The organism is Streptomyces sp. NPDC059787, assembly GCF_042732315.1.
Taxonomy (GTDB): domain Bacteria; phylum Actinomycetota; class Actinomycetes; order Streptomycetales; family Streptomycetaceae; genus Streptomyces; species Streptomyces atrovirens.
On sequence record NZ_JBHWHX010000024.1, the window covers coordinates 27,074 to 84,744 of the forward strand.

The following is a 57,671-nucleotide window of genomic DNA, read 5'->3' on the forward strand; positions in this document are numbered from 1 at the left end:
CCCGAGACCGAGACCGAGACCGAGACCGAGACCGAGACCGAGACCGAGACCGAGACCGAGACCGAGACCGAGACCGAGACCGAGACCGAGACCGAGACCGAGCACGACCGTGTCGGCGCGGTCGACCTCGATCGTCCGGTCGATGTGGTGGACACCGGGCGTGAACAGCAGGTTGAGCCCCTGGTCGAGCGCGGCGTCGATGGTCGCGGCCGTGGCACCGGGCTTGACCACGTAGAACCGGTCGAGCGGGAGGGACGTGCCGCCGGCGTTGGCCGGCCAGGAGACACCGCGCGCGTCGGTGCGCTTGGCGGGCACGAACACCTTGTACTCGTTGCCGTCCAGGTGGAGGAACGGCTTCTCGCGCGAGATCGGCGTGGTGTCGAACGTGGTGTACGGGCCGGTCTCGAAGTTGCTCGCCGGAGCGCCCTGGACGCCGGTGAACGTCATGTTCCACACCCCGTTGGTCCAGCCGCCGACGGAGCTGTCCCGTGTGTACCACTGCTGCTGGGAGTACGGGCCGACGGTGCCGTCGATCTTCGAGTCGGCGATGTAGCCGCCGGAGGCCCAGCCGTAGCCGTCCGGGGCGAGGTTGAGGCCGCCCCTGACGTGGATCCGGCGGAACGGGGCCGCCTGGGCGACCGCCCAACGGTCGGTGCCGTTGACGGGGTTGATGGCGAGGTTCTCCGCCGAACGCCAGAAGTTCTGCGTGGCGTTGCCGTTGAACCAGCCGGCGTCCACGGTGATGTCGCCGTTGATTTCGGACATGAATCGGTGAGCGGGTGCCCGTCGGCGGGGTGGCACGCCGGACCGAATCCGTATGCCTTGACCGTCGGGCCGGGGGTACGCGGGCGGGGCGGTCGGATCCGGTGGGGGAGAGCGGAGGGGGAAGTGCGGGTGTGCCGAGGCGCGGGGCACGGTGCTCCGGGGCGGGGATTTCACCCCAACGGCGGGTGCCCGCTGCGAGGGCGTGCCCGCCGTGAGACGTTGGCGGCACCCGATGCCCTTTTCGAGCGCTTTGCCCCCTCGGGTCGCCCGCAGTCGGCAACTGAACGCACGGCCACCCTGTCCGTGGCCGGTCTGAAGCGGAGGAGTGTCACCCCATGAGCGAGGCCAACCCCGTCAAGCGGGCAGCGAAGAAGATCACCGATAAGCTGCAGGACGACGGATCGGCCCCGGCCGACGGCATTCCCGGACGGCCGGGCTCCCAGCCGCCTTCCGTGGCCGAGCCGACCGAGCCCCGCGATCCGCTGCCGCCGAAGCCGGACCAGAGCGGCCCGGCCACCGTGTCGCCCACCGGTCAGCCCACCGGCGCCGACCAGGCCAGGGTGGCGCAGTCCGGGAGCTATCTGACCAACGCGCAGGGCACCCGGCTGTACGACACCGACCACTCGCTCAAGGCGGGTCCGCGCGGCCCCGTGCTGCTCCAGGACCACCATCTGCGCGAGAAGATCATGCACTTCGACCACGAGCGCATCCCGGAGCGCGTGGTCCACGCCCGCGGCGCGGGCGCGCACGGGGTCTTCCAGAGCTACGGCACGGCGGCCTCCGTGACCAAGGCGGGGTTCCTCGCCGCGGACGTCGAGACGCCGGTGTTCGTACGGTTCTCCACCGTGGTCGGCTCACGCGGGTCCGCCGACACCGTGCGCGACACCCGCGGTTTCGCCACGAAGTTCTACACCAGCGAGGGCGTCTTCGACCTGGTCGGCAACAACATCCCGGTCTTCTTCATCCAGGACGCCATCAAGTTCCCCGACGTCGTCCACGCCGCGAAGCCGCACCCCGACAGGGAGATCCCGCAGGCGCAGAGCGCGCACGACACCTTCTGGGACTTCGTCTCCCTGCACACCGAGGCGACCCACCACACCCTCTTCTTCATGGGCGACCGCGGCATCCCGCGCTCCTTCCGGATGATGGAGGGCTTCGGCGTCCACACCTTCCGGCTGGTCAACGCGGAGGGTGCCACGACACTGGTGAAGTTCCACTGGAAGCCCAAGCTGGGCGTGCACTCCCTGGTGTGGGACGAAGCGCAGACGATCAACGGCGTCGACCCGGACTTCCACCGGCGGGACCTCGCCGACGCCATCGAGGCGGGTGCCTACCCGCAGTGGGAACTGGGCATCCAGACCTTCCCCGACACCCCGGAGCAGACCTTCGAGGGCATCGACCTGCTGGACCCGACGAACATCGTGCCCGAGGAGCTCGCCCCGGTGCAGCCGGTCGGGCTGATGACCCTCAACCGGAACCCGTCCAACTTCTTCGCCGAGACGGAGCAGGTCGCCTTCCACGTCGGTCACCTCGTGCCCGGTATCGACGTCACCGACGACCCGCTGCTCGCGGGACGGCTGTTCTCGTACCTGGACACCCAGATCACGCGCCTGGGCGGCCCCAACTTCCCGCAGCTTCCGATCAACCGGCCGCAGGCACCGGTCAACGACATGCTGCGCGACGGCATGCACCAGACGGCCGTGCACCGCGGCGTGGCCCCCTACCGGCCCAACTCCCTCGACGGCGGCTGCCCGTTCACCGCGGGCGCGGACACGAGCGCGTTCATCGAGGCGCCGGTGACCGTCCCGGAGGGGCGGAAGGTGCGCGAGGCGCCGGAGTCGTTCGCCGACCACTTCAGCCAGCCCCGCCGGTTCTGGCTGAGCATGAGCCCGGTGGAGCGCGAGCACATCATCGGCGCGTACACCTTCGAGCTGGGCAAGTGCTACGAAGAGGCCATCAGGGTGCGGACCCTCCAGGTCCTGGCCAACATCGACCCCGAGCTGTGCGCCGGTGTCGCCGAGGGCCTCGGTCTGCCCGCGCCCGAGCCCACCGTCCCGCTCGCCGACGTCGAACCGAGCCCGGCCCTCTCGCAGATCGGGCGGACCTGGCCCGTGGACGGACGCGTCATCGGCATCGTCGCCGGCCCGGACGGCGACCTCGACGGAGTCCACGCGGTACGCGACGCGGTGCTCGAGGCGGGCATGGTCCCGTTGGTCGTGGCGCCGACCGGCGGCACGCTCGGCTCGGACGACTCGGCCCTGACGGTCCAGCGCAGCTACGTCACCGCGCGTTCCGTCGAGTTCGACGCCGTACTGCTGGCCGGGGTGCCGGCCATGGGCGACGACACGGCCGGCGTGCGCGACGGCAAGGGCGCGGCCTCCGCCGCACAGCGGACGGCGATCGACCCGCGGATCGGGCTGCTGCTGACCGAGGCGTTCCGGCACGGCAAGGCGATCGGCGCGTGGGCGGGCGGCGAAGCCGCCCTCGAAGCGTCCGGCGTCCCCACCGACGCCCCCGGCATCGTGGTCGCCGACTCCGGCCCCACCGTCCTCGGCCAGGTCCGCGAGCTGCTTGCCTCACACCGGGTCTGGGAACGCTTCACGACCCGCGCCTGACACCCGGCCACGACGGGAACACCCCGTCGACCCGCTCCGAAAGCGCGCCGGTGCCGCAGGCCGTGCCCACCCTCCCCCGCTCTCGGCTTCGTTCGCGCGGGGGAGGGGACTCCCGCCGTCCTGCGGGACGGCTGCTCGCGGCGGGCGTGGCCGGGCGTCGGCGCTCCCACGATCTGCTCGGTGGGCGGGGTGCCGGCCCCGTCGCCGTACAGTGGGGAGGACGGCCCTCACCTGCCGGGTTCCGTGGAATCCGGCCGGCGGGCGTTCCGTATCGTCTCCGCACCCGGGAAGCCGGCCCGCACATGCGCCACCATCCGTCCTCGTCCCCCGGCTCCCAGGAGCCGCTCTTCGGTCTCGACGAGCTGCCGGCGGCACCGGCGGCCGGGCCGGCGCCGTCCGCTTCCGCCTTCCGGGACTCCGCGCAGGCGCGCCGGCTGCTCGCGATCCGGGAGATCCACGCCGAGCCGGCCGCCGCCGCCTCGCCCCGCGGGCGGCAGATCCTCGCCCGGTTCCCCGGGGCCCGGCTGATCGAGACGGACTCCCACTGGCGCATCCCCGAGCTGCACGGCAACGAGGGCAGCGCGGACCGCTGGATGCGGATCAAGCGCGAGACCCTCGTCCTGGGCGTGAAGAAGACGCTCACCACCCGCCCCAACGGCCGTTCCGCCGACTGGATAGCCCCCGGCCCGTCCAACGGCTGCGCCCTGTCCTGCGTGTACTGCTACGTCCCCCGCCGCAAGGGCTTCGCCAACCCGATCACCCTCTTCACCAACATCGACCGGATCGTCGCCCACCTCGGCCGCCACGTCGCCGCCCAGGGTCCCAAACCGGAGCCCAACCAGTGCGACCCCGAGGCATGGGTGTACGACATCGGGGAGAACGGCGACTGCTCCGTCGACGCCCTCGTCTGCGACAACACCGCCGACCTGGTGCGCGCCTTCCGCGACTGGCCCACCGCGAAGGCGTCCTTCGCGACCAAGTTCGTCAACCCCGACCTGCTGGAGCTCGACCCGCGCGGCCGCACCCGTATCCGGTTCTCGGTGATGCCGGCCGACGACTCGCGCCTGCTGGACCTGCGCACCAGCCCGGTCGACCGGCGGATCGCCGCCGCCGCGGACTTCCTCGACGCCGGGTACGAGGTGCACTTCAACCTCTCACCCGTCGTCGTCCGCCCCGGCTGGCAGGACGCCTGGGCCGGGCTGCTGCGGCACATGGACGACGTACTGCCCGAGCGCGTGAAGCGGCAGGCCCGCGCCGAAGTCATCATGCTCACCCACAACGCGGACCTGCACGAGGTCAACCTCCGCTGGCATCCGCGCGGCGAGGAGGTGCTGTGGCAGCCCGCCGCGCAGGAGACCAAGCGCTCCCAGAACGGTGCCCTCAACCTCCGCTACCGCGCCGACATCAAGCGCCGCGCCCTCGCGGACCTGCGTGAACTGGCCACCCGGCACACACCCTGGCTCGATATCCGCTACGCCTTCTGACGGACCGGCACCGACCCGTTCCGGCTTTCTCCCAGGTCACCCCCTGATAACGGGAATTAAGGGTAGGCTAACCTTGCCTCGTGATTCCTGCTGAAGAGGCGGCCCTGAGCCCGCGCGGCCATCAACTGTCGGCCACCGACGTGACCGTGGCGTACGACGGCACCGACGTCGTGCACGACGCGGCGCTGACCCTGCGGCCCGGTGAAGTGACCGCCCTGGTGGGCCCGAACGGCAGCGGCAAGTCGACCCTGCTGCGCACCGTCGCCCGGCTGCAACGGCCGCGGAGCGCCACGCTCACGATCGACGCCGGCACCGACGCGCTGGCCCTGGGCCCCCGGGAGTTCTCCCGCCGCGTCGCCCTGCTGCTCCAGGGACGCCCCACCCCCAGCGGTCTCAGCGTGCGGGACGTCGTCGAGTTCGGCCGCTACCCGCACCGCGGCCGATGGGGCGGCACGGACCCCGGCGGCCGCGCCGCCGTGGACCGTGCCCTCGCCCTCACCGGCGTCGCCGAACTCGCCGACCGCGGAGCCGAACACCTCTCCGGAGGACAGCTCCAGCGCGTGTGGCTGGCCGGCTGCCTCGCCCAGGAGACCGGTGTCCTCCTCCTCGACGAACCGACCACCTACCTCGACCTGCGCTACCAGGTCGAACTCCTCGACCTCATGCGCGACCTGGCCGACGAACACGGCATCGCCGTCGGCGTCGTCCTGCACGACCTCGACCAGGCGGCGGCCGTGGCCGACCGGATCGTGCTCCTCGCGGCCGGACGCGTCGTCGCGGAGGGCCCGCCCGAGGACGTCCTCACCCCGGAGCGCCTGACCGAGGTCTACGGCATCCGGATCGAGGTCGACACCGACCCCCTCACCGGCCGGCTGCGCACCCGCGCCATCGGCCGTCACCACACCCGAAGCGAAAGGCTCGGCACCACCTCATGAGACGCCTCCTGCTCACCGCTCCCCTGGCCACCGCCGCCACCCTCCTGCTGGCGGCCTGCGGCACCACCGAACCCGCCGCCGACGACGCCGGCGCCAAGGAGTCCGCGCAGGCCATCACCCTCACCGACGCCACCGGCGCGAAGGTGGAACTCGACGGCCCCGCCAAGAAGGTCGTCGGCACCGAGTGGAACGTCGTCGAGCACCTGGTCTCCCTCGGTGTCGACCCGGTGGGCGTCGCCGACGTCAAGGGCTACAAGACCTGGGACGCCGCCGTCCCGCTCAGGAACGAGCCCAAGGACATCGGCACCCGCGGCGAGCCCAGCATGGACACCATCGCCTCGCTCGAGCCGGACCTGATCGTCGCCACCACCGACCTGCAGCCCGACGTCGTCGAGCAGTTGCGCAAGGTCGCCCCGGTCCTGGGGGTGAAGTCCGCCGACGCCGCCGACCCGATCGGGCAGACGCTGAAGAGCGTCGACCTCATCGCCGAGGCCACCGGCACCACCGAGCGCGCGGCCACGCTGAAGAAGGACTTCGACGCCAAGCTCGCCGAGGGGAAGAAGGCCCTCGCCGACGCCGGCCTGGACGGCGCGGAGATCGCCTTCGCCGACGGCTACGTCGCCTCCAACCAGGTCTCCCTGCGCCCCTACACCTCCGGTTCGCTGATCGGCGCCGTCAACGAGCGGCTCGGCCTGAAGAACGCCTGGAAGCTGAAGGGCGACGAGGCCTACGGCCTGGCCTCCACCGACGTCGAGGGACTGACCGGCCTGGGCGAGGTCCACTTCGCCTACATCGGCAACAAGGACGACGCCGCCAGCGACCCGTTCGGCAAGGAACTCGCCGACAACTCCGTGTGGAAGTCGCTGCCGTTCGTGAAGTCCGGTGACGTCCACCGGCTGGACGACGGCATCTGGATGTTCGGCGGCACCGGCTCGATGGAGGCGTACGCCGACTCCCTCGTCGCCTCGCTGACGAAGTAGCGCGATGGCCGTCACCGCCACCACTCCCACCGCCCGTCCGGCGACGGCCAGGTCCCGGACGGGCGCGGCCGCGGTGACGACCGCGCTCGTGCTCCTGGTCGCGGCCCTCGCCGTCGTCGACATCACCCAGGGCACCGCCGCGGTCGGCCCGGCCGAGGTCCTCAAGGCCCTCACCGGACGGGCCGACCCGGCCGACGCGTCCGTCGTCATCGCCTCACGGCTGCCCCGCATGACCGCCGGGCTCCTCGTGGGCGCGGCCCTCGGCATGGCCGGCGTCGCCCTGCAGGCCGTCAGCCGCAACGTCCTGGCCTCCCCGGACACCCTCGCCGTCAACGCGGGCTCCTACTTCGCCCTCGGCATCGCCGCCGTCACCGGCGTCTCCCTGCCGCTGCTCGCCTCCTCGGGCATCGCCTTCGCCGGCGGGCTCGCGGCGGCGGCCGTCGTCCTCGGACTGTCGGGGCTCGGCGCCGGCACCGTACGGCTGGTGCTCGCCGGTACCGCGCTCGCCCTCGGGCTCACCGCCGTCACCGAGGGGCTGCTCCTGCTGTTCCCGCGGCAGACCGAGGGCCTCTACCAGTGGAACCAGGGCAACATCGGCCAGAACGGCTTCGACGGTGTCCTGCAGATGCTGCCCGTCGCCGTCGCCGGACTCGCCGGCCTGCTGCTCATCGCCCGCCGGGTCGACGCCCTCGCCCTCGGCGACGACGCGGCCCGCGGACTCGGCGTCCCGGTGCGGGCCACCCGCGTCACGGCCGTCGTCCTGGCGACCCTGCTCTCCGCGGCGGCCGTCACCCTGGCCGGCCCGATCGGCTTCGTCGGCCTGTGCGCCCCGGCCCTCGCCCGCCCGCTCGCCCGCCGGGTCCGGGGGCTGCGACTGCTGAGGGCGGGCGTGCCGGTCGCGGGCCTCGTCGGCGCCGCCCTGGTGCTCGGGGCGGACGTGCTGCTGCGGACGTTCGTCGACGCGGACACCGCGGTCGCCGTCCCCACCGGCGTGGTCACCAGCCTCGTCGGTGCGACGTTCCTGGTGGTGATGGCGGCCCGGCTCCGCGACACCGCCGGCGCCGCCGCGCCGGACAAGCTCCGCATCCGCAGCCGCGCCGTCTTCCTCACCACGCTCACCGTGCTGACGGTCGTCCTGGTCGGCGTCACGATCGCCGCCGTCCTACTGGGCGACAGCAAGCTGCTGCTGGGCGACGTGGTCAACTGGGCGCAGGGCAGGGCGGGCAGGACCGTCTCCTTCGTGCTGGACACCCGTGTGCCCCGGGTGTCCGCCGCGCTCCTCGCCGGGGCGGCGCTCGCGCTGGCCGGAACCCTGGTGCAGGCCGTCACCCGCAACCCGCTGGCGGAACCCGCCGTCCTGGGCGTCTCCGGCGGTGGCGCGCTCGGCGCGGTGGTCCTGGTGACGACGGTCCCCGCCGCCGGGGGGTGGGGCGTCGCCGGGGCGGCCTTCGCGGGATCCGCGGTCACGGCGGTCGTCGTGTTCGGCCTCGCCGCGCGCGGGGGCTACCAGCAGAACCGGCTGGTGCTCGTCGGCATCGGTGCCGCGACCGCGTCGACGGCCCTGATCAGCCTGCTGATCGTGCTCACCGACCCGTTCAACGCGACCAAGGCCCTCACCTGGCTGTCGGGCTCCACGTACGGCCGGACCATGCCCGACGTCCTCCCCCTCGCGGCCGTCCTCGCCGTCGGCGTCGCGGTGGCCGGCGTACGGCACCGGGAACTCGACCTGGTCTCCCTCGACGAGGACACCCCCCGGCTGCTCGGACTCGACCTGGCGCGTGGAAGGTTGGGCTTCCTCGTGCTGAGCGTGCTGCTCAGCGCCGCCGCCGTCGCCGCCGCGGGCACCATCGGCTTCGTCGGCCTGGTCGCCCCGCACGCGGCGCGCGCCCTCGTCGGACGGCGGCACACCCGCGTCCTGCCGGTCGCGCTGCTCCTCGGCGCCGTACTGGTGTGCACGGCCGACCTGCTGGGCCGCACCGTGATCGCCCCCGCCCAGCTGGGCGCCGGCCTGATGACGGCCGTGATCGGAACGCCGTACTTCCTGTACGTACTGGTGCGCAGCCGCCGGTAGGCCCGCGCGGGCCGGCTGCCCGTCGTCGGTCCGTCAGGTGGCCGGCGGCGGGCCCGTGCCCGGGAAAGACACCTGACAGAACGTGACGCGGCGGGCTGTGCTCGCCGCGATGACCACTCCCTCTGTTCTCGGATTGGGGGTCCCGTCCGTGCAGGGTGAGTGCTGATGCGCCCACACATCACGGACGGGGATTCCCGCCTTTCCCCCTGGCTGCGCGTGCGTGAGTACGCCGTGCCGCCCTCCATGACCGAGACCGCGACCGCCCGCCGACGTGTCGGCGACCGTGCCGGCGCCTGCGCCGCCATCTGCGGGACGCCCGCAGGACCGGTGAACTGCGGGTCCGGTCCGGAGCCGACCGGTCGACGGCCGACGCCGATCCGCGCGGGTTCGTCCCGCCCGGCCACCACTGCGCCGTGGACCGCTGGGCCGACGAGGCACGGATCGTGCTCCGCGACGCCGGGCGCACGACCGGATCCGTCACCGTGCGGATCGGCGCCGGACACCGGCTGGTGCTGACCCTGCCCGACGACGGCGACGGACCGGCTCCGCCAAGGCACTCGGGTCCCGGCCCGGCCGGATGTCGTGGTCGTCCTCACCGACGGACAGACACCCTGGCCGGACTCCCGGCCCCCTGCCGGACGGTGGTGGGCCTGTTCCCCCGTGCGGGGGAGTCATGGGACGAGGACGACCCCGACCACGTGCCCGACACCCCGCCCGACCGGGCCCGCGTGGTGACCATCGGCGCGGAACCCGCAGCACGGTGAGCGGCGCCCGGAACCGTTCAGCTCCGCGCGGTGCCCGGCGGCCGGTACGTCCACTCCCGGTCCGCGTCGGTGATCGGCCGCAGTACGCGGGCCGGGGTCCCGGCGACGACGGTCATCGGCGGCACGTCGGCGGTCACCACACTGCCCGCGCCGACGACCGAGCCCCGCCCGACGGTCACCCCGGGCAGGATCACCGCGCCGGCCCCGACCCACACGTCGTCCTCGATGCGCACCGGCGCCGAGAACTGGCTGCCGTCCCGGCGCAGTTCGGGGTGGACGGGATGGCCGGTGGTGCTGATGGTGACATGGGGTGCGAACATCACGCGGTCGCCGACGAAGACCTCGACGTCGTCGACCAGGGTGAGACCGAAGTTGACGTACACGTCGTCGCCGAGGTGCACATGACGGCCGTAGGCGACGTACAACGGCGGCTCGATCCACACGCCCCGGCCCACCGAGCCGAGCAGTTCGCCCAGCAGGGCGCGGCGGGCCTCCTCGTCACGCGGTCCGGTGCCGTTGTACTCGGCGGCGAGTTCCTTGCCGCGCAGCCGCTGTTCCTCGAGCAGTCCGAGGCCGGGCGCCGAGTCGGTGTACAGCTCGTGGGCCGCCATGCGGCGGCGCACCTCGCGCTCGGCGTCGTCGTCGTGTGCCACTGGTTCTCCATGGGGGTCGTGGAAGCGGTCCGGCCGCACCACCGGGCGGTGGTGCGGCCGGATGCGGGCGGATCGGTCAGTCCGTGACGTCCGTGACCGTCCAGCGCTGGTTGGAACCGGAGTTGGGCTGCCACGTCGTGACCGCCGCACCCTCGTGCGTGGCCTGTCCGCCGACCTCCAGGAGGCGCCCGGTGGCCGCGTTGACCAGGGTCCAGGTGCCGTCGCCCGTGGACGACATGATCCACTCGGCGGCCGGGTCGCGCTCTCCGGTGTCGGGCTCGACCACCGGCACGTCGTCCCGTACGGTCAGCCGCTCGCCGTCCACCGGGTTGGTGAACTCGTAGCGCTCCCGCACGCCGTCGTCGGGGCGCACCGCGCTCAGCCGCCACTGCTGGGAGGCCGAGTCGTCACCGGTGCCGATGACGAGGTGCGTGCCGTCGTCCGCGACGGTGACCGCCTTGCCGCTCTGCACACCGGTCAGGGTGTAGGTGTGGCCCTTGCGCAGCAGCGGGGCGTCCTCCGCGACGCCGGAGACGCCCTTGACCTCGAAGGACGTCACCGACTGGGCGGGCACGGCGAAGGTGGCCGCGCGGTCGGTGACCTTGATGGCCCGGTGCCGCTCCAGCTTGCCGTCGGCGCTGGTCACCACAGGGGTGACGGTCGCGTTGCGGCTGACGGTACGGAACCCGGACAGGTCGAGGGTGACGTTGCGGGCCTCGGTGGTGCTGTTGACGTGGACGAGTGAGGCGCCCTTGCCGTTCTTCGTCACCGCCGCCGCGCTGGAGGTGTCGTCCACCTTGATCAGCCGGTCGCCCGGCTTGATGAAGTGGGTGAAGTTGCGGGCGGTGTCGAACTTGGTGTTCGTGTGGATGGGGCAGGTCTCGAGGGTGTCCTCGGAGGTGCAGCTGAAGGGGAGCTGGATCTCGCCCCAGTTGCCGCCCTTGGCGGACTCGCCGCCGGGCCTCATGTTGTCGTGGTCCTCGACGGGCTGCCAGAACACCCAGGCGCGCGGCTCCAGTTCACGCAGGTCGTCGACGATGCGCTGGGCGAGGCCGAGACCGGGACGCATGTCCGTGAAGCTCTGCCCGTCGCCCCAGTCGCCCTCGACCTCGCTCATCCACAGCCGCTTGTCCTCGGCCTTGGCGATGTCGCGCACGGTGGTGCGCTGACCGGTGCCGTAGGTGTGGACGTTCATCTGGCCGACGAGGTCACGCGCCTCGGACGAGTAGGTGTTCCAGTTCTGCGCGAAGATGGACGGGTTGGTCTCGTCCATCGCGGAGATCCCCGCCCTGGTCTTCGCCTTCTTCAGCGCCGGGGCGAGCGCGTGGAGCACCTTCTCCTGGAGGCCGGGACCGATGTGGGCGCCTTCCTGACGTCCGCCGACGGGTTCGCCGTCCGCGCCGAGGCGGGTGCTCCAGTAGCCGGTGTTCGGCTCGTTGAAGGGGTCGACGGTGTCGACCTTGATGCCGTGCGCCTTCTCCAGCCGCTTGGTGGCGCCCGCCAGGTAGGCGGCGAAGTCGTCGACCGACTCGGTCTTCAGCTGGTCGGCGGTGGCGTCGAACCCGCCGGACACATAGCCGCTGACCGTCATGAACCAGGGCGGGGAGTTGCTGAAGGTCTCCCAGTGGGTGATGTCCTTCTTGATGCGGTCCACCCACCAGCGCTGGGTGGCGTCGGCGTTCTCGTTCCAGTCGGCGGGGTCCTCGGCGTCCCACCAGTCGGTGTCCTCGCGGGTGGTGCCCGCGGGCGCCTTCCACCAGCCCTCGACCGCGCCGCCGGCGCGCAGGTAGTCCTTCACGTCGGGGGCGTTGCCGCCGCCGACGTTGTAGCGGGCGATGTTCAGGGCGAGACCGTCGTCGCCGAACAGGAGCCGTGCGAGCTTCTCGCGGATCTGGGGCGGGTAGTCGCCGGTGGCGTTGGCGAACCAGACGAGGCTGGTGCCCCAGCCCTCGAACTCCTCCTGCTGGTAGGAGGGGTCGGGCCGTACGGTGACGGAGGGGACGTCCGCTGCCTGGGCGGCGGACGTCGGCCCGGGGACCAGGGCGGCCCCGGTGGCCAGGGCTGCGGTGAGCCCGGCGGCCGTGAGGAGCCGTCTGTTGCGGGTGCGGCGTGCCATCGGTGTGCTCCCAACGGTGAGGTGTGGTCGCGCTTCGGCGGACCCTCCCGCCGCAGTCGCTGCCGGCGGGAGGGGACGGCCCCGGAACGGGTGCGTGCCGCTCCGGGGAGTGGTGGGGCGGGTGTCAGGCGGCCGGCTGCCGCAGTACGGCGACCGCGCGGGGCCCGAGCGTGAGGACGCCGTCGGCGCCGGCGGTACCGACGAGCACCTCCCCGTCGAGGCCGGGCACCGCGACGGTGCCGTCGGTCCGGTTCACCAGGAACAGGAACCGGCTCTCGGCGCTCCGGCGCACGACCGGCTCGACCAGCCCCCGTACCCCGGCGGGCAGTTCGCTCTCCACGCCGGCCGGTCCCAGCAGCCGGGGCAGCAGCGAGGTGAGCCCCTCGACACCGAGCCGGGTGGAGACGTACGCGGCGGAACCCCCGCCCGTCGGACGCCGGGTGACGGCGGGCCTGCCCGACTGCTCGCCGGTGCGGTAGCGGGCCAGCACCTCGGTCCCGTCGCCGGTCACGGTGATCCGGTCGGTCCACAGGACGCCGGTCGTGCCGTCGTCGAGCTCCACGCTGTCACCGGCGAGCAGTGGCCCGAACTCCTCGATGCGGATGCCGAGCAGGTCCCGCAGGGCGCCCGGATAGCCGCCGAGCCAGACGTGGTCGTGCTCGTCGACGACACCGGAGAAGTACGTGGTGATCAGATGGCCGCCCTGTTCGGCGTACCGGGTGAGGGTCTTCGCCAGGTCGGCCGGGACCATGTGCAGCACGGGGGCGATCAGCACCTGGTGGCGGTGCAGATCGGCCCGGGTGGTGACGAGGTCGGCGCGGACGCCGAGGGCGAGGAGCGCCGAGTACCAGTCGAGCGCCTCCTGCCGGTAGTCGAGCAGGGAGGTGGGGTGGGAGTCCTGCTCGCTCGCCCACCACGACTCCCAGTCGTAGAGGATGCCGACCCGGGCGGGCTCCCGCTCGGACCCGGCGAGCGGGGCGAGGTCCTCGAGGGTGGCGCCGAGGGCGGCCACCGCGCGGAACAGCTCGCTGTCCGCACCGGCGTGCGGGACCATCGCCGAGTGGTACTTCTCGGCGCCCGCCGCCGACTGCCGCCACTGGAAGAAGCAGACCGCGTCGGCGCCGTGGGCGACGTGCAGCAGCGAGTCGCGGGCCAGGTCGCCGGGGCGCTTGGCCACGTTGACGGGCTGCCAGTTGACGGCGCTGGTGGAGTGCTCCATCAGGAACCAGGGCCGCCCGCCGGAGATGCCGCTGGTGAGGTTGGCGGAGAAGGACAGCTCGTCGCGGTCCTGCGGGCCGGGGTGGACGTAGTGGTCGTTGGAGACGAAGTCGATCTCGTCGGCCCAGTCGGGGTAGTTCATGCCCTTGGTGCCGCCCATCACCATGAAGTTGGTGGTGACGGGGACGTCCGGGGTGAGCTCCCGCAGGATCTCCCGCTCGGCGCGCAGATGGTCCTTCAGCGCGTCCGAGGAGAACCGCTTGAAGTCGAGCTGCTGGGTGGGGTTGGGGTGGGAGGCGGCCAGCCGGGGCGGCAGGATCTGCTCCCAGTCGGTGTACCGCTGCGACCAGAAGGCCGTGCCCCAGGCGTAGTTGAGCGCCTCCAGCGTGGTGTAGCGGGCGCGCAGCCAGTCCCGGAAGGCGCGGGCCGCGTCGTCGGAGTGGTCGTAGACGTTGTGGCAGCCCAGCTCGTTGTTGACGTGCCAGGCGACGAGCGCGGGGTGACCGGCGTACCGGGTCGCCAGCTCCCGGACCAGGCGCAGCGCGTACCGGCGGAAGACGGGCGAGGTGGGGCGCCAGTGCTGGCGCGCCCCCGGCCACAGCGTCTCGCCGGTGGCCGTGACCGGGAGGATCTCCGGGTGGGCCGTGGTGAGCCAGGGCGGCGGGGAGGCGGTGGCGGTGGCGAGGTCGACGCCGACGCCGCCCCGGTGCAGCAGTTCCATCACCTCGTCGAGCCAGGCGAAGTCCCAGGTGTCCTCGGCCGGTTGCAGCCGGGCCCAGGAGAAGATCCCCACGGACACGAGGTTCACGCCGGCCTCGCGCATCAGCCGGACGTCCTCCTCCCACACGGTGCGGGGCCACTGCTCGGGGTTGTAGTCGGCGCCGTAGACGAGACGGGGGGCGGGGTCACCGTCCGCCCCGCCGGTGCGGGACAGGAGGGTGGAGATCATGGCGGTCCTTCCGGGTGGGGCGTCGGGCGGCGCGCGGGATGGTGCGCGCCGCCCGGCGTGTGCTACTTCTCGACGGTGAAGCCCTGCTCCTCGGCGTACTTGACCGAGGCGTCCTGCCAGGCCTTCAGACCGTCCGCGAGCGTGGTGTCCGAGACGTAGGCCTTGCCGACCGTGTCGTTGAAGACCGAGTGGGCGTACTGCTGGAACGGCAGGTACGACCAGTCGCTGGCGACGTTCGCGGCGGACTCGGCGAAGATCTTGTTCGCCTCCTGGCCGCCGAGGTAGTCGAACTTGGTGCTCTGGAAGTCGGCGGACTGCAGTTCCGCCTTGGTGGCGGGGAAGGCGCCCTGCTCGACGCGGGTCCGGACGCCGTCACCGGAGTTCGCGTACTCCACGAAGGCGTAGGCGAGTTCCTTGTTCTTGCCGAGCGAGGGCAGGGTCAGCGAGCTTCCGCCGTTCTCCGCGCTGGCCTTGTCGCCCTTGGTCCAGGCCGGCATCGGGGCCGCGCGCCACTGGCCGGCCGCGTTCGGCACGCCGCTGACGAAGTTGGCGGGCATCCAGGCACCGGTGGTCAGGGTGGCTATGCTGCCGTCGCCCAGACCCTTGTACCACTCGTCGGTCCAGCCGTTGATCGGGGCGAGGAGCTTCTCGTCGATGAGCTTCTGCCAGGTGTCCGTGTACTTCTTGGCCTTCGCGTCACTGAAGTCGATCTTCACGTTGGTGCCGTCGACCTTGTACGGACGCGAACCGGCCTGCCACAGCAGGCTGGTGGTGAAGCCGGCGTCGCCGGCGTCGTTGGCGATGTAGACCTTGGGGTCGGCCTTGTGCAGCTTGCGCGCGGCGTCGACGTACTCGTCCCAGGTGGTCGGGACGGCGATCTTGTACTTGTCGAAGATCGTCTTGTTGTAGAACATCGCCATCGGGCCGGAGTCCATCGGCAGGCCGTAGACCGCCTTGTCCTCGCTCACGGCGTTCCACGGACCGGGCGTGTACTTGGACGCCAGCTTGTCGGCGCCGAAGGGGGCCAGGTCGGTGAGGCCCTTGCCGAGGGCGTACTGGTTCACCGCGAAGTACTCGACCTGCGCGACGTCCGGGACACCCTTCTCGGCCGAGATCGCGTTCGACAGCGCGGTGTAGTGCTTGTCGCCCGACCGCTCGCCGACGAGGTTGATCTTGACCTTGGGGTACTTCTTCTCGAAGTCGGCGGCGACCGTCTTCAGCGTGGGCTCCCAGGACCACACCGTCACCGTGCCGCCCTTCTTCAGGGCCGCCTGGACGTCCGAGGCGGAGACCGCCTTCTGGTCGGAGTCGTCGTCCGAGCCGCCGCAGGCGGTGGCGCCCAGGGCCACGGCGGACAGGAGGGCGATGCCTCGCAGCAGGCGACTGGTGTTTCTGCGCATGAGGGTGCTTCCACTTCTTCGTGGGCGGGACGGGGTGAGGGTGGTGGTGCGTGGTGTGGGGCTGAGGGGGCGGCGGGGAGCCGCGCGGTCACTCCTTGACGCTGCCCGCGGCGAGGCCCGACTGCCAGTACTTCTGGAGCAGCAGGAACGCGGCGATGAGCGGCAGGATGGTGATCAGCGAACCGGTGATCACCAGGTTGAAGACGACCTCGCCGCCGACGGTCTCGGCCTGGGAGTTCCACGCGCTCAGACCGAGCGTCAGCGGGTACCAGTCCGAGTCCTTGAGCATGATCAGCGGCAGGAAGTAGTTGTTCCAGGTGGCGACCGTGGTGAACAGCAGTACGGTCACGATGCCGGGGGCGAGCAGCGGGAGGGCGACGGTGAAGAAGGTGCGCGCCTCGCCGGCCCCGTCGATGCGGGCGGCCTCGAGGAGTTCGGTGGGGATGGCCTCGGTGGCGAACACCCACATCAGGTACAGGCCGAACGGCGAGACCAGCGAGGGGATGATCACCGCCCACGGGGTGTCGGTCAGGCCCATCTTGCTGAACATCAGGAAGGTGGGCACCGCGAGGGCCGTGCCGGGGACCGCCACCGCGCCGATGACCGTGGCGAAGACGCCGCGCTTGCCGGGGAAGTCGAACTTCGCCAGCGCGTAACCGCCGAGGACCGCGAGGAGGGTGGCCCCGCCGGCGCCCAGCACCACGTACAGCAGGGTGTTCAGCAGCCAGCGCGTGAACACGCCGTCGTGGTAGGTGAACGTGGAGCGGATGTTGTCCCACAGCGCGAAGTCGTCGGCGAACCACATCCCGGACGAGTCGGCCAGACCCGCCTGCGTCTTGGTGGCGTTGATGGCCAGCCAGATCAACGGCACGACGGTGTAGACGACGACCAGGGAGGTCAGCGCCGTCAGCAGCACGCTGCGCCGGGGCTTGTCGGCGGAGTGCCTGCGCGTCCCGCGCAGCCGTGGCGCGCCGCGCCCGGGACCGGAGGTCTTGGCGGGTGCGGCCGGGGCGGCGGTGGTGAGAGGGCTGCTCATCGGGTCACGCTCCCTTGCGCATGCCGCGCAGCTGCACGACGTAGGCGATCACCATCGTGATCAGGCCCATGATGATGGCCACCGTCGCGGAGTAGTTGTGCTGCTGGCCGTTGAAGGACAGCGAGTAGGTGTAGTAGTTCGGAGTGAAGTCGGTCGTGATGGCGTTGCGCGCCAGCGGCCGCAGGATGTTCGGCTCGTTGAACAGCTGGAAGCTGCCGATGATGGAGAAGATCGTCGCGATGACCAGGGCGCCCCGGATCGCGGGCAGTTTGATCGCGGTGATCACGCGGATCTGTCCGGCGCCGTCGATCTCCGCCGCCTCGTACAGGGAGTTCGGTATGACGCGCAGCGCCGAGTAGAAGATCAGCATGTTGTAGCCGACGAACTCCCAGGTGACGATGTTGCCGATGGACGCCAGGACCAGGTCGGGGGAGAGCGGGTCGGGCAGCGAGACGCCGAACGCCCCGTTGATGTCGCCGACCAGGCCGTACTTCGTGCCGTACATGAAGCCCCACATCAGGGTGGCGACCACGGCGGGCACCGCGTACGGCAGGAAGATCGTGATGCGGAAGAAGCCCTTGCCGTAGAGCCGGCCGCTGTCCAGGGCCAGGGCCACCAGCAGCGCGATGCCGAGCATGATCGGCACCTGGACGCAGAGGAAGAGCGAGACCCGGCCGAGGGCCGCCCAGAACCGGTCGTCCTGGAGCGCCTGTTCGTAGTTGTCGAGGCCGACGAAGGTGGTCCCGCCGATGAGCTGGTCGCGGAAGAGGCTCAGATGGATCGAGTACGCGATCGGTGCCAGGAAGACCAGGGCGAACACGGCCACGAAGGGGCCGATGAAGCCCCACCCCGTCCAGGAGCGGCGGTCCCGTCCCGCCGGGGGCGGGGCCGGCCGCGCCTCGGCGGCCGCCGGTGGTTGCAGCGTCGTCATGTCGTTCCTCGCTCGTCACCGTTCCGGACCGGCTGCCGCCCGGCGCGTGAGCCGAACGGCATGCCCCCTGCACGTGATGTTTACGTAAACATCGACTGCCGCGAAGCGCCGGGGAGCTGTTATGTTTACGTAAACATCGGATGGCGGCATGTTTACACTGCCCTCCTGAGAACGGTCAAGGGTCCCTTGGGAAACCGTGACGCGAGCAGTGACAGGAAGGCGGCTGACGGCGAGTGGACACGGCCGAGAGAACGCCGGCGGACGCACCCGGCCCCGCCGAGGCCGCCGACGCCACGACCGGCGGCGCCGCGCGCCGCACCCGGGGCGGTGCCCGCACCACGGCCTCCATGGCGGACGTGGCCCGGCTCGCGGGAGTCTCCTCGCAGACCGTCTCCCGCGTCTCCAACGGCTATCCGGGAGTCACCGAGGAGACCCGCCGTCAGGTGCTGGCCGCGATGAAGGAACTCGGCTACCGGCCCAACAGCGCGGCCCGCGCCCTCAAACGCGGCGAGTTCCGCACCATCGGCGTCATCACCTTCACCCTGTCCACCACCGGCAACGTCCGCACCCTGGAGGCGATCGCCACCTCCGCCGCACGCGAGGGCTACGCGGTGACGCTGCTGCCGGTCGCCGTACCCACCCAGGACGAGGTGCGCGGGGCGTTCTCCCGGCTGGAGGAACTCGCCGTCGACGCCGTGATCGTCATCATGGAGGTCCACCTCCTGGACGCGGCGACCGTCACCCTCCCCCCGCACGTCCAGGTCGTGGTGGTCGACTCCGACGCCGGCGACCACTACACGGTCGTCGACACCGACCAGGCGGGCGGCACCCGCGCCGCCGTCCAGCACCTGCTCGGCCTCGGCCACCGCACGGTGTGGCATCTGGGCGGCCCCGAGGACTCGTTCGCCGCGCAGCGCCGTACGGACGCCTGGCGCGCGGCCCTCACCGAGGCCGGACGGGTGCCGCCGCCCCTCGTCCGGGGTGACTGGTCGGCGGAATCGGGCTACCGGGCCGGCCTCGAACTCGCGGCCAGGGACGAGTGCACGGCCGTCTTCGCCGCCAACGACCAGATGGCGCTGGGCCTGTTGCGCGCCCTCCACGAACGCGGCCGGCGCGTGCCCGAGGACGTCAGCGTCATCGGCTTCGACGACATCCCCGAGGCGTCCTCCTTCCTGCCCCCGCTGACCACCCTCCACCAGGACTTCGCCGAGGTGGGCCGGCTCTGTGTCCAGGCGGTGCTGAGCAAGATGCGCCAGGACGGCCCCGAGCGGGGCACCACCCTCGTCCCGACCCGGCTGGTGCGGCGCGCCAGCACGGCACCGCCGCCGGAAACCGCCTGACGGGCGAACTCCCCTTCTCCGCGGACCGGTCGGCGTGCGGGACCCGGTGGTCGTCGGGCACGCCCGAGCCGCTCCCTCGTGCTGTCGCACGCCGTCTCCGACCGCCACGTCGAGCCGACCGGGCGGGACGCGGCCGCGTACGCCCGCACCCGCGCCGAGGTCGCCCGCTTCTTCGACGGCCCGGCCCTCGCCGACCCCGGCCCGGTGACCGTGCGGAGCGGTTCCGGACGGTCCCGGCCTCTTCCGGGGACAGCGGCGTCCGCGTGGATGTGGCCAGGGTCTCCCGGCCTTTCGGTGATCGCCGAAGGACGCGGAGGCTAGCGTCCTCCCATGAACGTTTCTTCAGGCCCCGGCCCGCGGCAGGCACCCCCGGGCGGCGACGAGACGGCCGGGGGCACGGCATGACGCCGCTGGAAATGCTCGGCGTCTTCGCGGCGGGCGTCGGCGCCGGCGCCATGAACGCGGTCGTCGGCTCGGGGACGCTGGTCACCTTCCCCGTGCTCCTCGCCACCGGGCTGTCCCCCGTCACCGCCACGGTCTCCAACGCGCTCGGACTGATCCCCGGCTCCGTCAGCGGCGCGATCGGCTACCGCAGGGAACTCGCGGGCCAGGGCCGGCGCGTCCGCAAGTTCGGCGTCGGCGCCGCGCTGGGCGGGCTCTGCGGCGCGACGCTCCTGCTGGCCCTGCCCGCCGAGGCGTTCGAGACCATCGTGCCGACCCTGGTGGGGCTCGCTCTCGTCCTCGTCGCGTTCCAGCCCCTGATCGGCAAGAAGGTGCGAGGCCGCCGCGCGAAGGGGCACTCCTCCCGCCCCGACGGCGGATGGCCGCTGTCCGCCGGCCTGACCCTGGCCAGCGTCTACGGCGGCTACTTCTCCGCCGCGCAGGGCATCATCTACATATCCCTGATGGGCCTGCTCATCGACGAGCCGCTGCAACGCCTCAACGCCGTCAAGAACGTGCTCGCCGCGATCGTCAACACGGTCGCCGCGGCCTTCTTCGTCTTCGTCGCCGACTTCGACTGGACGGCCGTCGCGCTCATCGCGGTCGGCTCCGCCCTCGGCGGCCAGCTCGGCGCCAGGACCGGCCGCAGGTTCAGCCCCGCGGTGCTGCGCGCCCTCATCGTCACGATCGGCACCGTCGCCCTCGTCCAGCTGCTGCTCCGCTGACCACCGCCCGTTCTCAGGGCAGGATCGAGTCGACGTAGCCGCCGTCGACACGCAGCGCCCCACCGGTCGTCGCGGAGGCCTGGTCGGAGCCGAGGTAGACGACCATGTGGGCGATCTCCTCCGGCTCGATCAGCCGTTGCAGCAGCGACTGCGGCCGGTGCTCGCGCATGAAGGCGCGCTGCGCCTCGTCCCACGGGAGGTCGCGGTCCACCAGCTCGTACACGAAGTCCTCCACCCCGCCCGTGTGGGTGGGCCCGGCGATGACCGAGTTCACCGTGACGCCCGTGCCCGCCGCCTGTTTGGCGAAACCCCGGCTCACCGCGAGCAGCGCCGTCTTGGACATGCCGTAGTGGATCATCTCGGCGGGGGTGACGATCGCCGAGTCGCTGGCGATGTACTGGACGCGCCCCCAGCCGCGCCCGGTCATACCCGGCAGGAACAGCCGGGTCAGCCGCACGGCGGCCAGGACGTTCACCTCGAAGTAGCGCCGCCACTCGTCGTCGGTGATCTCCAGCGGGTCCGCGGAACCGAAGACGCCGAGGTTGTTGACGAGGATGTCCACCCGCGGCAGGGCCTCGGCGACCTGCTCGGCGCCCGCCTCGGTGGTCACGTCCGCCGCGACCGGTACGACGTCGGCGCCCGGCACCTCCCGTTCGAGGGCGGCGGCGCTGTCCCGTACGCGCTCGGTGGAGCGCCCGTTGACCGCGACCCGGGCGCCCGCCCGCGCCAGTCCGGTGGCGATCGCCGCACCGATGCCCTGGGTGGAGCCGGTGACCAGCGCCGTACGGCCCTTGAGATCGATCTGCACGTCGTGCCTCTCCTTCACCTGGGTACCAGTGCCTGCATGCGATGCCCGAACACGGACGGAAGGCGCTGCCCGCGCACACGCTCCGCCTGGTCCTGCTCCTTCCCCGCGACAGCGGCCGAATCACCGCAAACCGCCTGTTGGGCATACGCTTCTGATAACGCACTCGTGAGGAGGCGGGAGGCGACGTGACGGCCGAACACGCGGACGTGCCGGACGGCCGGACGGAGGCCGGGGCCGGTGGGAACGGCGACGATCTGCTGTACGGGCTGGAGGTGGACGACCGGCGCCCGGAGCGGCCCGTGCTGCTCGACGCCGACGGCACCCCGATCGAGACCTGGCGGGAGAACCACCCCTACGACCGCAGGATCAAGCGGGCGGAGTACGACCGCACCAAGCGCATCCTGCAGATCGAACTGCTGAAGATGCAGCGGTGGGTCAAGGACACCGGCCAGCGCATCGTGGTGCTCTGCGAGGGGCGGGACGCGGCCGGCAAGGGCGGCACCATCCAGCGGTTCATGGAACGCCTCAACCCCCGCGGTGCCCGCGTGGTCGCCCTGGAGAAGCCGACCGAGCGGGAGTCGGGCCAGTGGTACTTCCAGCGCTATGTGGCCCATCTGCCGTCCCGCGGCGAGATCGTCTTCTTCGACCGCTCCTGGTACAACCGGGCGGGCGTCGAGCGGGTCATGGGCTTCTGCACGGAGACCGAGTACCGTCAGTTCCTCCAGCAGGCGCCCATGTTCGAGCGGCTGCTCACCGACGACGGCATCATGCTGGTGAAGTTCTGGTTCTCCGTCTCCCGGGCCGAGCAGCGGACCCGGTTCGCGATCCGCCAGGTCGATCCGGTGCGCCGCTGGAAGCTGTCGCCGATGGACCTCGCCTCGCTCGACCGCTGGGACGACTACACCGAGGCCAAGATCGAGATGTTCCGGGCGACGGACACGCCCCACGCGCCGTGGACGGTCGTGAAGAACAACGACAAGCGCCGGGGGCGGCTGGAGGCCATGCGCAGTCTCCTCGACCGCTGCGACTACCCGGCGAAGGACCACGAGGCCCTGGGCAAGCCGGACCCGCTGATCGTGGGCTCGGCGGACACCCTGCTGGAGGCCGGTGAGGAACCCGCGGTCCTCTCACCGACCCCCCTGGCGGGTCCCGGCCACGGCCCGGGCAGTCACCCGGGCGCGTGATCCCGTCATCCCAGCGGCAGTGTCACCTCGCCCGAGCCCTGTGCCTCGGCCCCGCCGGGCACGCGCACCGTGAACGGCCGGTCGGTCCCGGACGCCGTGACCCGCAGGACGTCGCCGTCCCGCCGGACCCGGAACGTCGCGGCCGGCAGCCCCGCCGTGTCCGGCACGGTGACCTCGGCCGTGTAGTCGGCCGCGGCCGAGGGGTGCACGAGCAGGACCGGAGCGTCCAGCCAGTCGCCGTCGGGCCGGGAGTCGTCGCCGGACAGCGGCAGCACGGCGCCCTCACGGACGTACAGCGGAAGGCTGTCGTAACCGTGCCGTTCGGTGCGCCAGCGGGGGCCGGTGACCCGCTCGCCGCTCAGCAGGTGGGTCCAGGTGCCCTCGGGCAGATAGACCTCGACCTCGCCGTCCTCGCTGAACACCGGCGCGACCAGCAGGTCGGGGCCGAGCATGTACTGGCGGTCGAGCGGGCGGCACGCCGGATCCCGGGGGAACTCCAGCACCATGGGCCGCATCACCGGGACGCCCGTGCGGTGGGCCTCGGCGGCGGCGCCGTACAGGTACGGCATCAGGCGGTGCTTGAGCAGGGTGAACCGCCGGGCGACGTCGACCGCCTCGTCGCCGAACTCCCACGGCACCCGGTACGACGTGGAGCCGTGCAGCCGGCTGTGCGAGGAGAGCAGGCCGAAGGCGAGCCAGCGCTTGAACACCTCGGGGACGGGCGTGCCCTCGAAGCCGCCGATGTCGTGGCTCCAGAAGCCGAACCCGCTCAGCGACAGGGACAGGCCGCCGCGCAGCGACTCGGCCATCGCCTCGAAGGACGACCAGCAGTCGCCGCCCCAGTGCACCGGGTACTGCTGGCCACCGGCGGTCGCGGACCGGGCGAAGAGCACCGCCTCACCCTGCCCGCGCTCCTTCTCCAGGAGCTCGAACACCGTCCGGTTGTACAGGTGGGTGTAGTAGTTGTGCATCCGCTCCGGGTCGGAGCCGTCGTGCCAGACGACATCGGTGGGGATGCGCTCGCCGAAGTCCGTCTTGAAGGTGTCCACGCCCTGGTCGAGCAGCGGCTTGAGCTTGGACTGGAACCAGGCGCGGGCGTCGGGGCTGGTGAAGTCGACCAGGCCCATGCCGGCCTGCCACAGGTCCCACTGCCACACGTCGCCGTTCGGGCGGCGCACCAGGTGCCCGAGGGCGGCGGCCTCGTCGAAGAGCGGGGACTTCTGGGCGATGTACGGGTTGATCCAGATGCTGATCCGCAGGCCCTTCTCCTTGAGCCGGGCCAGCATGCCCTCCGGGTCGGGGAAGACGTCCGGGTCCCACTGGAAGTCGCACCACTGGTACTCGCGCATCCAGAAGCAGTCGAAGTGGAACACCGACAGCGGGATGCCGCGCTCGGCCATGCCGTCGACGAACGAGGTCACCGTGGCCTCGTCGTACGACGTGGTGAAGGAGGTGCTGAGCCACAGGCCGAACGACCAGGCCGGCGGGAGGGCCGGGCGTCCGGTGAGGGCCGTGTAGCGGCCGAGGACGTCCTTCGGGGTGGGGCCCGCGACGACGTAGTACTCCAGCGCCTGGTCCTCGACGCTGAACTGGACCTGCCCGACGGACTCGGAGCCGATCTCGAAGGAGACGGCGCCGGGATGGTTGACGAAGACGCCGTAGCCGCGGGAGGAGAGGTAGAACGGGATGTTCTTGTAGGCCTGCTCGCTGCTGGTGCCGCCGTCGGCCTGCCAGACGTCGACGGTCTGGCCGTTCTTGACGAACGGGGTGAAGCGCTCGCCCAGGCCGTAGATCTGCTCGCCGACGCCGAGCGACAGCCGGCTCAGCACATGGTGGGCTCCCTCGCCGGTGGTGGCGAAGGCGGTGCTCTTGGCGCCGGCGCGGGTCAGTTCGCGTCCGTCCGCGTCGTGGAAGGAGAGTCCGAAGGGGCCGTCCCCGTCCAGGCGCAGGGTCAGGGGTCCGCTGGTCAGCTCGGTGACGGTGCCGTCCTGGCGTACCGTCCCCGCGCCGTCCGCGTCCTCGGTGAGGGCGAAGTCGGGACCCGGCCGGTACTTGCCCGCGTGGTGGGTGACCCGGACGCCGATCACGCCCTCGGCGGGGGAGAAGCACTCGACCGTGATCAGCGGCGCGTTGAGGGTGTCGCCCCTGCGTGTCACTTTCTTCACGGCGGCGTAGCCGGTGAAGCGCTTCGATTCCGGGCGCACATCGCGCACTTCGGTGGCGTACGAGATCTGGACACCGTCGCGGATGCGCCAGAAGCCGTCAGTGAATTTCATGGTCTTCCTCGGAGGGGGAGGTCGGCAGAGGCTCGGAAGGAAGCTTCTGACCAGGAACTATGACAGGAGACGCAGAACCTGTCACGCCTTGGCGCAAGCAGATCGTATCGCCGGGGGTCTAGCGCGACCGGCTTCCGCTGGCGTATTAGTAATCAGGCAAAACAAATTACACCCGGTGCAGCGCCAAGCAACACCTCGGCGAGAGCCGCCCCAAGTCGAAGCGCTTCACCTGCCTCCCGAAAGAGTCACCAGCTCAGCGCACGTTGAGCCGGTCCCCACGCAAGGGCACCCACCGTGACAGCACATCCTCCGGTTGCCGCACACCGCGCGCGCGGACGTTCGCGCGGAGCCGTCACGTCGTTCGCCGCCGTCTCCGTCCTCATCGCCGGAGCGGCGCTGACCGGCTGCGCACAGCAGCGCGACAGCGACGTGTACACCGTGATGAACTCCTCGACCGACGAGACCTACCACCGCTGGGACGCCGAGGCGATGGCCCGCTGCGGCAAGCAGCTGGGCGTCACCATCGAGCAGCAGAGCGTCCCCGCCTCGCAGGTGATGACGAAGGCCCTGCGCATGGCCTCGTCGAAGTCGCTGCCGGACATCGTGCAGTTCGACGCCTCCGAGATGCCGACCTTCGCCGACGCCGGCGGCCTCGTCGACCTGCGCACCCTGGGCCTCGCCACCGACGACGTCCCCGAGGGCATCGTCGACTTCGGCTCGTACAAGGGCACGTACTACGGAGCGGCCCGCTCCGTGAACACCCTCGCGCTCTTCTACAACAAGGACATCCTGGACGAGGCGGGCGTCCAGGTGCCCACCACCTGGGACGAACTGCGCCAGGCGGCGAAGAAGCTCACCGAGGGCAACCGGTACGGCGTGGCGCTCAGCGCGGGCGGCGCCGAGGACGGCGTCTTCCAGTTCACGCCGTTCATGTGGTCCAACGGCGGTGACGAGACGGATCTCGACAGCCCTCAGGTCGTCGGGGCGCTCGACTACTGGAAGGCACTGCTCCAGGACGGGTCGCTGTCCAAGTCCACGGTCAACTGGACGCAGGCCGATGTGAACGACCAGTTCATGGCCGGGAACGCCGCGATGATGATCAACGGCCCGTGGCAGGTCGAGACCCTCAACACCGAGAAGTCGCTGCACTGGGAGATCGCGCAGATCCCCGTCCCCGAGGCGGGCGCCGACTCGGTGGGACCGCTCGGCGGCGCCGTGCTCACCGTGCCCAACACCGGTGACACCGAGCGCGAGAAGACGGCCGGCCGGATCGTCGACTGTCTGGCGAGCGAGAAGGAACAGCTCACCTACGCCCTGAACAGCTGGATGGTCCCGGCCAACGAGAAGGCCGCCGCGAAGTGGCGCGAGGAGGTGCCCGAGCTGGACGCGCTGGCCGACCAGGTCGCCGCCGCCCGGTCCCGCACCGCCAAGCTCGGCGCCGGCTGGTCGGGCGTGTCGCTCGCCCTGCAGAGCGCCTTCCAGTCCGCCCTGACCGGCCAGTCCAGCGAAACCGCCCTGCAGCGCGCCCAGCAGCGCGTCACGAGCGGAAACTGAGGTACGCGCCCATGACCACGTCCACCGTCACCGCCGTGGCGTCAGCCGAGACGTCCGGCAAGGCCGCCGCGCCGGACCCGGGCCGGCAGCGCCTGCGCCGCAGGCTCGCCCAGTGGGGCTTCGTCGCCCCCGCCGTCGTCTTCATGCTGCTGTTCTTCGGCTACCCGCTCGTCCGCAACATCGTGATGAGCTTCCAGCACTACACGCCGAAGACGTTCTTCACCGGCGAGGCCCCGTTCAACGGCACCGACAACTGGTCGTCCGTCTTCCAGGACGTCCTGTTCGGCAAGGCCCTGTGGCACACCCTCGTCTTCACCGCCGGCTCCCTGCTCGGCCAGTTCTGCATCGGCCTCGCCCTCGCCGTCTTCTTCAACCGCAGGTTCCCCCTGAACGGTGTCCTGCGGTCGCTGATCCTGCTGCCCTGGCTGGTGCCCATGGTGGTGTCCGGCATCGTGTGGCGCCGCATCCTGGACCAGGACACCGGCGTACTGAACACCTTCCTCGACACCGTGGGCCTGGGCGGTCAGACCCCGTGGCTGACCAGCCCCGACATGGCGCTGCTGTCGGTGATCCTGGTCAACATCTGGATCGGCATCCCGTTCAACATGGTCATCCTCTACGGCGGCCTCCAGGAGATCCCCAAGGAGCTGTACGAGGCGTCCGCCCTGGACGGCGCCTCGGCCTGGCGGACCTTCCGCTCCATCACCCTGCCGATGCTCAAGCCGGTGATCACGGTCGTCCTGGTGCTGGGCTTCATGTCGACGGTCAAGATCCTCGACCTGATCCTCGCCCTCACCGACGGCGGACCCGCCGACGCCACCCAGACCCTGGGCACGCTCACCTACCAGAACTCCTTCGTGGAGCTGGACTTCGGCGCCGGCGCGGTCGTCGGCAACGTCCTCATTCTCATCTCCGCGGTGTTCGCGGTGTTCTACCTGCGGGCCAACCGCACCGAGGGGAAGTGACCGACATGGCCGCCGACACTCCCACCGCGTCCCGGCGCCGCTGGGGCTCCACCGTCGCCGGTGTACTCATCCTGGGCGTGATGCTCTTCCCGCTGTACTGGATGCTCAACACGGCACTCCAGCCCGAGTCCGGCCTGCTCCAGGTCGACCCGGTGCCGGGCAGCCTGGACCTCTCCGGGTTCTCCAAGGCCGTCACCGACCAGGGCGGTCACCTGCTGACCTCCCTGCTGGTCTCGTTCGGCGCCGTCGCCATCTGCCTGGCCGTCTCCGCCCCGGCGGCCTACGGCCTGGCCCGGTTCGGCCTGCGCGGCTCGCGTACGATCGTCTTCGGCACCCTGATCACCCAGATGGTGCCGGGCATCGTCATCGCCAACGCCCTCTACAACTCGTACGTCGACCTGGGCCTGGTGAACTCCTACTTCGGCCTGATGCTCGCGGACGCCTCGCTCGGCATCCCGTTCTCCATCGTCCTCATGCGCTCCTTCATGGTGTCCATCCCGGGCGAGGTCATCGAGGCCGCCGAGATCGACGGCGCGGGGCCGGTACGGGTCTTCCTGCGGGTGGTGCTCCCGATGAGCCGCAACTCGCTGATCACCTCCGGCCTGTTCGCGTTCCTGTTCTCGTGGAGCGACTTCATGTTCGCGCTCACCCTGAACACCACCGACGACGTCAAGCCGATCACGCTCGGCATCTACCAGTACATCGGCGCCCACGTCGGCGACTGGGGCGCGGTCATGGCCGCGTCCGTGCTCTCCGCCGTCCCGGCCGCGATCCTGCTCGTCCTCGCCCAGAAGTACATCGCCGCCGGCATCACCGGGGGCTCCGTCAAGTGATCACCGCACGTCTCGAGATGGACCTGAACACATGAGCGACTTTCCCGGTTTCCCGCCCGGCTTCGTCTTCGGCGCCGCGACCGCCTCGTACCAGATCGAGGGCGCGGCGTACGAGGACGGCCGCGGCCCGTCGATCTGGGACACCTACAGCCACACCCCCGGCCTGGTCGCGAACGGCGACACCGGTGACGTCGCCTGCGACCACTACCACCGCTACCCCGAGGACGTGGCCCTGCTGCGCGACCTCGGTGTCGGCTCGTACCGCTTCTCGATCGCCTGGCCGCGCATCGTGCCCGACGGCACCGGCCCGGTGAACCCCAAGGGCCTGGACTTCTACTCCCGCCTGGTCGACGAACTCCTCGCCGCCGGCATCGAGCCGGCCGCCACCCTCTACCACTGGGACCTCCCGCAGGCCCTGGAGGACCGGGGCGGCTGGCGGGTACGGGAGACCGCCGAGCGGTTCGCCGAGTACGCGGCCGTGGTCGCCGGGCACCTGGGCGACCGGGTGCCCCGCTGGATCACCCTCAACGAGCCGTGGTGCAGCGCCTTCCTCGGCTACTCCGTCGGCCGCCACGCGCCGGGCGCCCGCGAGGGCCGGGGCGCCCTGGCGGCCGCCCACCACCTCCTGGTCGGCCACGGACTCGCCGTCCAGGCGCTCCGGTCCGCCGGGGTCCGCGAGGTCGGCATCACCCTCAACCTCGACCACCACCTGCCCGCCACCGACTCCGCCGCCGACCGTGAGGCCGTCGTACGCGCCGACACCCTGCACAACCTGGTGTGGACGGAGCCCGTCCTCGCCGGGCGCTACCCGGACACCGAGGAGGACACCTGGGGCGAGCTGATCACCGCACAGGACTTCCGCCGCGACGGCGACCTGGAGCTGATCAGCCGGCCGCTGGACTTCCTCGGCATCAACTACTACCGCCCGATCGTCGTCGCCGACGCCCCGTACCGCGAGGGCGACCCCGCCCTGCGCGTGGCGACCGACAACCGCTACGCCGAGACGCCGATGCCCGGCGTCCGGCACACCGCGATGGGCTGGCCGGTGGCCCCGGACACCTTCACCGACCTCCTGGTGGACCTGAAGGAGCAGTACGGCGACGCCCTGCCGCCGGTGCACATCACCGAGAACGGCTCCTCCGAGGACGACGAGGTGAGCGCGGACGGCGCCGTGCACGACACCGACCGGGTGGCGTACCTGCGCGACCACCTCACCGCGCTGCGGGCCGCGATCGACGCGGGCGTGGACGTACGCGGCTACTACGTGTGGTCGCTGCTCGACAACTTCGAGTGGGCCTTCGGCTACGACAAGCGCTTCGGCATCGTCCGGGTCGACTACGACACGCAGGAGCGCACCCCGAAGGACAGCTACCACTGGTACCGGCGCATGATCGCCGCCCAGCGGCCCTGACGGACCGGCCGCCCTAGGCGGCGCCTTCGTGTTCGTCGAAGGCGCCGCCCACGCCCGGTTCCGGCCGCGCCGTGAGCGGCAGGACGGCGGGGGAGCCCGCGTCCGCCGCCCCGGCGGTGGCGACGGGCTTGCGCAGCAGGAGCAGCGCCGCGTCGTCGTGCAGCCGGCCGCCCACGTGGTCCAGCAGCTCCTGGTGCAGCGCGGCGAGCGTGCGGGCCGGCTCGTCGCACAGATGCCGGGCCAGGCCCTCGGCCAGCGGGTAGAACGCACGGCCGGCGTCACGGGCCTCCGTGACCCCGTCGGTGTAGAACAGCAATTGGTCCCCCTCGGTGAAGGACACCACCTGAAGGCCGGGGGACTCGCCCGACAGGGCGCGCAGCCCCAGGGGCGGCGCCGGGCTGACGGGGTCCACCGGCACCACCTCGGCGCCGCGGACCAGCAGCGGGGGAGCGTGCCCGCAGTTGACCACCTCCAGCCGCCCCGGCTCCGGATACCCGGCGACCACGGCGGTGACGAAGTCGTCGTGGCCGAGGTTGCGGGCCAGACTCCGTTCGATCCTGCAGACGACGTCCAGCAGATCGGGCTCGTCGTAGGCGGCCTCCCGGAAGACACCGAGCACCAGGGCGGCCGTCCCCACGGCCGGCAGTCCCTTGCCGCGCACATCGCCGACGATCATCCTGACCCCGTACGGAGTGGGGATGAGGGCGTAGAGGTCACCGCCGATCCGGGCCTCCGCCGCGGCGGCGCTGTAGTGGACCGCCGTCTGGAACGGGCCGACGGTCTCCGGGACCGGCTTGAGCAGGGCGTGCTGCGCGGTCTCCGCGACGGAACGGACGGCGGCGAGCACCCGCTCACGGCGTTCCCGCAGGGCGCTGGCGAGAGTGCCGGCCAGGGCGACGGTCACCAGCGCGGCGAGTACGACGGCCAGCTCCGAGGCCGCCATGCCGTGCCGGGCGCCGATCGCCGCGCCGAGGAGGGAAGCGAGGAGACCCACCCCGAGGACCCCGGCCGGCCGGCTGGTGGCCGCCGCCAGCGCCGGCCCGGCGGCGAGCAGCGGCAGCCACATCTTGCCCGTTCCGCCGACGAGGTCGACGAACACGACCAGGAAGACGATCAGCACGGAGAGTGCCGGCGTGCCGGCGGCCCAGTGCGCGACGGCCCGTGCCCGGGGCGACCAGGTGTGGCGGGCCCCCCGCTTGTACTGCCGTATCGGCCAGTGGTCGCGTCCATGCTGACGGGCGTGACTCATGTGTCGTCCGCAGTCCTCACCTTTGCGCGGCGTGCGCGCATCCGTAATGTCTGACTTAATCAGGAGAAATGATCGTTGCGAACGTCACAAGGGTGTGCTTTTCAGATAGTGAGCGAGAGGCCCCGGGTCACCCGCCCGGCCGCGGGCAGGAGGTGCTCGCGGACCTCGTCGAGCCGGTGCAGCCGGTCCTTGCGCATGGACACGCCGAGCGAGCCCAGGGTGCTTCCGCTGTAGACCGGCACCGCGACACAGACGATGCCCAGGGAGTACTCCTCCAGGTCGGTGACGGCCGGGGCCAGGGTGCTGCTCTCCAGCCGGCGGATCAGCTCCGGGGCCGTGGTGATCGTCCGCGGGGTGAGGCCGTTGAGGGGGTGCCGGGAGAGGTACTCCTTGCGTGCCTCGTCGTCGAGCTCCCGGAGCACCGACTTGCCCAGCGCGGTGGCGTGTCCGGCGTCCTCGAACCCCACCCAGAGTTCGGCCCGCGGGGTGCGGGGGCCGTCGACGATCTCGGCGACACGGATCTCGCCGTCCTCGTAGAAGGTGAGGTAGGCGGCGGTGGACAGCTCGTCCCGGAGTGCGGCGAGCGCCGGCCTGACCCGGCTGAGCAGCGCCTGCTCCCGGCTCGCCGTGGGCAGGGTCCGGAACCGGTCGCCCAGGACGAATCCGCCGTCGTCCAGCTTGCGCAGATACCCGTCGTGCACCAGTGTGCGCAGCAGGTGGTAGGCCGTGGCCAGGGGCAGCCCCGTCTCCCGGGCCAGCTGTTTCGCCGGCGCGCCGTTCTGATGGGCGCTCGCCGCCTCCAGCAGCCGGAAGGCGCGCTGCACGGAGGTGATGAGCGTCGGGCCCGCACCCATGCGACCAGCCTGCGCCGGACACCCGCCACAGGCAAGTGAGGCCCCCGCCCCGCCCCACGGAACGAGGGCCCCGCCGGGCGGTTCCCGCCGGCCGGCCCGGACGCGGCGACACCCGGCCCCGGCCGGCGGGTCGGGCTCAGCTCCTCATGGCGTCGGGACCTCGTCCACGAAGGACGTGCCGGCGTTCCGGTACGTGTTGATCCTCGTGGTCACCTGGGCCGGGGTGAGTACCTGGTCCTTGACGTGCAGGACGTAGTCGACCTGCTGGTCGTAGGCGCGGGGGGTGGCCGACGTCTGGCCTTCGAGGTCGATCAGCCACTGGTTGAAGTTGATCGACATCGGGCGCTCCGGCAGATACGCGGCGTCGTGCGTGCCGAAGTGCTGACCGTCGACGTAGTAGGTGATGGCGTTGTCGTCGATGGTCACCACCAGGTCGTGCCAGCCGGCGAAGCTCCGCCGGCTCTCGCTGTGCTGGTTGACGGCCTGCCAGGGATCGGGGGCGTAGGTCTCCCAGGAGGTCGTGTACAGGATGCCGGACGGCTCGCCCCAGCCGCCGTTGGGCAGGTACTCGAAGTCGTACTCGGCGTAGTCGTCGGCCATCGGGGCCTTGAGGTCGTTGATGGTGAAGAAGGTCTGGACGACGCGGTCGCCGTCGGGACCGTACTTCGGGGCGTCGGAGAACCGCACACGGGCCGCGTAGGTGCCGTTTCTGAACTTCATGCTCCTGGTGAGGACTTCGGTGTGCCTGGTGGAGGCGCCGGTGCCCGCGGTGGAGGTCTCCAGGTTCATCACCGAGTTGCCGCCCGAGGCGCTGAACGTGACCTTGGACGGGTCCCAGGTCGCGCCGGGCACACCGGGGCCGCCGGAGTTGGACCGTACGCTCCAGCCGTGCGCGGAGACCGCCGGGTCGGTGTGGGAGGTGTAGTCGAAGTCGTCGAACAGGGTCTGGCCGCCGCCCGGCGGGTCGGTCGGGTCCGTGGGGTCGGTCGGATCGGTGGGGTCGTCGCCCTCGGGGGCGGTGCCCCACACCGTGGCGCCGGCGAGCCGGGCGGTGACCTTGTTCCAGTCGGCGTACGAGGTCCGGGTGCCGTCGAAGGAGTAGTCGTCGCTCTGCCTGAGCGTCTGCCAGGTGGACCGGTGGAAGCGCAGCTGCATGTCCCCGGTGTCGGCGCCGGGAGCCAGCGACCCGGCGGACGGGGTGAACCCGATCTCCAGGTAGCGGTCGGCGGTCGCGGTGGGGTGCGCGAGCGTCCCGAACGTGCCGGTGACGGCGGAGCAGCCCTTGACCGCCCAGGAGCAGGCGAAGCGGTACGAGGCGTCCGGGGAGTCCGCCTTGAAGTAGTAGCGGATCTTCACCTGGTGCAACTGCACAGGTGAGGAACCGGTGTTGCGGACCTTGAGCCAGGGCTCGCTCTGGTCGGCGGTGGCCCCGCCCGCGCTGGTGCGGTACTGCACGGTGACGGCGCCGTCCGCGGCGGCGGCGGTGGTGGCGGGGAGGCCGGCCAGGGCGGCGCTGCCGAACAGCGCGGTCAGCGCGAGTGCCGCGCGGGTGCGGCGGCCGGTGGGACGAGTGCTCATCCGTGTCCTTTCGCAGTGGGGGTGGCGCACGGTTGGATCGTCTGTGCGGTAGGGCATGGAGCTCACGGTGGCGGCCCGGCCCGTCGTCGGGTTGACCAGTTGCCGCCAGGGCCTTACCAGTTGATGTCGAGAGAAGGTGGCATAGACCAATGTGGGCGTCAACCCTCCGCGCGGATGTTCCGGGGCGGACTCCCTTGCGGAGCGGACCAGTTATGGTCGAGGCCGTACCAGTGACCCGACGGCCGCACGGCCCGCCACGCCGCCCGACGACGAACGGGAGCCCCGTATGGAGATCGACCGCGCCGCCTCGGGTGCCGTGCTCAAACGCGAACGGGTCCGCGACGCGATCCTCGAGCTGATCGAGGCCCGGCGCCCCGGCGACGCCATCCCCTCGGAACGCAGCCTGTGCGCCCGACTCGGCGTGTCCCGGCCCACGTTGCGCGCGGCCGTGGACGAACTCGTGGTCGCGGGACTGCTGGTGCGCGAGCACGGCCGCGGCATGTTCGTCGCCGCCGAGAAGATCACCCAGGAACTGGTCTCCGAGCGGGGCTCCTTCGCCGTACCGCGGGCCGGCGGGGTGTGGACCAGCCGGGTCCTGGAGTTCCGCACCCTGCCGGCCGGCGCCCGGGTGGGCCGCAGACTGCGTGTCTCGCCCGCGGCGCGCATCCGTTACGTGGCCCGCCTGCGGCTGGTCGACGGCTCGCCCATGGCCATCGAGCATCTGCACATCCCGGCGGACCTGGTGCCGGACCTGACGGAAGGGGAACTGGAACGGGGCGACCTGTACGAGCACTTCCGCGACCGGCACGGTGTGCGGGTCGGCGAGGCGGTGCAGTCCATCGAGCCCACTGTCGTGACCCGCGCGGAGGCGGACCTGCTCGACGTGCCCGAGCTGTCGCCGGCCCTGCTGTTCGAGCGCCTCACCACCGACACCGGCGACCGTCCCGTCGAGTACGTCCACTCCCTCTACCGGGGCGACCGCTACCGCATCGTCTCCCGGCTCGCGCTCGGCCCGGCCCCCGCGCGGCCCAAGCCGTCCGAGGGGCACCATCCGGGCATCCCGCCGGGCGACTTCACCTCCGGCGCTCCCGTCACCTTCTCGACCCGTGGCGTGGTGCAGAACGGCGGCTGACCGCCGTTCCGGCGTACCGGACTCCCGGACTCCCAAACCGTTGACAGGTCCATACCAGGGCGAGATTCTGAGAGCGCTCTCAGAACAACTCCCCCCACAGTTGAACGGAGAAGGAGCATGCTGCGCACACTCGGACGCCGGGCCATGGCGGTGGGGTTGAGCATCGCCACGGTGCTCGGCGGCTCACTGCTCGCCACCGGAGTGTCGGCACCCGCCCACGCCGCCGCGGTCCCGGACACCATCCCCCTGAAGATCACCAACAACTCGGGCCGCGGCGAGCAGGTGTACGTCTACAACCTCGGCACCCAGCTGTCGACCGGCAGACAGGGCTGGGCCGACGCGAGCGGCACGTTCCACCCCTGGCCCGCGGGCGGCAACCCGCCCACCCCCGCCCCCGACGCCTCGATGGCGGGCCCGGCGGCAGGACAGTCCACGACCATCCGCGTCCCCAAGTTCTCCGGCCGCATCTACTTCTCCTACGGCCAGAAACTCGTCTTCAAGCTGACCACCGGCGGCCTGGTGCAGCCCGCCGTGCAGAACCCGACGGACCCCAACCGCAACATCCTCTTCAACTGGTCCGAGTACACCCTCAACGACTCGGGTCTGTGGCTCAACAGCACCCAGGTGGACATGTTCTCCGCCCCCTACTCGGTGGGGGTGCGGCGTGCCGACGGCAGCACGACGAGCACCGGCAAGCTCAGGCCCGGCGGCTACAACGCGGTCCTCAACACGCTCAGGGGACAGTCCGGAGGCTGGGCCGGCCTGATCCAGACCCGCTCCGACGGCACCGTGCTGCGCGCCCTGTCCCCGCTGTACGGACTGGAGACGGGCGCCCTGCCGGCGTCGGTCATGGACAACTACATCAACCGGGTCTGGCAGAAGTACGCCGGCTCCACCCTGACGGTCACGCCCTTCACCGACCAGCCGGGCGTCAAGTACTACGGCCGGGTCTCCGGTGACGTCATGAACTTCACCAACGGCGCGGGAGCCGTGGTCACCAGCTTCCAGAAGCCGGACGCCTCCTCCGTCTTCGGCTGCCACCGGAGGCTCGACGCCCCCAACGACCAGGTGCGCGGCCCGATCTCCCGCACCCTGTGCGCCGGATTCAACCGCTCCACGCTGCTGACCAACCCCAACCAGCCGGACTCCGGCTCCGGCGGCTTCTACCAGGACTCCGTCACCAACCACTACGCCCGCGCCATCCACGCGCAGATGGCCGACGGCAAGGCGTACGCCTTCGCCTTCGACGACGTGGGCAACCACGAGTCGCTCGTCCACGACGGCAACCCGAGCCAGGCAACCCTCACCCTCGACCCGTTCAGCTGACCGGGCCGGTGGCGGCGCGCGGACCGGACGCGCCGCCACCGGACCACCGGACCACCGGAGGACGGCGGTCAGCGCGGCGGTACGGGCCGCACGGCCAGGACGGCGATGTCGTCGTCGCTGTCGGCGCCCAGCCCGATGAGCAACTCGTCGCAGAGCACGTCGAGCGGCTCCCGGGCCAGCGCCGCGGCATGCCGGCGGAGCCGCTCCATGGCGTCGTCCAGGTGCTCTCCCCGGCGTTCGATCAGTCCGTCGGTGTACAGCAGCACCGTCGCATGCGCCGGAATCGCGTCCCGGCCCCGGGGGCGGGACACCCGTGGGTCCACCCCGAGCAGCAGCCCCGAGCCGTCCTCCAGGTAGCGGGTGCGGCCGTCCGGTTCGACGAGCAGCGGCGGCGGATGCCCGGCGGAGGAGTGCACCAGCTCCCAGGGGCCGTCCTCGTGGCCCTTGACCAGAGCGTAGATACAGGTGGCGGTGGACTCGCGGTAGAGGCTGTGGTTCGCCATGTCCAGACGGCGCAGAACGGTCTCGGGCGGCTCCTGACGGTCCACGGCGATGCCCCGCAGCATGCTGCGCAACTGGCTCATGGCGATGGCCGCGTCCAGGTTGTGCCCGGTGACGTCGCCGATGACCAGCGCCGTGTCCCCGTCGGGCAGGACGAAGCAGTCGTACCAGTCACCGCCGACCTGCGCGGTGGCGGAGGAGGCGGCGTAGCGGGCGGCCAGCCGCAGATGACCGACCTCCGGCAGCCTCGGCAGCAGCGACCGCTGGAGACGTTCGGCGATGTTGCGCGTCTCCTGGTAGAGACGGAGGTTGTCCACGCCCAGGGCGAGACTGCGCACCAGGTCGTGGACCAGCGGCAGATCCTCTTCCGTGAACGGCGCCTCCCGTCCGCGGCGGGCCACCGTGAGGGCGCCGATGATCTGCCTGCGGGCCCGCAGCGGGGCGACGACCGCGCTGTCCGCGCCCATGGTCCGGAACAGCCCCAGGTAGTGGGCGTCCAGGGGGCTCGCGACCTGGCTGGGCGACGGCGGCCCGGTGAGCAGCAGCGGGCCCGCCCCGCGCAGCGCACGGGCCAGGGGCCCGCGGGCGGCGTCGGACACCGGCGGGAGCCGGCCCTCGTACTCCTCGGGCCAGGGACCGCGGGGCGAGCGGTGGGGGAGGGAGACCCGCTCCACCTGGCCGCTCTCCGTGAACAGGTCCACCGCGCACCAGTCGGCCAGCCGCCGGGTGATGATCCGGCCCACCCGCTCCAGACCCTCCTCCAGGTACGGGGCGTTGCTCAGCGCGGCCGCGGTGTCGGCCAGCAGCGACAGCCGCTCCAGCGCGGACCGGTCCGCGTCCCGGCCGCGGTCGCCGGTGGCCGGCGGGGGCAGCCGCTCCGGCTCCTCCCGTGCCGTGGACCGGACGCGGCCGGGCAGGTCCGTGGAGGGGCCGGGAACCGCCGCCCGCGGGGCGAGCTGGGCGATGAAGACGGTACGGCCGTCGGCTGTCTCCTGCGGCTGGATGAACAGCCGTACGGGGACCAGCCGGCCGTCGCGGTGCAGCGCGGGCAGCGGCACCGAGCGGCCCAGGATCCGGGGCTGCCCGCTGAGCAGCAGGGACGTGAACGCCGCGACGTGCCGTCTGCGGAGGTGTTCCGGGACGAGTGTGGTGAGCGGACGCCCGACGAGGTCGTCCACGCGCCAGCCGAGCAGGTCCGCCGCCGGCCCGTTCGCCGCGATGATCCGGTTCCGCTCGTCGGCGGCGATCGTCGGAGTCCTGCTCGCCTGCACCTGCCCGGCGTCCCACGCCACCATTTCCGAGGGACTGGTGCCCGGCCCCCCGGGCACCACCGTCCACGCCGTGGGGTGCGCCCCGGCCAGCTGTCCGACGATCTGGTCGAACAGCCACTGGTGGAAGAGGCGCTGCCGCGGCAGCGCCGGGAGCGTCAGCAGGCGCTCGTCACGGGCGCCCTCCTCGGCCAGGTCGAGCACCGCGCGCAGGGTCTGCACCGACGGCTCGGCGTCCGGCGGCACCGACAGGGGCAGTGAGCGGATCGCCTGCCCGGAGGGCTCCCGCCGCAGCGCGGCCGTCACGGACGCGGTGATCAGCTGGCTCATGTCCAGCGCGACGGCCAGGTCCTCCGGGGGCACACCGAGATCGTGGCCGGCGGCGACGGCCAGGGCCACCTCGCGCAGCAGGGTGTGCCGGTGCTGCTGGGCCGCCGAGTAGAGCGCCGCCGGCACGTCGAGCAGCGTCACCGTCGTTCCCGGTACGGAGGGTGCCGCGGCGGGCTCCCAGTCGTCCGGGCGCCGGGGCGGTCCCTCGGGCCGCAGCTCGAACCACACCGTCTTGCCCCCGGCACCGGTCTCGACGCCCCGCCGGGACGACAGCCCGGCGACCAGCGGCAGACCCTGTCCCGTACCGGCGTAGGGCGGGCATCCGTGCGGCACGAGCCCGCGGTCCGGCCGGCGGTCGCCGACCCGCACATGGACCGTGCCGTCGTCGACGCGGGCCGTCACCTCGGCCTCGGTGCGGGCGTGCAGGACGACATTGGTGACCAGCTCACTGACCAGCAGCTGAGCCGTGTCCACCAGGTCCGGTGCGGCACCGTCGAGGGCGGCCCGCACGAACCGCCGGGCCTCCGCCACGCTCTTCGGCGCCGGGGGGAACCGACGCGACGGTGTCCCGCGGGCATCGAGGTCGGCCATGACCTCAGTCTGCCTCACCGTCCCCGGCCGTCCCCGGCCGACACGGTGGAACCCCGCCGGACGTCCTTCCGGGCGGATCCCGGGCGGATTCCGGTCGGGTCCCGGGTGATCACCGTGACCGGCGGGCCCCATAAGGTGCCTCCATGTCTGCCACGTTGAACGCGGGGAGAACCCGTGCCGCGCTGCGCACGTCGGCGCGTGTCTCCGGTGAGCTGCTGCTGGTCCTGGTGGCGGCGGCGGTGGTGCTGTGGGTGCTGGGCCGGATGTGGTCGGTGGTCTGGCCGCTGATAGTCGGTCTCCTCCTCACCACGCTCACCTGGCCCCCGACCCGTTTCCTGCGCCGGCGCGGCCTGGCCCCCGCGCTCGCCGCCTCCCTGGTGACCGTGCTGTTCCTGCTGGTGGCCGCGGGCACCGCGGCCCTGATCGCGGTGCCCGTGGCGTCGGAGGCCGGCGAGCTGACCGACGGTGTCGTCGAGGGCGTCCAGAGGCTGCGCGAATGGGCCGCCGGGCCGCCGTTGAACATCGACGACGCCCAGATCGCCGGCGCCTTCGACACCGCGACGGCCCGCATCCAGGACAGCGCCGGGGCCATCGCCACCACCGCCGTCACCGGCGTGAGCACCGTCTTCAGCGGTGTGGTCACGGCCGTCCTCGCGCTCTTCCTGATGTTCTTCTTCCTCAAGGACGGCCCGCGCTTCCTGCCGTGGCTCGGCCGGCAGCTCCCCGGCCGGCTCGCCACCGACGTGCCCGCCGTCGCCGAGCGGTGCTGGCTCACCCTGGGCTCGTTCGTACGGTCCCAGGCGCTCGTCGGCCTGATCGACGCCGTACTGATCGGCCTGGGCCTGTGGATCCTGGACGTCCCCCTGGTGCTGCCGCTGTCGGTGCTGACCTTCGTCTCCGCGTTCGTGCCCATCGTGGGCGCCCTGTTCGCCGGCTTCGTCGCGGTGCTGATCGCGCTGGTGTCCAACGGCCTGACGGACGCGCTGCTCGTGCTGGCCGTCATCGTCGTGGTGCAGCAGCTCGAGGGCAACGTGTTCCAGCCCATGATCCAGAGCCGCGGTCTCGGACTGCACGCGGCGGTCGTCCTGCTGGCGGTGACACTGGGCGGCAGCCTCTCCGGGATCGTCGGCAGCCTGCTCGCCGTACCGGTGGCCGCACTGATCGCGGTCGTCTGGAACTATCTGCGCGAGCAGCTCTCCGACCCGCCGCCCGCACCGCGGGCCGACGGCTCGTCCACCTGACCGGCACGCCCACCTTCCGCATCGACAGGAGGCCCCCCCCGTGACGTACGACCTCACCGCACTGCGCGCCCGGATTCCCGCGCTGGCCGCCGGCACCGCGCACTTCGACGGCCCCGGCGGCACCCAGACGCCGCTGCCCGTCATCGAGGCGATCGCCGCCGCGTTGTCCCGGCCGCTCTCGATCCGCGGCGACGGCCTGCCCGGCGAGCGCAACGCCGAGACCGTCGTCGTCGAGGCCCGGCGCGCCATGGCAGACCTCCTGGGCGCCGACCCGGCGGGCATCGTCTTCGGCCGCAGCGCCACCCAGCTCACCTACGACTTCTCCCGCACCCTCGCCGCGACCTGGTCACCGGGCGACGAGGTGGTCGTCACCCGGCTGGACCACGACGCCAACATCCGCCCCTGGACGCAGGCGGCCGAGCGGACCGGCAGCACCGTCCGCCGGGCGGACTTCGACCCGGCCACCGGCGAACTGACCGCCGACGACATCCGCGCCGTGCTTTCCGACCGCACCCGGCTGGTGGCCGTCACCGCGGCCTCCAACCTGATCGGCACGATGCCCCCGATCGCCGAGATCGCGCGGATCACGCACGAGGCGGGCGCCCTGCTGTACGTCGACGGAGTGCACTACGCCGCGCACGCCCCGGTCGACACCGAGGCGCTCGGCGCGGACTTCCTCGTCTGCTCCCCGTACAAGTTCCTCGGCCCCCACCACGGCGTCCTGGCCGCTCGCCCCGAACTCCTGGAGACCCTGCGCCCGGACAAACTGCTGCCCTCCACGGACGTGGTGCCCGAGCGCTTCGAACTGGGCACGCTGCCCTACGAGTTCCTCGCGGGCACCCGTGCGGCGGTCGACTTCCTGGCCGGGCTGGGCGCCGGGCCGGGCGGCAGCCGCCGTGAACGGCTCGCCTCGGCGTTCGAGGCGATCGAGGAACACGAGGGCGTCCTGCGCGACCGCCTGGAGAAGGGCCTGGCAGCCCTCCCCGGCGTCACCGTCCACTCCCGCGCGGCCCGGCGCACCCCGACCCTGCTCATCACCCTCGACGGCCGCTCCACCACGGACGCCTACCGCTTCCTGGCGGAACGCGGAGTCCACGCACCCAGCGGCAGCTTCTACGCGCTGGAGGCGTCCCGCCGCCTCGGCCTCGGCGACACCGGCGGCCTCCGCGTCGGTCTGGCCCCCTACACCAGCGGCGAGGACGTCGACCGGCTGCTGACGGGCCTGTCCGACTTCCTGGAGGGGAGGACGGACGCACATGGGTGAGGACGGCGGTCTCACCTACGGCCCCCGCGGCGCCACCGCCCCGCAGGTCCCGCTCTGGTCCGCGTCCCCGCCCGGGTTCCGCCGGTACGAGAGGACCGTGACGATCGGACGGGGAGAGGACGCCTGGAACGCCGCCAGGGAGGCGGTGCTGCGGTGGGAGGTCAAACGGCGCAGCGGCTTCGCCGTCGTCCCGGCCGACGGGGGCGGCACCGACGCGCGTGAGCGCGGGCGGTACACCGTCACGGCGGGCCTCGGCCGGTGCGTCGTACGGGAACCGGTCGAGGTCGTCGCCGTGGTGGAGACCGGGGACCGGTGCGGTTTCGCCTACGGCACCCGCCGGGGCCACCCGGTCAGCGGCGAAGAGGCCTTCATCGTGCACCGGGACGACGACGGCCGGGTCCTGCTGACCCTGCGCTCCCTGACCCGGGCGGCGCCGACGGGCCCCTGGCGCCCGCTCTTCCCCGTTCTCCTGCTGGCACAGCTCCACGTCCGCAGGCGCTACCTCCGTGTCCTGCGGGACGCCGGAGTCAGGAGTAGAGGGCCGCGATCTCGTCCGCGTACGCCTCCTGCGCCGCCCGCCGTCTGACCTTCAGCGAGGGGGTCAGCAGTCCGTTCTCCTCGGTGAACTCGCCCTCGACCAGGGTGAAGGCGCGGATGGACTCCGCGCGGGAGACGGCCTCGTTGGCGTAGTCGACGGCCTTCTGCACGTCGGCGCGCATCCGCGGGTCGCGGACGACCTCGGACATCGGGGTGCCGGCGGGCAGTCCGCGCACCGCCAGCCAGTGGGCGACCGTCTCGGGGTCGAGGGCGATCAGCGCGGCCACGAAGGGGCGGTTGTCGCCGACGACGAGGCACTGGCCGACGGGCGGGCGGCTGCGCAGCCGGTCCTCCAGGACGGCCGGGGAGACGTTCTTGCCCCCGGAGGTGACGAGGATGTCCTTCTTGCGGCCGGTGATGGTCAGATAGCCGTCCTCGTCGAGGGAGCCGAGGTCGCCGGTGGCGAACCAGCCGTCGTCGAGCGCCTCGTCGGTGGCGGCCGGGTCGTTCCAGTACGACCCGAAGACGATGCCGCCCTTGATCCGCACCTCGCCGTCGCCGGCGATGCGGACCGCGGTGCCGGGGACCGGCAGGCCGACCGTGCCGGGGCGGGGGCCCAGCGGCGGGACGACGGTGGCGGCGGCGGTGGTCTCGGTCAGGCCGTAGCCCTCGTAGACCATGATCCCGGCCGCGTAGAAGAAGAGGTTGAGGTCCCGTTCCAGCGGGGAGCCGCCGCTGATGGCGTAGCGCACCCGTCCGCCGAGTTCCTTGCGGACCCGGCGGTAGACCAGCAGGTCGTACAGGGCCCACGCGGCGTACAGCCCCGGGCCGGGGCCCTTGCCGCGGCCCAGGAACCTGTCGAGGTGGGCCTCGCCGAAGCGGACGGCGACGCGGTGGGCGCGTTCGAAGGAGGCGCCCCGGCCGATCTTCTCGGCGGTGGCCCGGCCGGTGTCGTGGATCTTCTCGAAGAGGTAGGGCACACCGACCAGGAACGTCGGACGGAACGCCTTGAGCGCGGGCCGGAGTTCGTCGGGCTTGATGCTCGGGCAGTGGCCGGTCTCGATACGGGCGAGCAGGCAGGCGATCTGGATGGTGCGGCCGAGGATGTGGGCGAGCGGGAGGAAGAGCAGGGTCGAGGCGACCTGGCCGGTGACCTCCTTGAAGACGGGGTGCAGCAGCTCGACCGTGTTGGCGGCCTCGGCGTACAGGTTGGCGTGGGTGAGGACGCAGCCCTTGGGGCGTCCGGTGGTGCCGGAGGTGTAGCAGACGGTCGCGACGGTGTCGGGGGTCAGGGCCGTACGGCGCTCCGTGACCTCCTCGTCGGGGACGTCCCGGCCGAGCGCGGTGAGTTCGGCGAGGGCGCCGGTGTCCAGCTCCCATACGCGCGGGGGCTTCGGGTGGGCGGCGGTGGCGGCGGCGACGGCTGCCGTGTTCTGCGCGGTCTCCGTGACGACGTACCGGGCGCCGGAGTCACGGACGATCCACTCCACCTGCTCCGCCGAGGAGGTGGGGTAGACCGGCACGACCCGGCCGCCGGCGGACCAGATCGCGAAGTCCAGGACCGTCCACTCGTAGCGCGTACGGGACATCACGGCGACCCGGTCGCCCGGGTTCAGCCCGGCGGCGATCAGCCCCTTGGCCACGGCGGTGACCTCCCGGGCGAAGGCCGCCGCCGTCACCGGGCGCCAGGTGCCGTGCTCCTCGCGCCGCAGCACCACCGCGTCGGGGGCCTCGGCCGCGTTGGTGAACGGGATGTCGGCCGTGCTGCCGTTGGTCCGCCGCGGGGCCAGGGCCGCCGTACGGACCTCACGCACGACGCCGTGTTCGTCCCTGACGGTCTCGGCCCCGGTCCGGCTCGTCGGACCCGCGCGTCGTATCGCCCGTTTCAGATCCCTGCGTACGCCCATGACGGCTCCCGGTCGCGGTTGATGCTCTCGTGCTGGTGCTGCCGTACTTACTTACTCCAGAGTCAACTTACCCGCGCGTAAGGATCAGTCAATGGGCAGGGGTCGGTCCAGTCGGTCCGCCGCGCGGATCGCCTTCGCCAGCTCGCGGACGTCCTCGTCCTCCGTCCGGTCCGCCAGGTCGCCCGCGCGCTCGGAGAGTTCACCGAGAGCGGGGGCGCCCGGCAGCGCGCTGTAGCGGTGGTCGTACGAGCGCAGGGCGTCGGCGAAGTAGGCCGCGGTCGCGGTGACCGTCAGACCGCGCCGCGCGCTCCACACGGAGCCGGCGAGACCGTCGGCCTCCAGGGCGCCCGTCTCCTCGTGCGGGGTGCGGCTGTCGGGGTCGAGCCAGCGCACGGTGGCCGTGGCGAGATGTCCGTCGGCCCCGGACCGGGTGCGCACGGCGTACAGGGCGGTCACGGTGTGGCCGGGGCCGATCTCGCCGCCGTCCACGCGGTCGTCACGGAAGTCCTCGTCGGCGACCCGCCGGTTGTCGTAGCCGACGAGCCGGAACTCGGCGACCGTCTCCGGGTCGAAGGCGACCTGAGCCTTGGCGTCACGGGCCGTCAGCCCGATGTTGCGGGGCAACTGCTCGCAGAACACCTCGCGGGCGTCCTCCTCGCCGGACACGTACACCGTGTGGCCGTCGCCGTTGTCGGCGAGCTCTTCCATGAGTTCGTCGCCGTAGTCGCTGCCGACACCGACGCCGAACAGGGTGATGCCGTGCTCGCGGCGGGACTCCGTGATGCGTTCGAGGATCGCGTCGGCGTCCGTGTCACCGGTGTTGGCGAGGGCGTCCGAGACGAGCACGACCCGGTTGGTCGCGCCCTCGCGCAGCCCTTCGACGGCGGTCTCGTACCCGGTCTCGACACCCGCCCCGAGGTTGGTGGAGTCGGTCGGCTCCAGGCTGTCGACGGCGTCGTGGACCTCGCCCCGGTTGCCGCCGAGCCGGGTCATCGGCAGGACGGTCTCGGCCTCGTCGCTGAAGGTGACGACGGCCACCGAGTCGTCGTCGCGCAGTCGGTCCGTCATGGTCGCGAGGGAGTCCTGTGCGAGGTCGAGGCGCCCCGGTTCCGCCATCGACCCCGAGATGTCGATGACGAACGTCAGGGCGGCGGGCGGGCGTTCACCGTCCGGATCGGCGGCCCTGGTGGCCAGGCCGACCCGGACCAGCGACCAGTCCTCCTCTTCGGTGCGGGCGCCGTCCACGGTGACCGTGAAGCCGTCGCCGCCGGGACGCTCGTAGTCCTGCCGGAAGCTGTTGACGAACTCCTCGGGACGGACGGTCGACGGATCCGGCAGCCGGCCCTCGGCGAGGGTGCGGCGGGCATAGCCGTACGAGGCGGTGTCGACGTCCAGCGCGAAGGTCGACAGGTGGTCGGGATCGGGGGCGGCCTCGCGGGAGTCCTGCTCGCCCTCGCCCCGTTCACCGTCGTACCGCCCTCCCGAGCCCCGGTCGGGGGCGGGCAGCGGCGCCGAGCCGTCGCCCCCGCGGTCGTAGGAGGCGTCGCCCGCCTTGGAGTCGCTGTCGTTCCCCGCGCCGCAGCCGCCGGCCAGCAGGCAGCTCGCCGCCGCGAGCGCGAGCAGCGCTCCGGCCGGCCGTCGTGTCCCGTGCCACTTCATCGTCCGTGTCCCCTCGGTCGGTTGACGTCGACTTCAGTGACTGTGACGGCGCGACGGGCCGGAGCGTGCGGTACGGAGCGTTGCAGGTGAGTCTCGAAGAGGGCACGGAGCGGGCCCGCCGAGACCGGTAGGTGATCTTCCGTTGACCTGCGGTCCCATGTCCTCGCCGCCGAAACCCCGCCGGGCCGGGGCGAACGGCGCGCGTGCGGACGTCATGCCGCCCGCCGGGCGGTGGTAGTGCCTGCACCACCACGGTCGGGTCACTGGCTGCATGGGCGGCGGCCCCCGCGCCTCCTACCGTCGTTCGGGTACCGCAACGAGCCACGCCCGGAAGGCGACCCACCATGTCACTGACCCCGGCCGACGTCGCCGTCGGCCTCGACCATGTGCACAAGACGTACGGCGGTGACCAGCCGGTCGTGGCGCTGGACGACGTGAGCGCCGTGTTCACGCGCGGCACGGCGACCGCCGTGATGGGACCGTCCGGATCGGGCAAGAGCACCCTGCTGCACTGCGCGGCCGGACTGGACCGGCCGGACTCGGGGACGGTACGGATCGGTGCCACCGACCTGTCGTCGATGTCCGAGAAGCGGCTGACCGAACTGCGCCGCGGCCGGGTCGGTTTCGTGTTCCAGGCGTTCAACCTGGTGGGCGCGCTGAACGTGGAGCAGAACATCATGCTGCCCTCGCGGCTCTCGGGCCGGCGGCCCGACCCGGCGTGGGTGGCCGAGGTGATCGGGAGGGTCGGACTGGGCGACCGGCTGCGGCACCGGCCCGCGCAGCTCTCCGGCGGCCAGCAGCAGCGCGTCGCCATCGCCCGTGCGCTCGTCACCCGCCCCGAGGTGATCTTCTGCGACGAACCCACCGGAGCCCTGGACACCCGGACCGCCGCCGACGTCCTCGCCCTGCTGCGGTCGGTGGTCGACCGGTTCGGGCAGACCGTCGTCATGGTGACCCACGACCCGGTCGCCGCGTCCTGGGCCGACCGCGTGCTGGTCCTCGCCGACGGGCGGATCGTACGGGACATGGCACAGCCCGGCGCCGAACGGATCGCCGGACACCTGGCCCTGCTCGGCCGCCGGCAGCCCGTCGCGAGCCGGGAGGGCTGAGCCGTGCTCCACCTGGCCGCGCGGATGGTGCGCTTCCGCAAGGGCGGCTTCGTCGCCACGTTCGTCGCGCTCGCCGCCGGCGTCGCCGTCCTGATGACCTGTGCCCTGCTCGTGGAGTCCGGATGGCGCCACAAGGGTCAGCCAGGACGTTATGACGCCACGCTCGCCGTCGTCGCCGACCGGGACCTGAGGGTGGCCACGACGATGTTCGGCGAGACCGAGTACACCACCATCGCGCTTCCCGAACGCGGCAGCGTTCCGGGGAAGTTGGCCGGAGAACTGGCCGAAGTGCCCGGTGTGGCACGCGCGGTGGGCGACCGTGCGATCCCGGTCACCACGACGGTGGCCCCGGACCTGCCGGTCACGGGACACGGCTGGGCGAGCGCCGTCCTCGCCCCGTACCGGCTGGTGGCCGGTGAACCCCCGCGCGCCGACGGGGAGACCGCCGTCGACGCCCGGCTCGCCGAGGGCCGCGGGCTCGCCCCCGGCGACACCATCGACGTCGTCACCGGGGGAGAGAGCCGGCCCTACCGGGTGAGCGGCGTGGTCGAGACCGACGGCGCGCCGGGGGAGGGGGCGGCGCTGTTCTTCACCGACACGCGGGCCGCCCGCCTCGACCCCCACCCGGACCGCTTCGACGCCATCGGCGTCCTCACCGAACCGGACGCCGACCGCTCGGCCGTACTCGCCGGAGTGCGCCGGGTGGCGGACGGCGCGGAGGCGACGGCCTACACCGGTGACGAACGCGGACTGGCCGCCCAGCCCGAGGCCGCCGCCACACGGGCCTTCACCCTCCAGGCCGGCGGCGCGTTCGCCGGGTACGCCGCGATGATCATCGTCTTCGTCGTCGCCGGGACCGTCGGCCTGTCGGTACGGCACCGGCGCCGCGACCTCGCCCTGCTGCGCGCCGTCGCGGCCACCCCGGGCCAGGTACGGCGGATGCTCCTCGCGGAGGTGGGCCTGCTCGGCCTGGGCGCCGCCGCCGTGGGCGTCCCGGCCGGACTGCTCGCCACGCGGTACATCCGCGACGAACTGGTGTCCCGGGAGTTCGTACCCGAAGGGTTCACCGTCCGGGGCGGGCTGCTGTCCGCCGCGGCCGTGACCGTGGCCGTCGCCGCCGTGGCACTCCTGGCCGCCTGGATCGCCGCACTGCGCGTCACCCGGATCAAACCCACCGAGGCGCTCGGGGAGGCGGCCGTGGAGCGCGGTCCCGGCAGCAGGGCGCGCGTGGTGAGCGGCCTGGTGTGCCTCGCCGTCGCGGTGTCCCTGACCGGCCTCACCGGCGCCACCGGCGGCCAGACCGCGCTGGGTGCCGCGATGGGCATGCTCTGCACGTTCGTCCTCGGGGTCGCACTCCTCGCGCCCTGGATCAACCAGGCCGCGGCCCGGTTCCTCGGACCCGTGCTGCGGGCGGTGTGGGGCGACAGCGGCTACCTCGCCGCCGCGAACCTGCGGGCCAACGCGCGGGGCACGGTCGCCGTACTCACCGCGCTGGTGCTCTCCGTCGGCTTCGGCGGCACCGTCTGGTTCCTGCAGGACAACCTCCGGCGGCAGACCGTCGTCCAGAGCCGCGACGGCACCCTCGCCCAGCACGCCCTGACCGCCGCCGCCGGCCTGCCCGCCTCCGCCACGGCCGAGGCCCGCCGTGTCCCCGGCGTGCTCGCCGCGACCGGGGTGCGCCGCACCTCGGTCGTCGTGCCGGGCGAGCTCGAGGCACAGACCGTGGTCGCCCAGGGAATCGACCCGAAGGGCGTGGAACGGACACTGGATCTCGACGTCCGGTCGGGCAGCCTCGCCGAGCTGCGCGAAGGCACCGTGGCCGTGTCCACCGCACAGGCGGACGCCGCCGGATGGCACCTCGGGGAGAAGGCCGGACTGTGGCTCGGCGACGGCACACCCGTCACCCTGCGCGTCGTCGCCCTGTACGAACGCGGCTGGGGCTTCGGCGACGTCACCCTCCACACGAAGACCCTCGCCGGGCACACCGTCACCGGACTCGACGACCAGGTGCTCATCCGCACGGCACCGGGCGCGGACACCGGAGCCGCCCTGGCCGATCTGGCCGGCCGGTATCCGGCCGCCGCGGTGGCCGACACCGACCGGCTCACCGGCGACATCGCCCGGGACCTGGCCGTCAGCGGTTGGCTGAACAAGCTGCTCATCACCGTCCTGGTCGGCTACGCGGTCCTGGCCGCCGCCAACACGCTCGTCATGGCCGCCCTGGCCCGGACCCGGGAACTCGCCCTGCTGCGCCTGGTCGGCGTCACCCGCCGTCAGGTGAAGCGGATGGTGCACGCCGAACAGGCCGGCCTGCTGGGCGTGGCGCTCGTCATCGGCGGAGCGATCGCGGCCGTCACCCTGACCTCGGTCGTCAACGCCGTGACCGGGCAGCGTGTGCCCTACGTTCCGGCCGCCGGCTTGGTCGTCGTCGGCGGCGGCACCGTCGCCCTGGCGCTCGTCGCCACGGTGCTTCCCGTCGGCCGGCTCCTGCGCACCCCTCCGGCCGAGGGCATCGGCATCCGCGAGTGAGCACGCCGCGCCGGTCCTGGAGCGCTTCCGGCCCCGTACCACTGGGCGGATGGCCCGGCGGGCCCGGGACCCGGTGCCCTATCCTCCCCGCCTGGGAGGTGTGGGCGGTGGCGACTCACGACGGGGCGGCCGGCCGGCCGGGGCGTTCAGGGGCCGTGCCGGCCCGTGCGCGGGCCGCGCTGGACGCTCTGGAACACCTCATCGGCGGGATGGGCACCGGACTGCTGGCGCTGCTCGCGACGCTGTGGCTGGCCCTGACGGCGGTGGCCTGCCTGGCCGGTGTGGGCCTGTTGCTGCTGCCGTCCGCCCTGCACGCGGTGCGGGCCGTCGCCGACCGGGAGCGGGCCCGGCTGTCCCGGTGGGGCCCGGAGATCATCGGCCCCGCGGAGCCACCGGCCGGGCTCCGGGCGGCGCTCGCGGACCGCGCGGTGCGCCGTGAGGCGCGCTGGGTGTGCACGCACGCGCTCTTCGGCCTGCTCCTCGGACTGGTCGGGGCGACGCTGCCGCTGAACGCGGCACACGACATCACCTTCCCGCTGTACTGGCGCCTCCTGCCGGAGAGCGAGTCCACCGCGGCCCTGGGCTGGTGGACCGTACGGGACTGGCCCGGCGCCCTGTCCGTCACCCTGTTCGGCGTGCTGTTCGTCGCCGTCATCGTGCTCTGCGCCCCCGCGCTCGCCCGGCTCCAGGCCTGGCCCGGACGGCGGCTGCTCAGCCCGGACCCCGGAACCGACCTCGTCCTGCGGGTCGCCGAACTCACCGCCACCAGGGCCGCCGCACTCGACGCCCACGCCACCGAACTGCGCCGCGTCGAGCGGGCGTTGCACGACGGCACACAGAACCGGATCGTCGCGGTCACCGTGCTGCTCGGCGCGGCCCGCCGCGCCCTGACCCGCAACCCCGCCGAGGCCGACGCCGTCCTCGAACGCGCCCAGGAGGCCGCCGAACAGGCGCTGGCCGAACTGCGGGCGGTCGTCCGCTCCATCCTCCCGCCGGTCCTGGCCGACCGCAGTCTGCCCGACGCCCTCACCGCCCTGGCGGCCGACTGCCCGGTACCCTGCCGCGTCGACACCGACGTGCCCGGCCGGTGCGCGGCGTCGGTGGAGGCGACGGCGTACTTCGTGGTCGCCGAGGCCCTCAGCAACATCGCCAAGCACAGCGGCGCCCGTGACGCCGGTGTCGTCGTGCGCCGCCTGGACGACCGGCTGTACGTGGAGATCCACGACGACGGCCGCGGCGGAGCGGACGAGCGGAACGGGTCCGGACTCACCGGCATCCGCCGACGCACCGAGGCGCACGACGGAACACTGGAACTGGCCAGCCCACCCGGCGGCCCCACCACCCTGAAGGTGACCCTGCCATGCGGATCGTGATCGCCGAGGACGACGCCCTGCTGCGCGAGGGGCTGGCACTGCTGCTGCGCGCCGAGTCCCTGGACGTGGTGGCCACGGCCGAGGACCCCGGCACCTTCCTGGCCGCCGTGGACGCGGAGAAGCCGGACGTCGCCATCGTGGACGTCCGGATGCCGCCCACCCACACCGACGAGGGGATCACCGCCGCCGTGGAGGCCCGGCGGCGCCGGCCCGAACTCGCCGTCCTCGTCCTGTCCGCCTACGTCGAGCAGGCCTTCGCCACCGACCTGCTCGCCCAGGGCAGCGCCCGGCTCGGCTATCTGCTCAAGGAACGGGTCGGCCGGGTCGAGGAGTTCCTCGACGCGCTGCACCGGGTGGCGGACGGCGGCACCGCCATCGACCCCGAGGTCGTCGCCCAACTGCTCACCCGCAGCCGCCCGGACGCCCGGCTGCGGCGGCTCAGCCCGCGCGAACGGGATGTGCTCGCCCTGATGGCCGAGGGGCTGGGCAACGCGGCCATCGCCGAACGGCTCGTCGTCACCGACGGTGCCGTCCACAAACACATCCGCAGCATCTTCGCCAAGCTCGATCTGGCGCCGGCCGACCGTACGGACCGCCGGGTCGCGGCCGTGCTGCACTACCTGGAGGACGCCCGGCGCCGGGCCTGAGCCGGCGGGCCCGACCCGGCGGGCCGGGAGCCGCCGGGCGCCGCCGGGTTACGCCGCCAGCCGCTCGGCGAGGGACTTGGCCCGGATGGCCGCGTCCTGGTGGGCGCGCTCGCGGGAGCTCTCGAAGAGCGGGATCAGCTCGGCCATCGCCGGGTTCTGCGCGGCCATGGTCAGCTCCGGGACGATGAAGTCGAGGTCGAGGCCGAGGAAGTCGACCAGCACCGCCCGCAGGTAGTTCTGGACGTACTCGTAGCCCTCGCGCGGGGTGCCCGGCGCGTAGGAGCCGCCGCGACTGGCGATCACGGTGACCGGGGTGCCCTTGGCGGAGGGGTTCTCGCCCGCGGTGCGGCCCATCAGGACCACGTTGTCCAGCCACGCCTTGAGCGTGGAGGGGATCGTGAAGTTGTACATCGGGGCGCCGATCAGCAGCGCGTCCGCCCGCTCGAGCTCCTCGATCAGCTCCAGGCGCCCGGCGAAGGCGGCGGCCTGCCCGGGAGTGTGCGCGGCAGGGTCCGCGAAGCCCGCCGTGTGGGCGTCGGCGGTGAGGTGCGGAACGGGGTTCGCGGCGAGGTCGCGGTAGATCACCGTGCCCTCCGGGTGCTGCTCCTCCCACGCCTTGCGGAAGGTCTCCGCCACGGCGCGGGACGCGGAGGCGGACGCCGGGAGGACGGAGGAGTCGATGTGCAGAAGGGTGGTCATCCGGGGTTTCTCCCATGGGTGCGGGGGCGGAGGCGTCACGACGCCACCGCTGAAGTTTCGTACTCGACTATGAATAACATAGGTACTTACTTTTTTTCATCCCCTTGTGGACGCGTAGTACCCTGGGCGCATGGCGGTCGAGCAGGCGCATGGGACAGAGGCGTGCAAGAAGGTGGACGGCGGCATCACCCGCGTCTTCCAGCTGCTCGGGAAGCGCTGGACCGGCCCGATCGTGGCCGTGCTGGTGGACCAGCCGGCGTACTTCGCCGATCTGCGCCGGGCCGTCCCCGGCATCAGCGAGCGCATGCTCTCCGACCGGCTGACGGAACTGGGCGCCGCGGGACTCCTGGTCCGTGAGGTCGACGAGGGACCGCCGCTGCGGGTCACCTACCGTCTGACGGAGTCGGGCGCGGCGCTGGGACCCGCGCTCAAGGAACTCGGCAAGTGGGCCGAGACGCATCTGCCCGAGGGCGGTCCCTGTACGGAGCCGACGGGCTGCTGAGGCCGCCGGCCCGTCGGACTACTCCTCGAACAGCGTCTCCTGCTCGCCCTCCTTGGCCTTCCGCAGCCGCCGGACGCGCGCCCCCACCGTCATCGTCGTGGCCGCCGCGGTCACCGCGAAGGCCACCGGGATCATCCAGTTCCGGTTGACCGCGTGGCCGAGGGCGTGGTCCAGGGAGAGCCGGCCGGGACCCGTGACGGCGAGTCCGGCGGCCGTCAGGCCCAGGGACGCGGCGTACTCGAAGCCGCCCTCCTGGTTGAAGAAGCCGTTGGGCGCGTGCACGGCGGACGCGCCCGCCATCGCGCCGGCCGCCGCGGCGCCCGCCGCCGGGGTGGCCAGACCGAGCGCGAGCAGCACACCCCCGCCGGTCTCGGCGAGACCCGCCGCCGTGGCGCTCGCCCTGCCGGGCACATAGCCGATGGACTCCATGAACTGACCGGTGCCCTCGAGGCCGCCGCCGCCGAACCAGCCGAACAGCTTCTGCGCGCCGTGCGCCGCGAGCACCCCGCCCGTTCCCAGCCGGAGCAGCAGCAGGCCCAGATCACGTCGGTCGTAACAGGTCACGTCGTCTCCCGGAGCAGTGGCTTGGCCCGACCACCGTCGCACCCCCACCACCGGACCGGCGCGCCACCGGTCGCCGTTCGGGTGACGCGGGTGGCGGGCTCCGGCGGCCGGTACGACGCTGGCAGACATGACGATTCAGAGCACCCGTCTCAGCGACCCCGCCGTCCGCGCCTTCGTCACGGCCGTCAACAACCACGACCGGGACGGTTTCCTGTCCCTGCTGGCGCCCGACGCGACCATGGCGGACGACGGTTCCGAGCGCGACCTCACCGAGTGGATCGACCGGGAGATCTTCTCCTCCCACGGGCATCTGGAGGTCGACAACGAGTCCGGCGGCGGCCGTCGCCTCCTCGCCCGCTACAGCAACGACACCTGGGGCGAGATGCGCACCCGGTGGTCCTTCACCGTCGACGACGACGGTCGCATCTCCCGCTTCGAGACCGGTCAGGCCTGACCGTCCGGGGCTATCGGGCGGGGTCCTCGTCGTAGGCCCGCCGGGCCCGCTCGACCTCGCCCAGGTTGGCCGTGGCCCACTGGGAGAGGTGTGCGAAGAGCGGCGCGAGGCTGAGGCCCAACTCGCTGATCTCGTACTCGACGCGGGGCGGAACCTCCGGGTGGTACGTACGCACGACCAGGCCGTCGCGCTCCAACTGCCGCAGCCGCTGCGTCAGCACCTTCGGGGTGACCCCGCCGATCCGCCGTTGCAGCTCGACGAAGCGCTGTCGGCCGTACGTGTGCAGCGTCCACAGGACCGGGGTGGTCCACCGGCTGAACACGATGTCCACGACCGGGCTGATGGGGCAGGCGAGTTCCGGCTCGGTCCCGGCGGCCGCCGCCCGTGTCGTGTTCCCCGCCATGCGCACTCCTCCGGGATAGTCACTATCTCCTGGGTACCTACTATATCGATGCTGTTAGCGTCCTCACCACACCGAGACAACAGGGGAGTTGTTCATGTTCGTGGTGACCGGAGCAACCGGGAACGTCGGCCGGGAACTCGTCCGCACCCTCGCGGCGGACGGCGAGCGGGTGACCGCCACCTCCAGGGCGGTCTCGGCCGCCGATGTACCGGGGGACGTACGACACCTGCGCGCGGACCTCACCGACGCCGACAGCCTGCGCGAGGTCTTCGCCGGCGCCGACGCGCTGTTCCTGCAGAGCGGGGGAGCCAGTGCGCATCTGCTGGACCCGCACGGCATCCTCGGTGCCGCCAAGACCGCCGGAATCGGACGCGTCGTCCTGCTGTCCTCGCAGGGAGTCGTCACCCGGCCGAGGTCGGCGTCGCACGGCCGGGTGGCGCGGGCCATCGAGGACGCCGTACGGCAGTCGGGTCTGGACTGGACGATCCTGCGCCCCGGCGGCTTCCACTCCAACGCTCTCGCCTGGGCCGAAGAGGTGCGCACCCGGCGGACGGTCGTCGCGCCGTTCGGCGACGTGGGGCTGCCCACGATCGACCCGGCCGACATCGCCGACGTGGCCGCGGTGACCTTGCGCGGGGCGGAACACCACGGCCACGCCTACGAGTTGACCGGCCCCGCCCTCACCACGCCCCGACAGCGGGCCGAGGCGATCGGCGAGGCGGTCGGCGAACCGGTGCGCTTCGTGGGACAGACCCGGGACGAGGCCCGCGCGCAGATGCGGCAGTTCATGCCCGAGGAGGTGGTCGACACCACGCTCGACATCCTGGGCGCCCCCACCCCCGAGGAGCTCCGGGCCGGCCTCGCCGTCGAGGACGTCACCGGCCGCCCGCCGCGCCCCTTCGCCGACTGGGCACGACGCCACGCCGCGCTGTTCCGGTAGAACCGCCGGATGCCGGCGCGGTGAGGTTCACGGAGAGTGACGGAGGGCCCTGGAGGGGAAACGTTCCCTCCGAGGCCCCTCACATCGCCGGCGGACCGGCGGTGAGTGGCCCGGCTCACATGGCGTCCCGGACCTGCCGCCGACACGATGGTCCTTGTCACCGGCAGGCTGAAGGGATCGAGCATGTTCCGCAAGGTGCTGGTCGCCAACCGCGGCGAGATCGCGATTCGGGCGTTCCGCGCGGGCTACGAACTGGGCGCCCGAACCGTCGCCGTCTTCCCGCACGAGGACCGCAACTCGCTGCACCGCCTGAAGGCGGACGAGGCGTACGAGATCGGCGAACCGGGACATCCGGTGCGGGCCTACCTCTCCGTCGAGGAGATCGTCCGTGCCGCGCGCCGCGCGGACGCCGACGCCGTCTACCCGGGCTACGGGTTCCTGTCCGAGAACCCCGAACTCGCCAAAGCGTGCGAAGAGGCCGGCATCACCTTCGTCGGCCCCAGCGCCCGGATCCTGGAACTGACCGGGAACAAGGCCCGTGCGGTGGCCGCCGCCCGCGAGGCCGGGGTGCCCGTGCTCGGCTCCTCGGCGCCCTCCACCGACGTCGACGAACTCGTCCGCGCAGCCGACGGCATCGGCTTCCCCGTGTTCGTCAAGGCGGTCGCCGGCGGCGGCGGGCGCGGCATGCGCCGCGTCGAGGACCCCGCCCAGCTCAGGGAGTCCATCGAGGCGGCCTCCCGGGAGGCGGCGTCCGCGTTCGGCGATCCCACGGTGTTCCTGGAGAAGGCCGTCGTCGAACCCCGCCACATCGAGGTGCAGATCCTCGCCGACGGACAGGGCGACGTCATCCACCTGTTCGAGCGGGACTGCTCGGTGCAGCGCCGCCACCAGAAGGTGATCGAACTCGCGCCCGCGCCGAACCTCGACCCCGCGCTGCGCGACCGCATCTGCGCCGACGCCGTGAACTTCGCCCGGCAGATCGGCTACCGCAACGCCGGCACGGTGGAGTTCCTCCTCGACCGGGACGGCAACCACGTCTTCATCGAGATGAACCCGCGCATCCAGGTCGAGCACACGGTCACCGAGGAGGTCACCGACGTCGACCTGGTGCAGGCACAGCTGCGCATCGCGGCCGGCGAGACCCTCGCCGACCTCGGGCTCTCGCAGGAGACCGTCACCCTGCGCGGCGCCGCGCTGCAGTGCCGTATCACCACCGAGGACCCCGCCAACGGCTTCCGCCCGGACACCGGCCGGATCAGCGCCTACCGCTCACCCGGCGGCTCCGGCATCCGCCTGGACGGCGGAACCACCCACGCCGGTACGGAGATCAGCGCCCACTTCGACTCGATGCTGGTGAAACTCACCTGCCGGGGACGGGACTTCGGCGCCGCGGTGGGCCGGGCCCGGCGCGCGGTGGCCGAGTTCCGCATCCGCGGCGTCGCCACCAACATCCCCTTCCTCCAGGCGGTCCTGGACGATCCGGACTTCCGGGCCGGACACGTCACCACGTCGTTCATCGAGCAGCGCCCGGAGCTGCTCACCGCCCGCCACTCCGCCGACCGCGGCACCAAGCTGCTCACCTACCTCGCCGACGTCACGGTGAACAAGCCGCACGGCGAGCGGCCCCAGCTCGTCGACCCGCTCACCAAGCTGCCACCGCTGCCCGCCGGCGAACCGCCGGCCGGCTCCCGGCAGCGGCTCGCCGAACTCGGCCCCGACGGCTTCGCCCGACGGCTGCGCGACTCGCCGGTCACCGGCGTCACCGACACCACCTTCCGCGACGCCCACCAGTCGCTGCTCGCCACCCGTGTCCGCACCAAGGACCTGCTCGCCGTCGCCCCCGTGGTGGCGCGCACCCTGCCCGGGCTGCTCTCCCTGGAGTGCTGGGGCGGCGCCACGTACGACGTCGCCCTGCGCTTCCTCGCCGAGGACCCCTGGGAGCGGCTGGCCGCCCTCCGGGAGGCCGTGCCCAACATCTGCCTCCAGATGCTGCTGCGCGGCCGCAACACCGTCGGCTACACCCCGTACCCGACCGAGGTGACCGACGCCTTCGTGCAGGAGGCGGCGGCGACCGGCATCGACATCTTCCGCATCTTCGACGCGCTCAACGACGTCTCCCAGATGCGGCCCGCCATCGACGCCGTACGCGAGACCGGCACGGCCGTCGCCGAGGTGGCCCTGTGCTACACCGCCGACCTGTCCGACCCGTCCGAGCGGCTCTACACCCTGGACTACTACCTGCGTCTGGCCGAGCAGATCGTGGAGGCGGGCGCGCACGTCCTGGCCGTCAAGGACATGGCCGGACTGCTGCGGGCCCCCGCCGCGGCGACCCTGGTGTCGGCCCTGCGCCGGGAGTTCGACCTGCCGGTCCACCTGCACACCCACGACACCGCCGGCGGCCAGCTCGCCACCTACCTCGCCGCGGTCCAGGCCGGCGCGGACGCGGTCGACGGAGCCGTGGCCTCCATGGCGGGCACCACCTCCCAGCCCTCCCTGTCGGCGATCGTCGCCGCGACCGACCACTCCGAGCGCCCCACCGGCCTGGACCTGACGGCCGTCGGCGACCTGGAGCCCTACTGGGAGAGCGTCCGCAAGGTCTACGCCCCCTTCGAGGCGGGCCTGGCCTCGCCGACCGGCCGCGTCTACCACCACGAGATCCCCGGCGGGCAGCTCTCCAACCTGCGCACCCAGGCGATCGCGCTGGGTCTCGGCGACCGCTTCGAGGACATCGAGGCGATGTACGCCGCCGCCGACCGGATGCTCGGCCGTCTGGTGAAGGTCACCCCCTCGTCGAAGGTGGTCGGCGACCTGGCCCTGCACCTGGTGGGCGCGGGCGTCTCCCCGGAGGACTTCGAGGAGGAGCCCGACCGGTTCGACATCCCGGACTCCGTGATCGGCTTCCTGCGCGGCGAGCTGGGCACCCCGCCCGGCGGCTGGCCCGAGCCGTTCCGCAGCAAGGCCCTGCGGGGCCGCGCCGAACCCAAGCCGGTCCGGGAACTGACCGCCGACGACCGCGCCGGTCTGGTGAAGGACCGCCGGCCGACCCTCAACCGGCTCCTCTTCCCCGGCCCCACCCGGGAGTTCGAGACGCACCGCCAGTCCTTCGGCGACACCGGCGTCCTGGACAGCAAGGACTTCTTCTACGGGCTGCGCCCCGGCAGCGAGTACAGCGTCGACCTCGATCCCGGTGTGCGGCTGCTCATCGAGCTGCAGGCGGTGGGCGACGCCGACGAGCGGGGCATGCGCACCGTGATGTCCACCCTGAACGGCCAGTTGCGGCCGATCCAGGTCCGCGACCGGGCGGCGGCCTCCGACGTCCCGGTCACCGAGAAGGCCGACCGCGCCGACTCCGGCCATGTCGCGGCCCCGTTCGCCGGTGTGGTGACCCTCGCGGTCGCCGAGGGCGACGAGGTGGCGGCCGGCGCCACGGTGGCCACGATCGAGGCGATGAAGATGGAGGCCGCGATCACCGCCCCGAAGTCCGGCACGGTCACCCGGCTGGCGATCAACCGGATCCAGCAGGTGGAGGGCGGTGACCTGCTGGTGGAACTCGGCTGAGC

At 72.3% G+C, this 57,671-nt stretch carries 43 protein-coding genes and 2 pseudogenes; 27 read left to right on the forward strand and 18 right to left on the reverse strand.

The annotated features are described in order from the left end of the window. Window positions 1–90 precede the first annotated feature (90 nt). Window positions 91–762: pseudogene (locus ACFV5H_RS22580) on the reverse strand (sialidase); the annotation flags it as partial. Window positions 763–1,100: 338 nt separating this feature from the next. On the opposite strand from ACFV5H_RS22580, the gene ACFV5H_RS22585 reads away from it, so the two are divergent. The 6 genes and pseudogenes from ACFV5H_RS22585 to ACFV5H_RS22610 form a co-directional block, all read left to right on the forward strand. Then, window positions 1,101–3,380: a catalase gene (locus ACFV5H_RS22585; RefSeq protein ID WP_385055401.1), complete on the forward strand. Its 2,280-nt coding sequence runs from the start codon at window positions 1,101–1,103 to the stop codon at window positions 3,378–3,380. A gap of 302 nt (window positions 3,381–3,682) precedes the next feature. Next, window positions 3,683–4,864, forward strand: coding sequence for a spore photoproduct lyase family protein (locus ACFV5H_RS22590; protein WP_385196903.1), 1,182 nt, complete (start codon window positions 3,683–3,685; stop codon window positions 4,862–4,864). Window positions 4,865–4,944: 80 nt separating this feature from the next. Beyond that, window positions 4,945–5,799 (forward strand): ABC transporter ATP-binding protein, encoded by an 855-nt coding sequence (locus tag ACFV5H_RS22595; protein WP_385196905.1) that lies wholly within the window; start codon window positions 4,945–4,947, stop codon window positions 5,797–5,799. After that, on the forward strand, window positions 5,796–6,779 hold the full coding sequence (locus ACFV5H_RS22600; protein WP_385055392.1) for an ABC transporter substrate-binding protein: 984 nt from the start codon (window positions 5,796–5,798) through the stop codon (window positions 6,777–6,779). The genes ACFV5H_RS22595 and ACFV5H_RS22600 overlap by 4 nt, the downstream gene beginning before the upstream one ends. 4 nt (window positions 6,780–6,783) lie before the next feature. Next, window positions 6,784–8,850, forward strand: a complete 2,067-nt coding sequence (locus tag ACFV5H_RS22605; protein ID WP_385055389.1) for an iron ABC transporter permease — start codon at window positions 6,784–6,786, stop codon at window positions 8,848–8,850. A gap of 535 nt (window positions 8,851–9,385) precedes the next feature. Further along, a pseudogene (locus ACFV5H_RS22610) lies at window positions 9,386–9,614 on the forward strand (hypothetical protein); the annotation flags it as partial. Window positions 9,615–9,631: 17 nt separating this feature from the next. Here the strand turns inward: ACFV5H_RS22610 and ACFV5H_RS22615 are convergent. The 6 genes from ACFV5H_RS22615 to ACFV5H_RS22640 form a co-directional block, all read right to left on the reverse strand. Then, window positions 9,632–10,225, reverse strand: coding sequence for a sugar O-acetyltransferase (locus ACFV5H_RS22615; protein ID WP_385055458.1), 594 nt, complete (start codon window positions 10,223–10,225; stop codon window positions 9,632–9,634). A gap of 118 nt (window positions 10,226–10,343) precedes the next feature. After that, complete coding sequence (locus tag ACFV5H_RS22620) at window positions 10,344–12,383, reverse strand: RICIN domain-containing protein (protein ID WP_385055387.1); 2,040 nt, start codon at window positions 12,381–12,383, stop codon at window positions 10,344–10,346. A 124-nt stretch (window positions 12,384–12,507) separates the two neighbouring features. Then, window positions 12,508–14,550, reverse strand: coding sequence for a beta-galactosidase (locus ACFV5H_RS22625; RefSeq protein ID WP_385196907.1), 2,043 nt, complete (start codon window positions 14,548–14,550; stop codon window positions 12,508–12,510). A gap of 62 nt (window positions 14,551–14,612) precedes the next feature. Continuing rightward, the gene (locus ACFV5H_RS22630; protein WP_385058946.1) at window positions 14,613–15,950 is read right to left on the reverse strand and encodes an ABC transporter substrate-binding protein; all 1,338 of its coding nucleotides are present in this window, start codon (window positions 15,948–15,950) and stop codon (window positions 14,613–14,615) included. Between the two features lie 88 nt (window positions 15,951–16,038). Then, complete coding sequence (locus ACFV5H_RS22635; protein WP_385058944.1) at window positions 16,039–16,986, reverse strand: carbohydrate ABC transporter permease; 948 nt, start codon at window positions 16,984–16,986, stop codon at window positions 16,039–16,041. Window positions 16,987–16,990: 4 nt separating this feature from the next. Then, window positions 16,991–17,917 (reverse strand): carbohydrate ABC transporter permease, encoded by a 927-nt coding sequence (locus ACFV5H_RS22640; protein WP_385058942.1) that lies wholly within the window; start codon window positions 17,915–17,917, stop codon window positions 16,991–16,993. 347 nt (window positions 17,918–18,264) lie between these two features. Here ACFV5H_RS22640 and ACFV5H_RS22645 point away from each other — a divergent pair, with 347 nt between their 5' ends. The 3 genes from ACFV5H_RS22645 (at window position 18,265) to ACFV5H_RS22655 (ending at window position 20,423) form a co-directional block, all read left to right on the forward strand. Continuing rightward, window positions 18,265–19,257, forward strand: coding sequence for a LacI family DNA-binding transcriptional regulator (locus tag ACFV5H_RS22645; RefSeq protein ID WP_385197034.1), 993 nt, complete (start codon window positions 18,265–18,267; stop codon window positions 19,255–19,257). Between the two features lie 78 nt (window positions 19,258–19,335). Further along, window positions 19,336–19,578, forward strand: coding sequence for a hypothetical protein (locus ACFV5H_RS22650; RefSeq protein WP_385196910.1), 243 nt, complete (start codon window positions 19,336–19,338; stop codon window positions 19,576–19,578). An 80-nt stretch (window positions 19,579–19,658) separates the two neighbouring features. Beyond that, on the forward strand, window positions 19,659–20,423 hold the full coding sequence (locus ACFV5H_RS22655; protein ID WP_385059665.1) for a sulfite exporter TauE/SafE family protein: 765 nt from the start codon (window positions 19,659–19,661) through the stop codon (window positions 20,421–20,423). Window positions 20,424–20,436: 13 nt separating this feature from the next. Here the strand turns inward: ACFV5H_RS22655 and ACFV5H_RS22660 are convergent, their stop codons facing one another. Continuing rightward, window positions 20,437–21,231, reverse strand: coding sequence for an SDR family NAD(P)-dependent oxidoreductase (locus ACFV5H_RS22660; RefSeq protein ID WP_385196912.1), 795 nt, complete (start codon window positions 21,229–21,231; stop codon window positions 20,437–20,439). 206 nt (window positions 21,232–21,437) lie between these two features. Between ACFV5H_RS22660 and ppk2 the strand changes: the two genes are divergently transcribed. Continuing rightward, on the forward strand, window positions 21,438–22,415 hold the full coding sequence (gene ppk2, locus ACFV5H_RS22665) for a polyphosphate kinase 2 (RefSeq protein ID WP_385197036.1): 978 nt from the start codon (window positions 21,438–21,440) through the stop codon (window positions 22,413–22,415). 5 nt (window positions 22,416–22,420) lie between these two features. Here the strand turns inward: ppk2 and yicI are convergent, their stop codons facing one another. After that, on the reverse strand, window positions 22,421–24,691 hold the full coding sequence (gene yicI, locus ACFV5H_RS22670; RefSeq protein ID WP_385196915.1) for an alpha-xylosidase: 2,271 nt from the start codon (window positions 24,689–24,691) through the stop codon (window positions 22,421–22,423). Window positions 24,692–24,985: 294 nt separating this feature from the next. Here yicI and ACFV5H_RS22675 point away from each other — a divergent pair, with 294 nt between their 5' ends. From ACFV5H_RS22675 to ACFV5H_RS22690, 4 genes are read left to right on the forward strand one after another with little or no spacing between them, the layout of a single operon-like run. Further along, window positions 24,986–26,245, forward strand: a complete 1,260-nt coding sequence (locus tag ACFV5H_RS22675; protein ID WP_385059359.1) for an ABC transporter substrate-binding protein — start codon at window positions 24,986–24,988, stop codon at window positions 26,243–26,245. Window positions 26,246–26,256: 11 nt separating this feature from the next. Beyond that, a complete protein-coding gene (locus ACFV5H_RS22680; RefSeq protein ID WP_385196917.1) occupies window positions 26,257–27,210 on the forward strand; it encodes a carbohydrate ABC transporter permease in 954 nt (317 codons plus the stop codon). Window positions 27,211–27,215: 5 nt separating this feature from the next. Beyond that, window positions 27,216–28,043: a carbohydrate ABC transporter permease gene (locus tag ACFV5H_RS22685; protein ID WP_385196919.1), complete on the forward strand. Its 828-nt coding sequence runs from the start codon at window positions 27,216–27,218 to the stop codon at window positions 28,041–28,043. Between the two features lie 31 nt (window positions 28,044–28,074). Next, window positions 28,075–29,454, forward strand: a complete 1,380-nt coding sequence (locus tag ACFV5H_RS22690; protein WP_385196922.1) for a GH1 family beta-glucosidase — start codon at window positions 28,075–28,077, stop codon at window positions 29,452–29,454. A gap of 13 nt (window positions 29,455–29,467) precedes the next feature. Here ACFV5H_RS22690 and ACFV5H_RS22695 read toward each other — a convergent pair whose 3' ends face one another. From ACFV5H_RS22695 to ACFV5H_RS22705, 3 genes are all read right to left on the reverse strand, one after another. Further along, window positions 29,468–30,703 carry a PP2C family protein-serine/threonine phosphatase gene (locus tag ACFV5H_RS22695; protein WP_385196924.1) on the reverse strand — a complete coding sequence of 412 codons (1,236 nt, stop codon included), beginning with the start codon at window positions 30,701–30,703 and terminating at the stop codon, window positions 29,468–29,470. A 101-nt stretch (window positions 30,704–30,804) separates the two neighbouring features. Continuing rightward, a complete protein-coding gene (locus ACFV5H_RS22700; RefSeq protein WP_385196927.1) occupies window positions 30,805–31,557 on the reverse strand; it encodes an IclR family transcriptional regulator in 753 nt (250 codons plus the stop codon). 144 nt (window positions 31,558–31,701) lie between these two features. After that, window positions 31,702–33,135: a cellulose binding domain-containing protein gene (locus ACFV5H_RS22705; RefSeq protein WP_385196930.1), complete on the reverse strand. Its 1,434-nt coding sequence runs from the start codon at window positions 33,133–33,135 to the stop codon at window positions 31,702–31,704. A 286-nt stretch (window positions 33,136–33,421) separates the two neighbouring features. Between ACFV5H_RS22705 and ACFV5H_RS22710 the strand changes: the two genes are divergently transcribed. After that, window positions 33,422–34,267: a GntR family transcriptional regulator gene (locus tag ACFV5H_RS22710; protein WP_385196933.1), complete on the forward strand. Its 846-nt coding sequence runs from the start codon at window positions 33,422–33,424 to the stop codon at window positions 34,265–34,267. Between the two features lie 117 nt (window positions 34,268–34,384). Next, window positions 34,385–35,593 carry a glycoside hydrolase family 64 protein gene (locus ACFV5H_RS22715; protein ID WP_385196936.1) on the forward strand — a complete coding sequence of 403 codons (1,209 nt, stop codon included), beginning with the start codon at window positions 34,385–34,387 and terminating at the stop codon, window positions 35,591–35,593. A gap of 68 nt (window positions 35,594–35,661) precedes the next feature. Here ACFV5H_RS22715 and ACFV5H_RS22720 read toward each other — a convergent pair whose 3' ends face one another. After that, on the reverse strand, window positions 35,662–38,283 hold the full coding sequence (locus ACFV5H_RS22720; RefSeq protein ID WP_385196938.1) for a SpoIIE family protein phosphatase: 2,622 nt from the start codon (window positions 38,281–38,283) through the stop codon (window positions 35,662–35,664). A 143-nt stretch (window positions 38,284–38,426) separates the two neighbouring features. Here ACFV5H_RS22720 and ACFV5H_RS22725 point away from each other — a divergent pair, with 143 nt between their 5' ends. The 3 genes from ACFV5H_RS22725 to ACFV5H_RS22735 are packed head-to-tail and all read left to right on the forward strand — an operon-like array spanning window position 38,427 to window position 41,374. After that, window positions 38,427–39,524 (forward strand): AI-2E family transporter, encoded by a 1,098-nt coding sequence (locus tag ACFV5H_RS22725; protein WP_385196941.1) that lies wholly within the window; start codon window positions 38,427–38,429, stop codon window positions 39,522–39,524. A gap of 40 nt (window positions 39,525–39,564) precedes the next feature. Next, complete coding sequence (locus tag ACFV5H_RS22730) at window positions 39,565–40,788, forward strand: cysteine desulfurase-like protein (RefSeq protein WP_385196943.1); 1,224 nt, start codon at window positions 39,565–39,567, stop codon at window positions 40,786–40,788. Further along, entirely contained in the window at window positions 40,781–41,374 is a 594-nt protein-coding gene (locus ACFV5H_RS22735) for a DUF1990 family protein (protein ID WP_385196946.1), read from the forward strand. Before ACFV5H_RS22730 ends, ACFV5H_RS22735 begins: the two co-directional genes overlap by 8 nt. On the opposite strand, the gene ACFV5H_RS22740 is transcribed toward ACFV5H_RS22735, so the two are convergent. Both ACFV5H_RS22740 and ACFV5H_RS22745 read right to left on the reverse strand, forming a co-directional pair. Continuing rightward, on the reverse strand, window positions 41,316–43,232 hold the full coding sequence (locus ACFV5H_RS22740) for an AMP-dependent synthetase/ligase (RefSeq protein WP_385196949.1): 1,917 nt from the start codon (window positions 43,230–43,232) through the stop codon (window positions 41,316–41,318). The two genes, ACFV5H_RS22735 and ACFV5H_RS22740, sit on opposite strands and share 59 nt — an antisense overlap. Before the next feature lie 84 nt (window positions 43,233–43,316). Beyond that, window positions 43,317–44,891: a von Willebrand factor type A domain-containing protein gene (locus ACFV5H_RS22745; RefSeq protein WP_385196951.1), complete on the reverse strand. Its 1,575-nt coding sequence runs from the start codon at window positions 44,889–44,891 to the stop codon at window positions 43,317–43,319. 344 nt (window positions 44,892–45,235) lie between these two features. Between ACFV5H_RS22745 and ACFV5H_RS22750 the strand changes: the two genes are divergently transcribed. From ACFV5H_RS22750 to ACFV5H_RS22765, 4 genes are all read left to right on the forward strand, one after another. Further along, complete coding sequence (locus tag ACFV5H_RS22750) at window positions 45,236–46,000, forward strand: ABC transporter ATP-binding protein (protein WP_385196954.1); 765 nt, start codon at window positions 45,236–45,238, stop codon at window positions 45,998–46,000. 3 nt (window positions 46,001–46,003) lie between these two features. Beyond that, window positions 46,004–48,529 carry an ABC transporter permease gene (locus ACFV5H_RS22755; RefSeq protein WP_385196956.1) on the forward strand — a complete coding sequence of 842 codons (2,526 nt, stop codon included), beginning with the start codon at window positions 46,004–46,006 and terminating at the stop codon, window positions 48,527–48,529. Between the two features lie 107 nt (window positions 48,530–48,636). After that, a complete protein-coding gene (locus ACFV5H_RS22760) occupies window positions 48,637–49,902 on the forward strand; it encodes a sensor histidine kinase (protein WP_385196958.1) in 1,266 nt (421 codons plus the stop codon). Further along, window positions 49,890–50,549, forward strand: a complete 660-nt coding sequence (locus ACFV5H_RS22765; RefSeq protein WP_385196961.1) for a response regulator — start codon at window positions 49,890–49,892, stop codon at window positions 50,547–50,549. The genes ACFV5H_RS22760 and ACFV5H_RS22765 overlap by 13 nt, the downstream gene beginning before the upstream one ends. Window positions 50,550–50,597: 48 nt before the next feature. On the opposite strand, the gene ACFV5H_RS22770 is transcribed toward ACFV5H_RS22765, so the two are convergent. After that, a complete protein-coding gene (locus ACFV5H_RS22770; protein ID WP_385196964.1) occupies window positions 50,598–51,248 on the reverse strand; it encodes an FMN-dependent NADH-azoreductase in 651 nt (216 codons plus the stop codon). 130 nt (window positions 51,249–51,378) lie between these two features. Here ACFV5H_RS22770 and ACFV5H_RS22775 point away from each other — a divergent pair, with 130 nt between their 5' ends. Continuing rightward, window positions 51,379–51,750, forward strand: coding sequence for a winged helix-turn-helix transcriptional regulator (locus ACFV5H_RS22775; RefSeq protein ID WP_385196966.1), 372 nt, complete (start codon window positions 51,379–51,381; stop codon window positions 51,748–51,750). 18 nt (window positions 51,751–51,768) lie between these two features. Here the strand turns inward: ACFV5H_RS22775 and ACFV5H_RS22780 are convergent, their stop codons facing one another. Beyond that, a complete protein-coding gene (locus tag ACFV5H_RS22780) occupies window positions 51,769–52,314 on the reverse strand; it encodes a DoxX family protein (protein WP_385196969.1) in 546 nt (181 codons plus the stop codon). 127 nt (window positions 52,315–52,441) lie between these two features. Between ACFV5H_RS22780 and ACFV5H_RS22785 the strand changes: the two genes are divergently transcribed. Then, a complete protein-coding gene (locus tag ACFV5H_RS22785; protein WP_385196971.1) occupies window positions 52,442–52,768 on the forward strand; it encodes a nuclear transport factor 2 family protein in 327 nt (108 codons plus the stop codon). A gap of 10 nt (window positions 52,769–52,778) precedes the next feature. Here the strand turns inward: ACFV5H_RS22785 and ACFV5H_RS22790 are convergent, their stop codons facing one another. Next, complete coding sequence (locus tag ACFV5H_RS22790) at window positions 52,779–53,171, reverse strand: winged helix-turn-helix transcriptional regulator (RefSeq protein WP_385196973.1); 393 nt, start codon at window positions 53,169–53,171, stop codon at window positions 52,779–52,781. A 94-nt stretch (window positions 53,172–53,265) separates the two neighbouring features. Here ACFV5H_RS22790 and ACFV5H_RS22795 point away from each other — a divergent pair, with 94 nt between their 5' ends. Further along, window positions 53,266–54,111: an SDR family oxidoreductase gene (locus ACFV5H_RS22795; protein ID WP_385196975.1), complete on the forward strand. Its 846-nt coding sequence runs from the start codon at window positions 53,266–53,268 to the stop codon at window positions 54,109–54,111. 183 nt (window positions 54,112–54,294) lie between these two features. Further along, complete coding sequence (locus ACFV5H_RS22800) at window positions 54,295–57,669, forward strand: pyruvate carboxylase (protein ID WP_385196977.1); 3,375 nt, start codon at window positions 54,295–54,297, stop codon at window positions 57,667–57,669. The last annotated feature ends 2 nt before the right edge of the window (window positions 57,670–57,671 follow it).

What these genes read in the sequence shown, in the direction of transcription:
- ACFV5H_RS22585 (WP_385055401.1), top strand. Translation starts at nt 1,101, where the DNA reads ATGAGCGAGGCCAACCCCGTCAAGCGGGCAGCGAAGAAGATCACCGAT.
- ACFV5H_RS22590 (WP_385196903.1), top strand. Translation starts at nt 3,683, where the DNA reads ATGCGCCACCATCCGTCCTCGTCCCCCGGCTCCCAGGAGCCGCTCTTC.
- ACFV5H_RS22600 (WP_385055392.1), top strand. Translation starts at nt 5,796, where the DNA reads ATGAGACGCCTCCTGCTCACCGCTCCCCTGGCCACCGCCGCCACCCTC.
- ACFV5H_RS22605 (WP_385055389.1), top strand. Translation starts at nt 6,784, where the DNA reads ATGGCCGTCACCGCCACCACTCCCACCGCCCGTCCGGCGACGGCCAGG.
- ACFV5H_RS22615 (WP_385055458.1), bottom strand. Translation starts at nt 10,225, where the DNA reads ATGGCGGCCCACGAGCTGTACACCGACTCGGCGCCCGGCCTCGGACTG.
- ACFV5H_RS22620 (WP_385055387.1), bottom strand. Translation starts at nt 12,383, where the DNA reads ATGGCACGCCGCACCCGCAACAGACGGCTCCTCACGGCCGCCGGGCTC.
- ACFV5H_RS22625 (WP_385196907.1), bottom strand. Translation starts at nt 14,550, where the DNA reads ATGATCTCCACCCTCCTGTCCCGCACCGGCGGGGCGGACGGTGACCCC.
- ACFV5H_RS22630 (WP_385058946.1), bottom strand. Translation starts at nt 15,950, where the DNA reads ATGCGCAGAAACACCAGTCGCCTGCTGCGAGGCATCGCCCTCCTGTCC.
- ACFV5H_RS22635 (WP_385058944.1), bottom strand. Translation starts at nt 16,986, where the DNA reads ATGAGCAGCCCTCTCACCACCGCCGCCCCGGCCGCACCCGCCAAGACC.
- ACFV5H_RS22640 (WP_385058942.1), bottom strand. Translation starts at nt 17,917, where the DNA reads ATGACGACGCTGCAACCACCGGCGGCCGCCGAGGCGCGGCCGGCCCCG.
- ACFV5H_RS22645 (WP_385197034.1), top strand. Translation starts at nt 18,265, where the DNA reads ATGGCGGACGTGGCCCGGCTCGCGGGAGTCTCCTCGCAGACCGTCTCC.
- ACFV5H_RS22655 (WP_385059665.1), top strand. Translation starts at nt 19,659, where the DNA reads ATGACGCCGCTGGAAATGCTCGGCGTCTTCGCGGCGGGCGTCGGCGCC.
- yicI (WP_385196915.1), bottom strand. Translation starts at nt 24,691, where the DNA reads ATGAAATTCACTGACGGCTTCTGGCGCATCCGCGACGGTGTCCAGATC.
- ACFV5H_RS22680 (WP_385196917.1), top strand. Translation starts at nt 26,257, where the DNA reads ATGACCACGTCCACCGTCACCGCCGTGGCGTCAGCCGAGACGTCCGGC.
- ACFV5H_RS22685 (WP_385196919.1), top strand. Translation starts at nt 27,216, where the DNA reads ATGGCCGCCGACACTCCCACCGCGTCCCGGCGCCGCTGGGGCTCCACC.
- ACFV5H_RS22690 (WP_385196922.1), top strand. Translation starts at nt 28,075, where the DNA reads ATGAGCGACTTTCCCGGTTTCCCGCCCGGCTTCGTCTTCGGCGCCGCG.
- ACFV5H_RS22695 (WP_385196924.1), bottom strand. Translation starts at nt 30,703, where the DNA reads ATGAGTCACGCCCGTCAGCATGGACGCGACCACTGGCCGATACGGCAG.
- ACFV5H_RS22700 (WP_385196927.1), bottom strand. Translation starts at nt 31,557, where the DNA reads ATGGGTGCGGGCCCGACGCTCATCACCTCCGTGCAGCGCGCCTTCCGG.
- ACFV5H_RS22705 (WP_385196930.1), bottom strand. Translation starts at nt 33,135, where the DNA reads ATGAGCACTCGTCCCACCGGCCGCCGCACCCGCGCGGCACTCGCGCTG.
- ACFV5H_RS22710 (WP_385196933.1), top strand. Translation starts at nt 33,422, where the DNA reads ATGGAGATCGACCGCGCCGCCTCGGGTGCCGTGCTCAAACGCGAACGG.
- ACFV5H_RS22715 (WP_385196936.1), top strand. Translation starts at nt 34,385, where the DNA reads ATGCTGCGCACACTCGGACGCCGGGCCATGGCGGTGGGGTTGAGCATC.
- ACFV5H_RS22720 (WP_385196938.1), bottom strand. Translation starts at nt 38,283, where the DNA reads ATGGCCGACCTCGATGCCCGCGGGACACCGTCGCGTCGGTTCCCCCCG.
- ACFV5H_RS22725 (WP_385196941.1), top strand. Translation starts at nt 38,427, where the DNA reads ATGTCTGCCACGTTGAACGCGGGGAGAACCCGTGCCGCGCTGCGCACG.
- ACFV5H_RS22735 (WP_385196946.1), top strand. Translation starts at nt 40,781, where the DNA reads ATGGGTGAGGACGGCGGTCTCACCTACGGCCCCCGCGGCGCCACCGCC.
- ACFV5H_RS22740 (WP_385196949.1), bottom strand. Translation starts at nt 43,232, where the DNA reads ATGGGCGTACGCAGGGATCTGAAACGGGCGATACGACGCGCGGGTCCG.
- ACFV5H_RS22745 (WP_385196951.1), bottom strand. Translation starts at nt 44,891, where the DNA reads ATGAAGTGGCACGGGACACGACGGCCGGCCGGAGCGCTGCTCGCGCTC.
- ACFV5H_RS22750 (WP_385196954.1), top strand. Translation starts at nt 45,236, where the DNA reads ATGTCACTGACCCCGGCCGACGTCGCCGTCGGCCTCGACCATGTGCAC.
- ACFV5H_RS22765 (WP_385196961.1), top strand. Translation starts at nt 49,890, where the DNA reads ATGCGGATCGTGATCGCCGAGGACGACGCCCTGCTGCGCGAGGGGCTG.
- ACFV5H_RS22770 (WP_385196964.1), bottom strand. Translation starts at nt 51,248, where the DNA reads ATGACCACCCTTCTGCACATCGACTCCTCCGTCCTCCCGGCGTCCGCC.
- ACFV5H_RS22775 (WP_385196966.1), top strand. Translation starts at nt 51,379, where the DNA reads ATGGCGGTCGAGCAGGCGCATGGGACAGAGGCGTGCAAGAAGGTGGAC.
- ACFV5H_RS22785 (WP_385196971.1), top strand. Translation starts at nt 52,442, where the DNA reads ATGACGATTCAGAGCACCCGTCTCAGCGACCCCGCCGTCCGCGCCTTC.
- ACFV5H_RS22790 (WP_385196973.1), bottom strand. Translation starts at nt 53,171, where the DNA reads ATGGCGGGGAACACGACACGGGCGGCGGCCGCCGGGACCGAGCCGGAA.
- ACFV5H_RS22795 (WP_385196975.1), top strand. Translation starts at nt 53,266, where the DNA reads ATGTTCGTGGTGACCGGAGCAACCGGGAACGTCGGCCGGGAACTCGTC.
- ACFV5H_RS22800 (WP_385196977.1), top strand. Translation starts at nt 54,295, where the DNA reads ATGTTCCGCAAGGTGCTGGTCGCCAACCGCGGCGAGATCGCGATTCGG.